The sequence below is a fragment of the Lentzea sp. NPDC054927 genome, assembly GCF_053610285.1.
On the sequence record NZ_JBSGXZ010000005.1, the window covers coordinates 111,522 to 168,268 of the forward strand.

General features: G+C 68.3%; 54 protein-coding genes and 1 pseudogene (2 of these 55 cut by a window edge). 35 read left to right on the plus strand and 20 right to left on the minus strand.

From position 1 onward, the window contains the following. Positions 1-76 carry the 5' end (the start) of an aminotransferase-like domain-containing protein gene (locus tag ACWGE0_RS10525; RefSeq protein WP_452260630.1) on the minus strand. 1,328 nt of this gene lie to the left of the window's left edge, so 76 of the gene's 1,404 nt are visible here — the first part of the coding sequence; the start codon lies at positions 74-76; its stop codon lies beyond the left edge, outside the window. 22 nt (positions 77-98) lie between these two features. Here ACWGE0_RS10525 and ACWGE0_RS10530 point away from each other — a divergent pair, with 22 nt between their 5' ends. Then, the gene (locus ACWGE0_RS10530; RefSeq protein WP_452260631.1) at positions 99-989 is read left to right on the plus strand and encodes a DMT family transporter; all 891 of its coding nucleotides are present in this window, start codon (positions 99-101) and stop codon (positions 987-989) included. On the opposite strand, the gene ACWGE0_RS10535 is transcribed toward ACWGE0_RS10530, so the two are convergent. Then, entirely contained in the window at positions 949-1,473 is a 525-nt protein-coding gene (locus tag ACWGE0_RS10535; protein WP_452260632.1) for a suppressor of fused domain protein, read from the minus strand. The genes ACWGE0_RS10530 and ACWGE0_RS10535 overlap by 41 nt on opposite strands. Before the next feature lie 141 nt (positions 1,474-1,614). Here ACWGE0_RS10535 and ACWGE0_RS10540 point away from each other — a divergent pair, with 141 nt between their 5' ends. From ACWGE0_RS10540 to ACWGE0_RS10555, 4 genes are all read left to right on the plus strand, one after another. Continuing rightward, positions 1,615-2,154, plus strand: a complete 540-nt coding sequence (locus tag ACWGE0_RS10540) for a DUF6939 family protein (RefSeq protein ID WP_452260633.1) — start codon at positions 1,615-1,617, stop codon at positions 2,152-2,154. A gap of 68 nt (positions 2,155-2,222) precedes the next feature. Continuing rightward, complete coding sequence (locus tag ACWGE0_RS10545) at positions 2,223-2,570, plus strand: MmcQ/YjbR family DNA-binding protein (protein ID WP_452260634.1); 348 nt, start codon at positions 2,223-2,225, stop codon at positions 2,568-2,570. After that, positions 2,567-2,926 carry a VOC family protein gene (locus tag ACWGE0_RS10550; RefSeq protein ID WP_452260635.1) on the plus strand — a complete coding sequence of 120 codons (360 nt, stop codon included), beginning with the start codon at positions 2,567-2,569 and terminating at the stop codon, positions 2,924-2,926. Before ACWGE0_RS10545 ends, ACWGE0_RS10550 begins: the two co-directional genes overlap by 4 nt. Before the next feature lie 126 nt (positions 2,927-3,052). After that, positions 3,053-3,457 carry a peptidase inhibitor family I36 protein gene (locus tag ACWGE0_RS10555; protein WP_452260636.1) on the plus strand — a complete coding sequence of 135 codons (405 nt, stop codon included), beginning with the start codon at positions 3,053-3,055 and terminating at the stop codon, positions 3,455-3,457. Here the strand turns inward: ACWGE0_RS10555 and ACWGE0_RS10560 are convergent. Beyond that, the gene (locus tag ACWGE0_RS10560) at positions 3,454-4,176 is read right to left on the minus strand and encodes an AfsR/SARP family transcriptional regulator (protein ID WP_452260637.1); all 723 of its coding nucleotides are present in this window, start codon (positions 4,174-4,176) and stop codon (positions 3,454-3,456) included. The two genes, ACWGE0_RS10555 and ACWGE0_RS10560, sit on opposite strands and share 4 nt — an antisense overlap. Positions 4,177-4,247: 71 nt before the next feature. Beyond that, positions 4,248-5,135, minus strand: coding sequence for a tat pathway signal sequence (locus ACWGE0_RS10565; RefSeq protein ID WP_452260638.1), 888 nt, complete (start codon positions 5,133-5,135; stop codon positions 4,248-4,250). A gap of 150 nt (positions 5,136-5,285) precedes the next feature. Here ACWGE0_RS10565 and ACWGE0_RS10570 point away from each other — a divergent pair, with 150 nt between their 5' ends. The 3 genes from ACWGE0_RS10570 to ACWGE0_RS10580 are packed head-to-tail and all read left to right on the plus strand — an operon-like array spanning position 5,286 to position 6,867. Further along, positions 5,286-5,708 carry a hypothetical protein gene (locus ACWGE0_RS10570; RefSeq protein ID WP_452260639.1) on the plus strand — a complete coding sequence of 141 codons (423 nt, stop codon included), beginning with the start codon at positions 5,286-5,288 and terminating at the stop codon, positions 5,706-5,708. Further along, the gene (locus ACWGE0_RS10575) at positions 5,705-5,926 is read left to right on the plus strand and encodes a helix-turn-helix transcriptional regulator (protein ID WP_319967921.1); all 222 of its coding nucleotides are present in this window, start codon (positions 5,705-5,707) and stop codon (positions 5,924-5,926) included. The genes ACWGE0_RS10570 and ACWGE0_RS10575 overlap by 4 nt, the downstream gene beginning before the upstream one ends. Next, positions 5,923-6,867: an NAD(P)-dependent alcohol dehydrogenase gene (locus ACWGE0_RS10580; RefSeq protein WP_452260640.1), complete on the plus strand. Its 945-nt coding sequence runs from the start codon at positions 5,923-5,925 to the stop codon at positions 6,865-6,867. The genes ACWGE0_RS10575 and ACWGE0_RS10580 overlap by 4 nt, the downstream gene beginning before the upstream one ends. Here the strand turns inward: ACWGE0_RS10580 and ACWGE0_RS10585 are convergent. Continuing rightward, a complete protein-coding gene (locus ACWGE0_RS10585) occupies positions 6,825-8,009 on the minus strand; it encodes an amidohydrolase family protein (RefSeq protein ID WP_452260641.1) in 1,185 nt (394 codons plus the stop codon). The two genes, ACWGE0_RS10580 and ACWGE0_RS10585, sit on opposite strands and share 43 nt — an antisense overlap. Before the next feature lie 409 nt (positions 8,010-8,418). Then, the gene (ribA, locus tag ACWGE0_RS10590; RefSeq protein ID WP_452260642.1) at positions 8,419-9,051 is read right to left on the minus strand and encodes a GTP cyclohydrolase II; all 633 of its coding nucleotides are present in this window, start codon (positions 9,049-9,051) and stop codon (positions 8,419-8,421) included. A gap of 92 nt (positions 9,052-9,143) precedes the next feature. Here ribA and ACWGE0_RS10595 point away from each other — a divergent pair, with 92 nt between their 5' ends. From ACWGE0_RS10595 to ACWGE0_RS10610, 4 genes are read left to right on the plus strand one after another with little or no spacing between them, the layout of a single operon-like run. Further along, entirely contained in the window at positions 9,144-9,554 is a 411-nt protein-coding gene (locus tag ACWGE0_RS10595) for a 6-pyruvoyl trahydropterin synthase family protein (RefSeq protein ID WP_452260840.1), read from the plus strand. Next, complete coding sequence (locus tag ACWGE0_RS10600) at positions 9,508-10,503, plus strand: glycosyltransferase family 4 protein (protein ID WP_452260643.1); 996 nt, start codon at positions 9,508-9,510, stop codon at positions 10,501-10,503. Before ACWGE0_RS10595 ends, ACWGE0_RS10600 begins: the two co-directional genes overlap by 47 nt. After that, positions 10,500-11,279 carry a class I SAM-dependent methyltransferase gene (locus ACWGE0_RS10605; RefSeq protein WP_452260644.1) on the plus strand — a complete coding sequence of 260 codons (780 nt, stop codon included), beginning with the start codon at positions 10,500-10,502 and terminating at the stop codon, positions 11,277-11,279. The genes ACWGE0_RS10600 and ACWGE0_RS10605 overlap by 4 nt, the downstream gene beginning before the upstream one ends. Continuing rightward, positions 11,279-12,247 (plus strand): lysylphosphatidylglycerol synthase transmembrane domain-containing protein, encoded by a 969-nt coding sequence (locus tag ACWGE0_RS10610; protein WP_452260645.1) that lies wholly within the window; start codon positions 11,279-11,281, stop codon positions 12,245-12,247. The genes ACWGE0_RS10605 and ACWGE0_RS10610 overlap by 1 nt, the downstream gene beginning before the upstream one ends. Here the strand turns inward: ACWGE0_RS10610 and ACWGE0_RS10615 are convergent. Both ACWGE0_RS10615 and ACWGE0_RS10620 read right to left on the minus strand, forming a co-directional pair. After that, the gene (locus ACWGE0_RS10615) at positions 12,155-12,853 is read right to left on the minus strand and encodes a creatininase family protein (RefSeq protein ID WP_452260646.1); all 699 of its coding nucleotides are present in this window, start codon (positions 12,851-12,853) and stop codon (positions 12,155-12,157) included. The two genes, ACWGE0_RS10610 and ACWGE0_RS10615, sit on opposite strands and share 93 nt — an antisense overlap. Next, entirely contained in the window at positions 12,840-13,823 is a 984-nt protein-coding gene (locus ACWGE0_RS10620) for a zinc-dependent alcohol dehydrogenase (protein ID WP_452260647.1), read from the minus strand. The genes ACWGE0_RS10615 and ACWGE0_RS10620 overlap by 14 nt, the downstream gene beginning before the upstream one ends. 41 nt (positions 13,824-13,864) lie before the next feature. Here ACWGE0_RS10620 and ACWGE0_RS10625 point away from each other — a divergent pair, with 41 nt between their 5' ends. After that, positions 13,865-14,599 (plus strand): CDP-alcohol phosphatidyltransferase family protein, encoded by a 735-nt coding sequence (locus ACWGE0_RS10625; RefSeq protein ID WP_452260648.1) that lies wholly within the window; start codon positions 13,865-13,867, stop codon positions 14,597-14,599. Beyond that, positions 14,592-14,996, plus strand: coding sequence for a DoxX family protein (locus ACWGE0_RS10630; protein ID WP_452260649.1), 405 nt, complete (start codon positions 14,592-14,594; stop codon positions 14,994-14,996). Before ACWGE0_RS10625 ends, ACWGE0_RS10630 begins: the two co-directional genes overlap by 8 nt. Here the strand turns inward: ACWGE0_RS10630 and ACWGE0_RS10635 are convergent. After that, entirely contained in the window at positions 14,977-15,639 is a 663-nt protein-coding gene (locus ACWGE0_RS10635) for a RibD family protein (RefSeq protein WP_452260650.1), read from the minus strand. The genes ACWGE0_RS10630 and ACWGE0_RS10635 overlap by 20 nt on opposite strands. 83 nt (positions 15,640-15,722) lie before the next feature. Here ACWGE0_RS10635 and ACWGE0_RS10640 point away from each other — a divergent pair, with 83 nt between their 5' ends. Next, a complete protein-coding gene (locus ACWGE0_RS10640; RefSeq protein ID WP_452260651.1) occupies positions 15,723-17,297 on the plus strand; it encodes a sulfatase in 1,575 nt (524 codons plus the stop codon). A gap of 6 nt (positions 17,298-17,303) precedes the next feature. Here ACWGE0_RS10640 and ACWGE0_RS10645 read toward each other — a convergent pair whose 3' ends face one another. After that, positions 17,304-17,816: a DinB family protein gene (locus ACWGE0_RS10645; RefSeq protein WP_452260652.1), complete on the minus strand. Its 513-nt coding sequence runs from the start codon at positions 17,814-17,816 to the stop codon at positions 17,304-17,306. Between the two features lie 146 nt (positions 17,817-17,962). Next, a complete protein-coding gene (locus tag ACWGE0_RS10650) occupies positions 17,963-18,880 on the minus strand; it encodes a peptidase (protein ID WP_452260653.1) in 918 nt (305 codons plus the stop codon). Between the two features lie 57 nt (positions 18,881-18,937). Between ACWGE0_RS10650 and ACWGE0_RS10655 the strand changes: the two genes are divergently transcribed. Together ACWGE0_RS10655 and ACWGE0_RS10660 are read left to right on the plus strand one after the other, a co-directional pair. Further along, positions 18,938-19,657 carry a hypothetical protein gene (locus ACWGE0_RS10655; protein WP_452260654.1) on the plus strand — a complete coding sequence of 240 codons (720 nt, stop codon included), beginning with the start codon at positions 18,938-18,940 and terminating at the stop codon, positions 19,655-19,657. 9 nt (positions 19,658-19,666) lie between these two features. Continuing rightward, positions 19,667-20,236, plus strand: a complete 570-nt coding sequence (locus ACWGE0_RS10660) for a DinB family protein (protein ID WP_452260655.1) — start codon at positions 19,667-19,669, stop codon at positions 20,234-20,236. Here ACWGE0_RS10660 and ACWGE0_RS10665 read toward each other — a convergent pair. The 6 genes from ACWGE0_RS10665 to ACWGE0_RS10690 all read right to left on the minus strand — a co-directional run bounded on the left by ACWGE0_RS10665 (position 20,167) and on the right by ACWGE0_RS10690 (position 27,248). After that, positions 20,167-21,618 (minus strand): MFS transporter, encoded by a 1,452-nt coding sequence (locus ACWGE0_RS10665; protein ID WP_452260656.1) that lies wholly within the window; start codon positions 21,616-21,618, stop codon positions 20,167-20,169. The genes ACWGE0_RS10660 and ACWGE0_RS10665 overlap by 70 nt on opposite strands. Positions 21,619-21,924: 306 nt before the next feature. Then, complete coding sequence (locus tag ACWGE0_RS10670; protein ID WP_452260657.1) at positions 21,925-23,163, minus strand: YeeE/YedE family protein; 1,239 nt, start codon at positions 23,161-23,163, stop codon at positions 21,925-21,927. Between the two features lie 280 nt (positions 23,164-23,443). Continuing rightward, entirely contained in the window at positions 23,444-23,647 is a 204-nt protein-coding gene (locus ACWGE0_RS10675) for a hypothetical protein (RefSeq protein ID WP_452260658.1), read from the minus strand. Between the two features lie 27 nt (positions 23,648-23,674). Then, complete coding sequence (locus tag ACWGE0_RS10680) at positions 23,675-23,818, minus strand: hypothetical protein (RefSeq protein WP_452260659.1); 144 nt, start codon at positions 23,816-23,818, stop codon at positions 23,675-23,677. Between the two features lie 11 nt (positions 23,819-23,829). Then, complete coding sequence (locus ACWGE0_RS10685) at positions 23,830-25,437, minus strand: hypothetical protein (protein ID WP_452260660.1); 1,608 nt, start codon at positions 25,435-25,437, stop codon at positions 23,830-23,832. Continuing rightward, positions 25,437-27,248 (minus strand): hypothetical protein, encoded by a 1,812-nt coding sequence (locus ACWGE0_RS10690; RefSeq protein WP_452260661.1) that lies wholly within the window; start codon positions 27,246-27,248, stop codon positions 25,437-25,439. The genes ACWGE0_RS10685 and ACWGE0_RS10690 overlap by 1 nt, the downstream gene beginning before the upstream one ends. A 388-nt stretch (positions 27,249-27,636) precedes the next feature. On the opposite strand from ACWGE0_RS10690, the gene ACWGE0_RS10695 reads away from it, so the two are divergent. From ACWGE0_RS10695 to ACWGE0_RS10705, 3 genes are read left to right on the plus strand one after another with little or no spacing between them, the layout of a single operon-like run. Continuing rightward, positions 27,637-28,116, plus strand: a complete 480-nt coding sequence (locus tag ACWGE0_RS10695) for a phosphatase PAP2 family protein (RefSeq protein ID WP_452260662.1) — start codon at positions 27,637-27,639, stop codon at positions 28,114-28,116. Between the two features lie 8 nt (positions 28,117-28,124). Then, the gene (locus ACWGE0_RS10700; protein ID WP_452260663.1) at positions 28,125-29,504 is read left to right on the plus strand and encodes a sensor histidine kinase; all 1,380 of its coding nucleotides are present in this window, start codon (positions 28,125-28,127) and stop codon (positions 29,502-29,504) included. Then, the gene (locus ACWGE0_RS10705) at positions 29,501-30,148 is read left to right on the plus strand and encodes a response regulator (RefSeq protein ID WP_452260664.1); all 648 of its coding nucleotides are present in this window, start codon (positions 29,501-29,503) and stop codon (positions 30,146-30,148) included. Before ACWGE0_RS10700 ends, ACWGE0_RS10705 begins: the two co-directional genes overlap by 4 nt. A 14-nt stretch (positions 30,149-30,162) precedes the next feature. Here ACWGE0_RS10705 and ACWGE0_RS10710 read toward each other — a convergent pair whose 3' ends face one another. Both ACWGE0_RS10710 and ACWGE0_RS10715 read right to left on the minus strand, forming a co-directional pair. Continuing rightward, complete coding sequence (locus tag ACWGE0_RS10710; RefSeq protein ID WP_452260665.1) at positions 30,163-31,743, minus strand: solute symporter family protein; 1,581 nt, start codon at positions 31,741-31,743, stop codon at positions 30,163-30,165. 3 nt (positions 31,744-31,746) lie between these two features. Beyond that, positions 31,747-32,163 carry a DUF485 domain-containing protein gene (locus tag ACWGE0_RS10715; protein WP_452260666.1) on the minus strand — a complete coding sequence of 139 codons (417 nt, stop codon included), beginning with the start codon at positions 32,161-32,163 and terminating at the stop codon, positions 31,747-31,749. A 300-nt stretch (positions 32,164-32,463) separates the two neighbouring features. Between ACWGE0_RS10715 and ACWGE0_RS10720 the strand changes: the two are divergent. The 7 genes and pseudogenes from ACWGE0_RS10720 to ACWGE0_RS10750 form a co-directional block, all read left to right on the plus strand. Then, positions 32,464-33,789, plus strand: a pseudogene (locus tag ACWGE0_RS10720) (OFA family MFS transporter); the annotation flags it as partial. Between the two features lie 125 nt (positions 33,790-33,914). After that, on the plus strand, positions 33,915-34,040 hold the full coding sequence (locus ACWGE0_RS10725) for an MFS transporter small subunit (protein ID WP_256557306.1): 126 nt from the start codon (positions 33,915-33,917) through the stop codon (positions 34,038-34,040). Beyond that, positions 34,040-36,151 (plus strand): sensor histidine kinase, encoded by a 2,112-nt coding sequence (locus ACWGE0_RS10730; RefSeq protein ID WP_452260667.1) that lies wholly within the window; start codon positions 34,040-34,042, stop codon positions 36,149-36,151. The genes ACWGE0_RS10725 and ACWGE0_RS10730 overlap by 1 nt, the downstream gene beginning before the upstream one ends. Beyond that, complete coding sequence (locus ACWGE0_RS10735) at positions 36,148-36,546, plus strand: roadblock/LC7 domain-containing protein (RefSeq protein WP_319967895.1); 399 nt, start codon at positions 36,148-36,150, stop codon at positions 36,544-36,546. The genes ACWGE0_RS10730 and ACWGE0_RS10735 overlap by 4 nt, the downstream gene beginning before the upstream one ends. Beyond that, on the plus strand, positions 36,543-37,073 hold the full coding sequence (locus ACWGE0_RS10740; protein ID WP_452260668.1) for a DUF742 domain-containing protein: 531 nt from the start codon (positions 36,543-36,545) through the stop codon (positions 37,071-37,073). The genes ACWGE0_RS10735 and ACWGE0_RS10740 overlap by 4 nt, the downstream gene beginning before the upstream one ends. Before the next feature lie 100 nt (positions 37,074-37,173). Continuing rightward, a complete protein-coding gene (locus tag ACWGE0_RS10745) occupies positions 37,174-37,959 on the plus strand; it encodes a DddA-like double-stranded DNA deaminase toxin (protein ID WP_452260669.1) in 786 nt (261 codons plus the stop codon). Beyond that, entirely contained in the window at positions 37,947-38,363 is a 417-nt protein-coding gene (locus tag ACWGE0_RS10750) for an Imm1 family immunity protein (protein ID WP_452260670.1), read from the plus strand. The genes ACWGE0_RS10745 and ACWGE0_RS10750 overlap by 13 nt, the downstream gene beginning before the upstream one ends. Positions 38,364-38,442: 79 nt before the next feature. Here ACWGE0_RS10750 and ACWGE0_RS10755 read toward each other — a convergent pair whose 3' ends face one another. Further along, on the minus strand, positions 38,443-41,241 hold the full coding sequence (locus tag ACWGE0_RS10755; protein ID WP_452260671.1) for a BTAD domain-containing putative transcriptional regulator: 2,799 nt from the start codon (positions 41,239-41,241) through the stop codon (positions 38,443-38,445). 115 nt (positions 41,242-41,356) lie between these two features. Between ACWGE0_RS10755 and ACWGE0_RS10760 the strand changes: the two genes are divergently transcribed. The 8 genes from ACWGE0_RS10760 to ACWGE0_RS10795 form a co-directional block, all read left to right on the plus strand. Beyond that, on the plus strand, positions 41,357-43,909 hold the full coding sequence (locus ACWGE0_RS10760) for an ATP-binding protein (RefSeq protein WP_452260672.1): 2,553 nt from the start codon (positions 41,357-41,359) through the stop codon (positions 43,907-43,909). Positions 43,910-43,942: 33 nt separating this feature from the next. Next, on the plus strand, positions 43,943-44,530 hold the full coding sequence (locus tag ACWGE0_RS10765; protein WP_452260673.1) for a nitroreductase family protein: 588 nt from the start codon (positions 43,943-43,945) through the stop codon (positions 44,528-44,530). Continuing rightward, positions 44,527-47,454 (plus strand): BTAD domain-containing putative transcriptional regulator, encoded by a 2,928-nt coding sequence (locus ACWGE0_RS10770; protein WP_452260674.1) that lies wholly within the window; start codon positions 44,527-44,529, stop codon positions 47,452-47,454. The genes ACWGE0_RS10765 and ACWGE0_RS10770 overlap by 4 nt, the downstream gene beginning before the upstream one ends. A 346-nt stretch (positions 47,455-47,800) precedes the next feature. Continuing rightward, entirely contained in the window at positions 47,801-50,701 is a 2,901-nt protein-coding gene (locus ACWGE0_RS10775; protein ID WP_452260675.1) for a BTAD domain-containing putative transcriptional regulator, read from the plus strand. Positions 50,702-50,725: 24 nt separating this feature from the next. After that, the gene (locus ACWGE0_RS10780) at positions 50,726-52,756 is read left to right on the plus strand and encodes a tetratricopeptide repeat protein (RefSeq protein ID WP_452260676.1); all 2,031 of its coding nucleotides are present in this window, start codon (positions 50,726-50,728) and stop codon (positions 52,754-52,756) included. A 360-nt stretch (positions 52,757-53,116) separates the two neighbouring features. After that, positions 53,117-53,665 (plus strand): Uma2 family endonuclease, encoded by a 549-nt coding sequence (locus ACWGE0_RS10785; protein ID WP_452260841.1) that lies wholly within the window; start codon positions 53,117-53,119, stop codon positions 53,663-53,665. A 144-nt stretch (positions 53,666-53,809) separates the two neighbouring features. Further along, positions 53,810-55,990 (plus strand): terpene synthase family protein, encoded by a 2,181-nt coding sequence (locus tag ACWGE0_RS10790; RefSeq protein WP_452260677.1) that lies wholly within the window; start codon positions 53,810-53,812, stop codon positions 55,988-55,990. A 100-nt stretch (positions 55,991-56,090) separates the two neighbouring features. Then, positions 56,091-56,747 carry the 5' portion of an FAD-dependent monooxygenase gene (locus ACWGE0_RS10795; protein WP_452260678.1) on the plus strand. It continues 432 nt past the right edge of the window, so only the first 657 of its 1,089 coding nucleotides appear in the window; it begins with the start codon at positions 56,091-56,093; its stop codon lies off the right edge, out of view.

The window sequence follows — 56,747 nt, forward strand, 5'->3', positions numbered from 1 at the left end:
GCTCGCCCGCGCGTCCGGCGAGTGCCGTGGCTCTCAGGTCCTCGATAACGCGGACGGCTGCGTTATCATCATTCATGAGAGCCAAGAGTAACGTTATCGTGCCAGCGGGGGTAACACTCGGCGCGCTGGGCGTGCTGGGTTTCAGCTTCTCCCTCCCGGCAACCCGCTTGGCAGTAGCCGGTCTTGACCCGTGGTTCGTCGCGTTCGGCCGCGCGGCCGTCGCCGGCGCTCTGGCGATCGCCTACCTCGCGTTATCGCGTGCACCGCGTCCATCGGTAACGCAGGTGCGCCGCCTGGTCATCGTCGCCGTGGGCATCGTGATCGGCTTCCCGCTCTTCACCTCCTTGGCTCTCACCACCCAGACCTCGGCCCACGGCGCCGTCGTGATCGCCGTGCTGCCCATGTCCACGGCGATCTGGGCGGTCGTCCGCGCTTCCGAACGCCCACCCCTCGCGTTCTGGCTCTCCAGCGGCGCCGGCCTGCTGGCGGTGCTGGCCTTCGTCGCCACCGGCGGCGGCTTCTCCGGTTCGCTGAGCACCGCGGACGTCTACCTGTTGATCGCGGTTGTGTTGTGCGGCCTGGGATACGCCGAGGGCGGCGCGCTCTCCCGCGAACTGGGCGGCGCGCGAACGGTCTGCTGGGCCCTGGTCGTCTCGCTGCCGGTGACCATCCCGGTTTCCTTCTACACCGCGGACTTCTCCCGCGCCACGCCCGTGGTCTGGCTCAGTTTCGCTTACGTGGCCCTGATCTCGATGTTCCTGGGCTTCTTCGCCTGGTACGCGGGCCTGGCCGCGGGCGGCGTCGCCAAGATCGGCCAGATCCAGCTGGCCCAGCCGGTGCTGACCCTCATGTGGTCAGCAGTGGTGCTGGGCGAGCCGGTCGGCTGGCCCGCCCTCGCCACGGCAGCGGTCGTAGTCGTGTGTGTGGTGCTGACCCAACGCAGCCGCGTCACACCGACGACGGTCGCCGTGGGTCAACCAGTTCGTTGATCCCGGCGCGATCGAACGCCTCGATGAGCGCCGAGGTGCCTTGGTCGAGCTTGAGCTGGATTTCGGCCGGAAGCAGTGGGATGACGGCGAGCAGGCTGATCTTGCCGTCGATCTCGCGCGCCTCCGGCCGAACCTTCAGCATCGGCGTGACGACCATCCCCGCAAACTCCGTGTTCGGCGCGTAAGGCAGGGCAGGGTCGCCGTTGGGCAGCAGGTGCCACGCCCCCAGCCAGGTGCGATTCTCGTGCGGGAACGTCGCCAGGTACTTGAGCAGGTGGACCGGCCACGAGTCGTCGCTCATGAGGTCCTCGACCGGCCAGTCCGCCGGCACGCACATCATCAGCTCCGCGAACGGGCTCACGCCGTCCGGCACCGTCATCGGCTCGTCGCTCATGCCCTCGGTGACCAGCGTCCGGAAAGGACGGTCCTCGGTCGGCCCGACGACAAGCACGTGCACCCCGGTCGACGGCACCGCGTGGAACACGAACTCGATCGGTCCGAAATGCTCCTGAACGTGCCGCTCGATCGCCTCGTGGTCGACTTCCCCCCCAGTTCTCCATGAGCGCAGAGCCTAAGCGGCCCCCAGCCGCCGAAAATTGTCAGACCCTCCTGCCATCCTCGAACCATGCCGATCGAAGTGGCGAGCAAGCGCCGCAAGGTGACCCGCCCGGACGCGGTGGTCGTCGACGTGACCTCCCGCGGCCCTGACCCGTGGGTGCGATTCAGTCCGTTCTACCCGCACGGCCAGATCCCGGTGCCGATGTCGCCTGGCGTCACGAGCGAATCCGTCGAGGGCGTCTGGCAGGCGTTGAAGGTCTTCGAGAGTTCCGACGTCGATCCGTCGAAGCTCGCCGTGACCTCCATGAAGGGCTTGAAGCGCACGGTTCGTCGCTTCGGTCAGGTCCGCGGCCACCGCGCGGGCCTGACCGGCGACCGGCTGCTCGACTACCGCACGGCCCGTCACGAGATCTACCTGCCGACCTATCGCTGGGGCCTGGAGAACCGGCTCCGAGAGGAGGTCGAGCGGTTGCACGAGTTAGCCGGGTCGGCGGACGTCGTTCTGCTCGACTACACGACCAACGGCGACCCCGACGACCTCAAGACCCCGCTGTCGCACGCTGCCCTGATCGCTGACCACGTGCGGAGGTTCGCGCCGGCGGTCTGACCGGAGATCGGCACGCCGGGCGGAATGCCCCGATTTATACTTCTGCCCTTCGGCTTTGGGGGTCGGCAGTGGCGACATCGAACAAGCAGCTCTTCAAGATCGTGGACGCGCTCGCCGAGGTGCAGCGCTCCTCCGGTCAGCAGTACGAGACGTTCCGGGTGCGGGGCAAGAACTTCGGCTACTACTGGCCTCGCACGCAGACCGTCGGGCTGAAGCAGACGCTGTCCGAGCAGTTGGCGCTGGTCGCTGAACGGCCGGACGTGTTCGAGGTGCAGTTCACGGCCGGCGGTTTCGGGTGGGTCGTCGTGTACCTGGAGGGCATTGAGGCCGACGAGCTCGCGGAGCTGGTGTTCGAGGCATGGCGGTTGTCCGCGCCGGAGGAGCTCATCGCCCAGGTGCCGGACCTCGCGCGATGACCAGGGTCAAGTTCGAGCTGCCCGCCGACGACCTCGGCCGCGCCACGGCGTTCTACCGCGAGGTTTTCGGCTGGTCGACGCAGCAGCTGCCGTTCGACTACGTGCTCGTGGACACCGACGGCGACCCCGTTGATCCGCAGGACAGCGATGGCGGGATCTCGCCGCGCACCGAGTTCGTGCAGGGGCCGGTGCTGATCATCGAAGTGCCGAGCATCGACGACGTGGCGCGGAAGGTCGAGAACTCGGGCGGCACTCTGCTCAACGCCAAGGAACGCGTGGGGGACTACGGGTTCTCGCAGTACGTCAAGGACAGCGAGGGCACCGTGCTTTGCCTGTGGGAGTCGATTCAGGCCTGACGGCGCAGTGCCAGCGAAGAGCCGTCACGCGCAACCGAGTGGACAGTTGCTCTTAGAAACCACTTAGCGGGCGGTGGAAACCTCGTCGGCAGGCAGAGGAAGACGCCTGACCGAAGGGGGAATGTGATGATTCGCAAGCTTTTCGCCGTGGCGGGGGCCACCGCGGCAGCCACGGCGCTGCTGATGTCGCCGCAGGCACAAGCACAAGAGGTGTTCACCTACACGAAGTCCGATGTAGGCGCGCAGCACTTCGACCACTGTCCGGCCAACCGCAGCTGCATCTTCGCCGGGCTCAACGGCGGCCACGGTTACGGCTCGTTCGCGAGCGGTGACGGCGACCTCGCCGACTCGTCCGGCCCGACCGGGCTGAACAACACGATGGAGAGCTTCTCCAACCGTCGTGGCGAGCTGTGGTGCTACTACGACGCCGGCGGCTTCAACAACCTGATCTTCCGCGTCGCCGCCGGTGCGCAGGGCAACCTGCTGGCGGAGCACCGCAACCGCGTGACGTCGCTGAGGATCTGCCCTTAGCCACCACCCCGCAGGATCCTGGTGTGCAACGCACGCAGGCCTGCTGACGGTTCGACGCCGAGCTCGCGGACCATCGTTGTGCGGTAGACGCTGTACGCACGCGATGCCTCCGCGAGCCGGCCCGTCTGTGCGAGCGCGGTCATCAGCTGGGCCCGGAACCGTTCGCGCAACGGGTGTTCCGCGACGAGCTCCACCAGTTCGCCGACCAGATCGGCGCCGCGGCCGAGTTGCAGATCGGCCGCGACCCGTTCCTCCAGGGCCAGCACGCGGGTCTCGTCCAGCCCGCACCCGAGATGTCCGTGCAGCTCAGCGAGAACGGGGCCGCGCCAGCGAGCGAGTGCCCTGCGCAACCTCGCCGCGCCCGCCGCGACGGCACCCTCGGCGAGCATCTCGCGCGCGCGTTCCACGTCGTTGCGGAACAGGTGGCTTTCGAGCTCGTCCGGACGCGCCCGCAGCCGGTAGCCGCGCGGGCGGTTGGTGGTGATCCGGTCGCGGCCGAGCAACCGGCGCAACGCCGAGATGATGCCGTGGACCTGCGTTTTCGCCGACGCGGGCGGCGAGTTGCCCCACAGCTCGTCGGCGATGCCGTCGATCGTCACGACGTCGTTGGCGTGGGCGGTCAGCATCGCCAGCACCACGCGTGTTTGCGGTGGTCCGAGCGGAACTTCTTCCCCTCGGCATTCCACCCGGACAGGCCCCAGTGTTCTGAACAGCCACATTCCGCGTTCCCCCGAAGCAGATCGTGTCTGAGGCCCAGGGTGACACGGCGAAGGGGAGTTCCGCAGGCGAATCAGCGGAAGAGAATGCGGGTGATCTCCGTGTCCGTGGCGCGGCCGGCGTCGTAGGCGCCCTCGCCCTTGAGGTTGTTCATGATCGCGACCGTGTACCGCTCGTCCGTCCCGACGAACCCGACCGAGTTCATCACCCAGCCGCCGTCCTCCTCCGACCAGCCGTTCTTCGCGCCGGAGTCAGGTCCCCAGACGCCCCACTGCTGCTCGGGGCCGACCTGGCGCATCTGCCCGACGATGTAGGCGCGATCTTCCGCGGGCACGGAGTCGAGGACGTAGTTGATCAACCGGTCGAGGTCGTTCGTCGTGCACTTCTCGAAGCCCCAATAGGGAAAACTGGCCGAATACCCCTTTTGGGCGACCAAATCGGTCATGCCGTATTTGGGGAACGCAGCGTTGAACGTCGCGCCGCCGTACCGCTTCCACAGCGTGTCCGCCGCGTCGTCGTCGGAGCTGTGCAGCATGGCGGTCATCAGCTTGCGGTCGTCGGCGGTCAGCTTGATCTTGCCGGACCGGTTGCGCTCCAGCAGGTTCACCACCATGGCGAGCTTGATCGTCGACGCCGTCCACGTCATGTCACCCGCGTGGTCGTTGCGCCAGGTCACCCCGGTCTTGCGGTCCCGCAGCACGATTCCGACGCTGCCCGGCCTGGTCTCCGCGTAGTTCTTCGCGTCCACGATCCGCTTCTGGAACGCGCACTCGAACCCGCTGTCGGGCAGCGCGCAGACCTCGGGCGTGACGACCGCGGCGGCGGGGGTGGGTGAGGACGACTGAGACGACGACTGTGACGACGAGGGCGGTGTGTTCGTGACGGCGGGTGGTTCTGCCGTCACAGCGTCGCTGCACGCCGTGAGGGCAAGCGCGCACGCAACAAGGATCGGACGGAGCATGCGTCGCACGCTAATGGGTCCGATCGGAGGCAGTCGACCGCCATACGGACGCGCCGATCTAGTCCCGCCAAAGTCAAAGATGTTTGACACAGTGTCCGGTTCGCTTTACCTTGGTCGTGTCAGGTTTCTTTGACATCGGGAGTGGGACCCATGGCGGTCGAGGAGAAGCGGGCGTGGGCCATGGCGATCACCGCCGTGGTCGGATATGCCGCATATGTGCTGGTCGTCCTGCTTGGTGCGGACGGGAGACCGCTCGTCGAGGCGCCGTACGCCTGGGCGCTGCTGTGGACGATCGCGTTCGGGATCGTCGTCGGCATCGTGTCCGGGATCTGGTTCGGCATCGCCGCGCGCAACGACGGCATGCAGATCGACGAACGCGACCGCGAGATCGGCCGGTTCGGCGACCACATCGGCCAGTCGTTCGTCGTGATCGGCGGTGTCTCCGCGATGGCGCTGGCGGTGTTCGAGGCTCCGCACTTCTGGATCGCGAACGTGCTCTACCTGTGCTTCGTGCTGTCAGCTCTGCTCGGCTCGGTGGCCAAGATCTTCGCCTACCGCCGGGGGATGGCATGAAGCCGACGAAGGTCACGAACTCCATCCGTGCGTTGAGGTTCGCGCACGGCGAGATGAAACAGGCCGATCTCGCGTCGGCGATCGGCATGACGCGGCAGACGTTGATCGCCATCGAGCAGGGGAAGTACTCACCCTCGCTGGAGGTGGCGTTCAAGATCGCGCGGGTGTTCAAGGTGTCGCTCGAAGAAGTCTTTCAGTATCCGGAGGAGGAGTCATGAAGGCTGTCGTGCAACGAAGATACGGATCGGCGGTGCTCGGTGACCTGGACGTGCCTGTGCCTGGGCAGGGCGAGGTTCTGCTGGAGGTGCGGGCGGCGGGCGTCGACATGGGCACGTGGCACCTGCTCGCCGGCAAGCCGTACCTGGTGCGGTTCATCGGTTTCGGGTTCCGCGGACCGAAGTCACCCGTACCGGGCCGCGATGTTTCCGGTGTGGTGAGCCAGATCGGTCCCGGCGTGACCGAGTTCGCCGTCGGCGACGAGGTGTTCGGCACGTGCGAGGGATCGTTCGCCGAGTACACCGTCGCGCCGGTTTCGCGTCTGGCGCGCAAGCCGAAGGGTGTCTCGTTCACGGAGGCGGCCGCGGTGCCGATCTCGGGTGGGACCGCGTTGCAGGGATTGCGTGGAGTTCAACCTGGGCAACGGGTTCTGGTGCTCGGTGCCGGTGGTGGCGTCGGGTCGTACGCGGTGCAGATCGCGAAAGCCCTTGGCGCGCATGTGACTGGTGTGTGCAGCACGCGCAAGGTGGATCTGGTGCGGTCGCTTGGTGCGGATGAGGTTTTTGACTACACGGTGGCGGACTTCACCGGTACGTATGACCTCATCTTGGACTGCGGCGGCAACAGGTCGTTGTCACGGCTGCGCAAGGCGTCGACTCCGCGTGGGTCGGTGGTGCTGGTCGGGGCGGAGACCGGGGGAGCGATTACCGGTGGATTCGAACGGGCGTTGCTCGCGGCTGCGCTGAATCCGTTCGTGTCGCAGAAGTTTGCGCTGCTCATGTCGGAGGAACGCGGTGACGTGTTCGACGAGCTGCGGGTGATGATCGAGGCCGCGTCGGTGCGGGCTGCGGTTGACCGTGAGTTCCCGCTGGCCGAGGCGCTTGACGCGGTGGAGTACGTCTACTTGCGACGGTCGGTTGGCAAGGTTGTTGTGACGATCTGACCGGCGATGATCACGGTGGTCACGTTGTGCAGGGCCGTGATGTCGCGCATCGGATCGCCTTGCACGGCGATGATGTCCGCGTCCCAACCCGGTTTGAGCATGCCCTTGGTGAGGCCTAGGGATTTGGCGGCCTGGCTGGTGGCTGCCGCGAGGGCGCCGGCGTTGGGCACGCCGCCCTTCACGAGGTCGGCCACTGAGTAGGCGATGATTCCGTGGCCCTTGCCGTTGGCTATGCCGCCGTCGGTGCCGGCGACTGTTTTCACGCCGTGGTCGTACATCTGACCGGCCATACTCACCTTGCCGGCGTAGCTCATGCCGATCTTCTCCCAGGCCTCCCTGATGAAGGGTGGGGGTTCTTGGGTTATGCCCAGGGTGTGGCAGACGGTGATTTCGGCTTCTGCCAGGGCGTCCAGGAGTTCTGGCGGGACCTGCATGCCGTGGTCGGTCAGGCAGGAGAGGTGTTCCAGGCCGTCCACGCCGGCTGCGATTGCGCGCTGGGCTGAGGCCAGGCTGTGGGTGTGGGCGGTCACCGGTAGGCCGTGTTTGTGGGCCTCTTCGACGATTGTGCGGAGTTCCTGTTCGGTGAACTGGCAGTCGGAGACGTTGGTGCCCGGGGTTGCGAAGCCGCCGCTGGCCATGACTTTGATGACGTCTACCTGGCGGTTGGCTCGGTCGCGGACTGCGTTGCGGAGGGCGGCTTCGCCGGTTGCCTCGCCGCCCATTGACCAGCAGTGGCCGGATTTGCTGGTTATCGGGGGGCCTGAGGCTTGGATGTGCTGGGTGTGCTTGCTGCGTTGGTTGACCACTGACCATTGGTGGTCGCCTAGGTCTCTCACCGTGGTCACGCCTGCGCTCAGGTGGCGGGTGAGGCTGTCTTTGATGACTGTGTCGAGGTGGTCTGGGGTGAAGGCTGGGAGGCGGTCCAGGGCTCCGTTTTCGCTGTCCGCGCAGAGGTGGACATGGGTGTCGATCAGTCCTGGTAGGACGGTGGAGGTCGGGCCCAGGTCGATCAGTTCGGCGTTCGGGATATCGGGGTGGCCCGGTTCGATCGCTTTTATGGTGCCGTTTTCGGCCAGGACCGTGAGAGGGCCGGCGAGGGTGTGCTCGCCGTTGAAGGCACGACCTGCTCGGAGCGCCAGCATGTCGGACAGTTTGAGCTTCGGGTGGTGGGAAAGCAATGGTTGGAGCGCCGGGTCCGTAGGTGGTTGGGTTGCGGGCGGCGACCTCGGCCTGCGTGCTTCCCCTGGGGGCTCCGCCCCCAGACCCCTGCCAATCTGATCTGGGGGTCCGCGCCATTTCCGGGTTGATGGCACGCCTGTTGCGTTGGGCGGCTGCCGGTTGCGTAGGTGGTGCGGTTCGGGTGGGGGTCCCCGTCACAAGCCGTACCAGAGCGCGCCACAACCAGGCAGGGATGTCAAACGGACGAAAAGCGTGTCCGTTTGACATCCCTCCCTGGTTGCAGCAAGAGCTGAGGCACGACTCGTGACGGGGACCCCCACCGGAACCTCGCGTTTCAAGCCAAGAGCGCCTCGCCCTCGGCCTCGGCGTGATCTATCTAGCGTGCGGGAGCGTGAAGTTGTCCACCTGGGGGAGGTCGTGGCCTAGGCGGTCGCGTTTTGCGGTGAGGTAGGCGATGTTGTGGGCGTTTGGGGTCATCAGGGAGGGAACCCTGGCGGTTACTGGGATGCCGTGGTTTTCCAGTGCCGCGATCTTGTCCGGGTTGTTGGACATGAGGCGTACGGATTGCACGCGGAGGTGGCGTAGTACGCGGGCGGCTGGGGAGTAGTCGCGGACGTCTACTGGGAGGCCCAGGGAGGTGGCGCTGTCCAGGGTGTCCAGGCCTTGGTCTTGGAGGACGTGGGTGCGGACCTTTGCCACCAAACCGATTCCTCTGCCCTCGTGGCCTCGGAGGTAGACGAGGATGCCGCTGCCTTCGCGGACGATGGTGTTGAGGGCGGCGTCCAGTTGTTCGCCGCACTCGCAGCGCATGGCGGCGAAGATGTCGCCGGTCATGCACTCCGAGTGGATGCGGACCAGGACGTTTTCGCGCAGCTTTGTTTTGCCGTAGACGAGGGCCATGTGTTCGTGGCCGTCCGCGCGGAACGCGACTGCGCGGAAGGTGCCACGGCGGGTCACCAGGTCGGACTCCGCTATGTCTTCGTCGTTGAAGGCCTGTTCGAACATCTCGGGTCCCCTCGTCACCAGGCGCCGTCCGAACGTTCAACTACGCTCGGAGCGAGATCGCACCGTAACCCGACCGCACAGCGGAGGTCATCCTGTTCAGCATCACCGTTCGCGATCACGTGATGATCGCCCACAGTTTCCGCGGCGAGGTCTTCGGTCCGGCACAACGTCTCCATGGAGCAACGTTCCTGGTGGACGCTGCGTTCAAACGCGCTGAGCTCGATTCGGACAACATCGTTGTCGACATCGGACTGGCGACGCAGGAGCTCGGCAAGGTTCTGGCCGCCTTCAACTATCGCAATCTGGACGAAGAACCGCAGTTCGCGGGCATCAACACGTCCACGGAGTGGCTCGCGAAGTACATCGCGGACCAGCTCGCGGAGAAGATTCTCGAGGGTGCTCTGGGTGAGGGTGCTCACGGCATCGATGCGATCGCCGTCACACTCCACGAGTCCCATGTGGCGTGGGCCGGCTACGAACGTGCACTTCGTCCTGCCGGCTGACGTCGACGATCCGGGCAGTCCCAGCGGCGGCAACGTCTACGACGTCAGGGTTGGTGCGGGCCTCAGACGTGTGACCGTCGCTGGTGACTGGCCGCTACCGAGTGATGTCTCGGTGTTGGGGCAAGCGCTTGCGGGCATCCCGGACGGGGACGTGGTGCTGATCGACGGCCTGGTCGGGTGTGGGCTGCCCGAGGTGGTCGTGCCGCATGCGGGACGGTTGAAGATCGCGGTGCTGGTGCACCTGCCGTTGGCGGACGAGACCGGGCTTGATCCTGGGGTGGCCGCGCTGCTCGAGGCCAGGGAAGGGCAGGTCCTGCGGGCTGTGGGGGCGGTCATCGCGACCAGTCCGACGGCGGCGGAGAACATCAGGGTCAGGCATGGGCTGGGCAAGGTTCACGTGGTGTTGCCGGGGACCGATCCGGCGCCGGTCGCGGTGGGGACGGACGGGGTCAGCCGGTTGTTGTGCGTTGCCTCGATCACACCGCGCAAGGGGCACGACCTGCTGGTCAGGGCGTTGCGGAAGATCGATCACGACTGGCGGCTCGAGTGTGTCGGGCCGCGGCGGCCGTTCGTCGGGACGCTGCCGGAAGACGATCGTGTCAGCTTTCCAGGGGCGCTCGGTGGCGAGGCGTTGACCAGCGCTTATGACCGGGCTGACCTGTTCGTGCTCGCCTCCCGGAACGAGACGTACGGGATGGTGGTCACCGAGGCGCTCGCCAGGGGTTTGCCGGTCATCGCGAGTGCTGTGCCGGACGCGCTCGGGGACGGCGGGTTGCTGCTGCCGCCGGGGGACCAAAATGCATTGGACGCTGCACTAACGCGCTGGTTTGAAGATCGGGAATTCCGGGCGCAGCTGCGGGCCAGAGCGCTTCGGCGGCGGGCGGTTTTGTCCACTTGGGACGAATCCACAGAGGACCTGCGGAGGGTGCTGGCTAGTCTGCGGCCATGACCTTCGCGCCGGAATGGCTGGCACTGCGGGAGAAAGCGGACGCCGAGGCTCGCTCTGGCGAGCTCGTGGAAGTGGTCCGCGCAACTCTGGTGAACCGAAACCCCCTGACGATCCGTGACCTGGGGTGTGGCACAGGATCGATGGGACGATGGCTCGCCGGGAGGCTCGGCGGCGTACAGCACTGGGTGCTGCACGACCGCGACCCCCGGCTGCTCGGGCTGGCGGAGGCCAGCATGAGCGAGCTGAAGGACGTCACCGTCGAGACCCGTCAGGGTGATTTGACCTCCCTGAACGCCGCTGACCTCGCGGGCGCTGACCTGGTCACCTGCTCCGCATTGCTCGACTTGCTCACTACTGACGAGATGAACGCTCTGGCGGTTGCATGCGTAGAAGCTCATGTGCCCGCACTGTTCACGCTCTCGGTAGCAGGCCGGATCGAACTCGAACCGGCCGAGCCGCTCGACGCCGCCTTCCAGGACGCGTTCAACGCTCACCAGCGCCGCGTCGTGGACGGGCGCAGGCTCCTCGGACCAGACGCTCCGGCCGCTGCTGAAGAGGCATTCGTGGCAGCCGGCGCTTCGGTTCGCACGGAATCCAGCCCGTGGCGGTTGGACGCCGGAGCACTGACTCGTGAGTGGCTCAAGGGCTGGGTCGGCGCGGCGGTCGAGCAGGAACCCGCACTCGCCGGGGAAGCATCGGAGTACCTGCGCCGCAGGTCAGAGGCTTCCGCGGTGGTCCACCACGTCGACCTGCTAGCGATACCGAGGGCTGTGTGATGAAGCGTTTCTGGCCGTGGCTTCGCCTGTTGATGGCGGTGGCGATCCTCGTGGGTCTGGGCCTTCGCCTGGGCACCGGGGCGTTCCTGGACGGACTGCGCGCGATCGACGCGTTCTCCGTCGCCGCCGCGCTGGCGATCGGGTTCGCGACGACGTTGCTCAGTGCTGGTCGCTGGGTGCTCGTCGCGCGCCGCCTCGGCCTGTCGCTGACCATGCGCAGCGCGGTCAGCGACTACTACCGGGCGTTGCTCGTCAACGCCGTGCTGCCTGCGGGCGTGCTCGGCGACGTGCATCGTGCGGTCAACCACGGCCGTGAGTCGGGCGATGTCGGACGGGGCGTGCGCGCCGTGTTCTTCGAGCGTTTCGCCGGTCAGATGGTGCTCATCGGGATCGGGCTCGCGGTGCTGCTCGTGCACCCCGCGCCCGGTCTCGACCTCGAACTGAGCAACACCACCGTTGGGCTCGTTCTCGCTGGTCTGGCCGTTGCCGCGGTCGTCGGCTGGCAGCTCAAGCCGGTGCGGAGGGTGCTGGTCAACACGCTGGCGGACGGCATCCGGCTGCTGTCGCTGAAGACCTGGCCCGCCGTTCTCGGACTGTCGGCCGCCACGGTCGCCGGGTACGTGGCGATGTTCGTGGTCGCCGCCCGCGCCGCCGGGTCGGACGCCACGATCACGCAGCTCGCGCCGGTCGTGGTGCTGGCGCTGCTGATCATGGCGATCCCGGTCAACATCGGCGGGTTCGGGCCCCGTGAGGCGTTCCTCGCGGTGGCGTTCGGTGCCGCAGGACTGGGTGCCCAGCAGGGCTTCACCACGGGCATCGTCTACGGCGTGCTGGCGTTGATCGCGAGCCTGCCGGGCGCGGTCGTGCTGTTCACCTCACGTCGCCGCGCCGCCAGGACCGAACAGGTCGAGGTAGTGGCGGAACGACTCGGTCAGTCCCGCGAGAAGGAGCTCGCCCTTGCGGGCTGACGCCAGGGACGGACGCCCGATGACGCCGGATTCCGTGTACGGCGCCAGACCCAGGGTGAGCATGTGCCGCCGGTCCTCCGCCAGGTGGTCGGAAGTCTCGTAGCCGGGCCGGATGAGATCGGGGTGGGCGTGCAGCAGGATCGAGGTCTCCAGCTCGCCGGCGTGCATGTCGCTGTACGCCGAGGTCTCGATGCCCGCCTTCTCCCGCGCGAACGCCCAGTCGTCGCGGCCGGGGAACAGGGCCAGGCCCTGGGATTCCTGCACGATGTTCGACAGCACGTAGTTGCCGCCGTGGCCGTTCACCAGGACCAGGCCGGTGACCCCGTTGCGCCGCAAAGAGTCCGCTATGTCCGTGACCACTGAGATCAACGTGCGCGCGGAGATGCTGACGGTCCCCGGCCAGTCGGCGTGTTCCTGCGAGCACGAGAACTGGATCGGTGGCAGCAGCCGGACCTGGTGCGCCTTCGAGATCTCCGACGCGATGGTCCACGCGATCACCGAGTCCGTGGCGAGCGGCAGGTGCGGGCCGTGCTGCTCGGTGCTGCCGACCGGGAGCACGGCCACGCGCTGGTCGCGGACGTCGACCGTGGTGTCACTCGGAAACATAGGTTTGACCGTAGTCAATCCGGTGGCACAGCGCCGGAATCTCGCCGTCGGCCAGCTTCGGCATGACGGCCGGCAGTTCCTCGAACGCGCTGGAGCCGGTGATCAGTGCGTCGAACCGGTCGTCGGCGAGGAGATCGAGAGCGAGCGCCATGCGTTCGGCGTAGGTGCGGTCCGGGCGGCCGACCACGCCGACCTGGCTGCTGCGGATCGTCAGCCGGCGCGAGTGGAAGAACTCGCCCAGCGGTACGGCGATCTTCCTGTCCCCGTACCAGCTCAGCTCGACGACCCTGCCCTCCGGCGCGAGCAGGTTGAGCGCTGTGGTGAGGCCCGGTTCGGTCGCACTGGCGTGGAAAACGAGATCGCAGCCGTCGAGAGCGTTGTCCGGCAAGGTGAATCCGACACCCAGACCCCGGGCGACCGCCTCACGAGCCGGATCGGCGTCCACGAGCTGGACGCGCGCGCCGGGGAACGTCGCGAGCACCGCCGCGATGCTCGACCCGACCATGCCGCCGCCGACCACCGCGATCCGGTCGCCGATCAACGGATGCGCGTCCCACACGGCGTTCACGGCCGTCTCGACGGTGCCCGCGAGCACCGCCCGAGCAGCGGGAACGGTCTCCGGCACGAGCGTGACCGAGGTTTCCGGGACCACGTAACGAGTCTGATGTGGATAGAGGCAGAACACTGTGCGCCCGAGCAGTTGTTCGGGTCCATGTTCAACCACGCCCACGTTGAGGTACCCGTACTTGACCGGCCACGGGAACTCGCCCTCCTGGAAAGGAGCCCTCATCGCCGCGTACTGGTTCTCCGGCACGCCACCGCGGAACACGAGGGTCTCCGTGCCGCGGCTGACCCCGGAGAACAGCGTGCGCACCTCGACCTCACCCGGACCGGGCTCGGCCAGTGTGACCTGCCGAACCTCCCCTTTTCCGGATTCATTGAGCCAAAAGGCACTCGCCGTACGTGTCACTCACAACACCTCCGCCGCACGAAGTCCACTAGGGGCACCTGATGATCACACTTCAGCACACCAGGACGGCACCCGTCCTGCGGGAGCCTGCCATCTGGGCGGGGCTTCAGTTCCTCGCGCTGGGCGTGGTCGGTGCCACCACCGGTCTCGGACCGCTGGGCTGGGCCGCCGGTCTGGCTTACGGGTTCGCCACGTGGGCGTTCCTCGGCTACGGCATGCAGCGTCACCGCACCCGGTCGCTCGGGCCCGCTGACCGCGTCACGCTCGCCCGCGGCCTGATGGTCGGCGCGGTGACCGCGCTGGTCGCCGACCGTGCAGGTCAGGACGTGCCGGTGGCGCTGGTCGTGACGCTCGCCGCGGTCGCGTTGTCACTCGACTGGGTGGACGGCCAGGTCGCGCGCCGCACCGGAACGTCGACCGCGTTGGGTGCGCGGTTCGACATGGAGGTCGACGCGTTCCTGATCCTGGTGCTCAGCGCGTACGTGGCCGTGCACATGGGTCCGTGGGTGCTCGCGATCGGTCTCATGCGGTACGTGTTCGTGGCCGCGTCGTGGCGTTTCCGCTGGATGAACGCGCCGCTGCCGGCCAGCTACGCACGCAAGGTCGTGGCGGCGGTGCAGGGCATCTTCCTGGTCGTGGCCGCCTCGGGCCTGCTCCCGTTCGCGACTGTGCTCGTCGGTCTCGCACTCGCGTCGCTGGTGTGGTCGTTCGGCCGCGATGTGCTCTGGCTGTGGCGTGAGGCCAGTGTTTCGGTGGGAGGATCCCGGCATGTCTGAGCAGACCACCTCCACCGCGGCCAAGATCGGCAACGTCGTCGTCTGGATCCTGCAGATCCTGCTCGCCGTGACGTTCGTGAAGAACGGCTGGGCGTTGTTCGGCGACGACTTCGTCAAGAAGTTCGACGACATCGGCTTCGGGCAGTGGTTCCGCTACCTGACCGGCGTGCTCGAGATCGGTACCGCGATCGGCCTGCTGATCCCGCGCGTCTGCGGCCTCGCGGCGCTGGGCCTGGCCGGCATCATGGGCGGTGCCGCGCTCACCGAGCTCTTCCTGGTGACCAACGGCGGCCTCGACGACGCGGCCATGCCGCTGTTCTTCATGGTGTGGGCGCTGGTGATCGCGATCTACCGCCGCGAGCAGATCCTCGGACTGCTCACGCTGGTGAAGCGCTGACTTTCGGGAAGTAGCGCAGCACGGCGACGTCCCCGACTTTCGTGACGTCCTCCAGGTGGAATCGGCGAGCCGGTCCACCGGGGAATTCGGCGGGATTCACGAAACGCGGGGCCGTCGCCTGTCCGATCAGCATCGGCGCGACCGCCACTCTGATCTCGTCGGCGAGTCCCGCTTCGAGAAACGCCGTGTGAATGCTCGTGCCGCCTTCGACCATGAGCTTTCTCACGCCACGCGCGCCGAGATCATCCAGAATCTCTGAGAATTCGCTGAAGGTTTTGGTCTCGGCGAGGTGGTCGACCGTGGTCGCCGGGCTCTTGGTGTAGACCAGCCGCTGGCCGCCGCAGTGCCAAAACCGCAGCTCAGGGTCTAGTTGGCCACTCCTGGTGACGGTGACCCGCAGCGGGAACTCCGGTTTGCCGTCCGCTATTCTCCGCGCGCGCCGCTCGTCGCTGTAGACGAGCAGGCGTGCGTTGTCGCGTCGTAGTGTCTCGGCCCCGGCGAGAATCGCGTCCGACTCCGCGCGCATCCGGTCGACGTGATCGAAGTCCTCGGCGTTGGAAAGCGGAAACCTCTCGGTGCCGCGATCGTCGATGTGGCCGTCGAGGCTGACGGCGACGCTCAGCAGAACGTGCGGGCGGGTCACGGACTCGATGGTAGTGCAGTTGAACCGGATGCGGGTCGCCGTGCGTTTCTCTCATAGGTCAGGAAAGGGGATTCTCGGTGAGGATGTTGCTGCGTCGGACGGCCACTGTGCTGGCAGGGCTGTTCGTGTTGTTCGTGCTCATCGCACCGAGCGACCTGGAGAAGTTCACGCCCGAGGCGTTCCTTCGAGTGCCGCTCGAAGGCCTCGTCGGCGTCATGGTGCTGGTGCTGCTGCCGGACCGGTTCCGCAAGCCCGCCGCGATCGTCGGCGGCGTCGCGCTCGGGTTGTTCACCGTCGTGAAGATCATGGACATCGGCTTCGACATGGTGCTGTACCGGCCGTTCGACTTGGTCCTGGACTGGCCGCTGCTGGTGCCCGCGATCGACTTCCTGGACGTGACGTTCGGCCGCTACGCCTCGGTGCTGGCCGTGGTGGCCGCGGTGACGCTCGTCGGCGGGATCGTGTTCCTCGCCGCGGTTTCGGTGCTGCGGCTCAGTTCTGTCGCCGCCGGCCGGCGGCCGGTCGCTGTCCGCGCCGTCGCTCTGGTGGCCGTGGCGTGTGTTTCGCTTGCGGTGCCGGGGATTCCGGTCTACTCGGACGCGGCGGCGACGTCGCTCGTCGACCACGCGCGGCGCGTTCAGGTCGGGCTGAAGGACCAGGAGGTGTTCGCGGCGGAGGCTTCGGTCGACGCGTTCCGCGGCCACCCGGGGCTGCTGTCCTCGTTGCAGGGCAAGGATGTTGTTTTCACGTTCGTCGAGAGCTACGGCAAGTCCGCGCTCGACATGCCGGACGTCGCCGCGAAGCTCGCTGACGGCAACTCACGGTTGAAGGCGGCCGGGTACACGGCCAAGTCCGCTTATCTGACCTCGCCGACCGCCGGTGGTGGCAGCTGGATGGCGCAGGCGACGTTGCTGTCCGGGTTGTGGATCGACAACCAGCAGCGCTACCGCAACCTCGTGGCTTCGGACCGGCTGACGCTGCCGCGGGCTTTCGGCGAGGCGTCGTGGCGTTCGGTCGGGGTCGTTCCCGGCATCACGCAGGCGTGGCCGGAAGGTGACTTCTTCCACTACGACAAGATCTACGCCGCTCAGGACCTCGGCTATGCGGGCCCGCGGTTCGGTTACGCGACGACGCCGGACCAGTTCACGTTGGAGTCGTTCCAACGCAACGAGCGCGCCAAGAAGCAGGGCCCGGTGATGGCGGCGATCCCGATGGTGTCCTCGCACGCGCCGTGGTCGCCGACGCCGGACTCCGTGGACTGGGACAAGCTCGGCGACGGTTCGATCTACGCGACCATGCCCGCCTCGAACGACCCGCCCGAGTCGATCTTCGGCCGCGACCCGGCGGCCGTGCGCGGCGACTACGCGCACTCCATCTCGTACTCGTTGGAGTCGGTGCTCTCCTACGTCGAGCGGTACGGCGACGAGAACCTGGTGTTCGTGTTCCTGGGCGACCACCAGCCGGCGCAGATGGTGACCGGTGAAGGGGCGTCACGGGACGTGCCGATCACCATCGTCGCCAAGGATCCCGCTGTGCTCCAGCGCGTCGAGGCCTGGAAGTGGGACGACGGGATCAAACCGGGAGGGTCGGCCCCGGTGTCGCGGATGAGCGACTTCCGGGACCAGTTCCTCTCGACCTTCTCCTCGCCGAAGGCTTGAGCAGCCTCAGCCCATCGTCTTCTGGCCGTCGATCGTCTCGCGGATGATGTCCGCGTGGCCCGCGTGCTGCGAAGTCTCGGCCACGATGTGCATCAGCACCCGCCGCGCCGTGTACGTCTTGCCCTCGGGGAACCACGGCGCCTTCGGCAGCTCGTGCGCCAGGTCCAGGTCCACCGTCTCGACCAGCTTGTCGGTGTAGGCCGCGACCTCCTGGTAGCGCGCGAGGACGCTCTCCAGCGTGTCGCCGGGCTGCATGTGGAAGTTCTTCATGTGGTTCTCGGCCGTGTCGGCGTTCGGCTCCATCGCCGAAGAGCCTTCCTCGATGAACCTGATCCAGTTCCCCTCGACCCGCGTGACGTGCTTGATGAGGCCGCCGATGGACAGCGCGCTGACCGTGGGGCTCAGCGCAGCCTGCTCGTCGGTCAGACCCTGCGCGGTGAACGTGAGGAACCAGCGGTGCTGCTGCAACGTCTCGAGCAGGTCCGCACGCTCGCCGGTGAGGGTCTCGGTGGTGGTCATGGTTCCTGTCCTTCGCTCGTTTGTCCCGACACGAAGGACTGTATGACCACTTGCGGTCAGCCTGTGTCCTAGTTGCTCGGCCGCTCCGGTGAAACTTGAGCGGCACTCAAGCGATCCGGCGCTGACCTGGGATCACGCTCGGTGAATCAGCCGAAAGAGACGCCGGTCAGCCCCAGCACGGCCTGTGCGGTCGCTCGGGGTGCGTTGGCCTTGTTGAAGCCCGACGCGTCGAACGCGATCGCGCCCGCGTCCGGTCCAGTGCGGACCTGCAGCGACTTCAGGTAGTCGCGCGCCCTGGCGGCAGGCTTGCCGGTCAGCACCTGGGCCACGAGACCCGTGCTGTTGGCGTTCGATCCGCCCTGTGCGCTCGGGAACCCGCCGTCGGCCTGCTGCTTCGACTTCAGCCACGTGACGGCCTGCCCCGTCGGCTTGCCCTGCGTGCGCAGCGCCTGGACCACGATCGCGGTGGCGTCGACGTCACTCACACACGGCGAGGTCTCGAACGTGACGGGGAAGCCGCCGTCCGCGCACTGGCTGGCGGCGAGGTAGGCGGCGCCCTTCGTGTCCCTGCCGAGGGCGATGAGCGCGTAGGACTGGGTGAAGGCGTTGGAGAAGTCACCGAACTGCGAGCGGTCGGAGAACCGGCCGGACGGCGCCTGCAGCGCCCTGAGCCCGCTGATCAGATCGATGCCCGCGAACGAGCGCGGGTTCTTGCCCTTCACCCGTGCCGCCACGGCCAGCTTGGCGTGCGCGCCCGCGTAGGACTCGCCGTCGCTGCCCAGGTAGGCGCTGGAGATCTCCGGCTTGGCCAGCCACGCGATGGCGCGGTCCGAGTGGTCGCCGGCGGTTCGGGCGGCCGCGAACGCGAAGATCGCGTCGATGGTCAGGCCCTGGTCCGGGTACTTCACGCCACCGAACTCGGTCTCCAGGCGCTCGCCGTCGGCCATCTGTCTCGCGAGCCAGCCCGCGGCGGCGTCGACGCGATGCGAGGTACCGGCGGAAGCGGGGATGGCGGTCGCGACGAGAGAGGCGCCGAGCACGGCGGCGATGATCAGTTTCTGCACATGCTCGACCTTCTCATTCCGGCCCGTCCGACCGACACGCTTTGCGAGACTCGTCGCATGCGTCTCGCCCTGTCGCTGCTGCTGGTCCTGGCCGCGTGTGCGCCCGCGCCCGCCGACCCGGTGGCGTTGCTCGACGAGTGGCTGGACGTGGTGCGCCGGCAGGAGTCGGTGCGGTTCACCGTCGAGATCAAGGTCGAGGGCAAGGATCCGCGGCGACGCACCTATGCGGGCGTGCAGCACATCAACACGGGTGGCGGGGCCACGACGCAACGCGACTTGATCGCGCACTTCGAGAGCCGGTGGGGCGTCACGGACTACCGCGCGCTGATCCTCGACGACGACACCTATCTCCAGCACAACGAGCTGACGTTGCCGCCCGGCAAGACGTTCGCTCTGCTGGACACCCAAGGCGCGACCTGGACGTGGAGCTACCTGACGGACCTGTCCCTGAACGAGAACGACTACCACCCCGGCAGCGTGTTCGGCGACCTCGACCGCGGCACGCTCCGGCTCGTCGAACACACGGGCAACCGGTACGTGTTCAGCGCGGGCGGGGTGCCGCATTCCGGCAGTTACGTGAACGGCGACGTGCGGCTGGTCGTCGACGTGGACGACGACGGTCGCGTGGTCAGGGCCGAGCGCAGCGGGCCGTCGGTCGACCGTCAGCAGGAACACCGCGTCGCCGAGTACAGCCAGTGGGGCACCGCGCCGGACGTGCTGCGGCCGGCGCAGGAGACCGTGGCGAAACCGGCTGAGGTCAGCGTCCGCGAACGTTAGTGTCGGGCCATGATTGCCGAGGATCTCCAGCGGTACCTGCAGGAGTCGCGCGACTCCGTGTTGTCCACTTTGGACGGCCTGAGCGAGTACGACGCGCGCCGGCCGTTGGTGCCCAGCGGTACCAACCTGCTCGGCCTGGTGAAGCATCTGGTCGGCATCGAGTTCGGTTACCTGGGCGATAGTGCTGGGCGCCCCGCACCGGTGTTGTTGCCGTGGAACGAGGACGGTTCGGTCTGGGAGAACGGCGACATGTGGGTCAAGCCCACCGAGACCCGCGAGTACATCGTCGGCCTGTACCGCAGGGCCTGGCAGCACTCCGACGAGTCGATCGCTTCGTTGCCGCTGGACGCACCGGCTTCCGTGGCGTGGTGGCCGGAGCACCGGCGCCAGACCACGTTCGGGCACCTGCTGGTCCGCGTCGTGGCGGAGACCGCGCAGCACGCCGGCCACTGCGACGTCGTGCGGGAGCTGATCGACGGACGGTCCGGCGCGGACAACCCCGACGGCTACTACGACCTGGTCCTGAGCATGGCGAGCGCGCCGATCACCGGTCCCGGCACGAGCAGCAAGAACGCGTAACGCCAGGTCACCACGTCGGCGAGCAGCGGCACGAGCTGGATGCTGACCACCGTCAGCCCGAACCCGACGGCGGTCAGCGCGGTCAGTGCCGTCCCGACGTAGCGCGGGTCGGCGACCTCGCTCAACGACGCCGAGAACACCCCGGAGTCGGCGATCACCGACGCACCCCACACCGCGCAGAACGCGATCAGCAACGGCGTGCCCCAAGCGAGCGGCGAGAGCAGGCAACAAAGCCCGCTCACCGTCAGCGCACCCACCGCGGCGGGCGCGCGGCCGAACCTGTCCGCCGCCCAGCCGCCAATCAGGCAGCCGACGAATCCCGCCACGCCCATCGTCAGGAACACGGTGACGCCGACGGACTCCTGCGAGCTCAGCAGGAACGTCGGCAGCCACGTCCACAGCGCGTACAGCTCCCACATGTGCCCGAAGTAGCCGAGGTTCACCAGCCGCGGCTTGCGTTCGCGGAACATCTGCAGGGCGTACCGCGGGTTGAGCTGCGCCGTCGTGGCGGTGAGGAACGGCCCCGGCCGCACGAAGAACAACGCCGTCAACGCACCCAGGAACGCGATCGCCGCGGCGGCCACCAGCACCTCGCGCCACGGCAGCTGCCCGAACACGTGGGGGAGCGCACTGCCGAGCGTCAACGCCCCGATCAACACCCCGAGCGCCCGGCCCCGATTCCTGGACTCCGACCAGGACGCCATCAGCTTCATGCCCACCGGATAGACCCCGGCCAACGCCACCCCGGTGAGGAACCGCAACGGAATCGCGGCGCCCAGCCCGTCCACCGTCAGCCCGAGCACCAGCGTGAGCACCGCACCCGCCGCCGCGGACGCCGCGAGCAGCAGATGCGGCCGGACGCGGTCGGCGAGGTTGAGCACCGTGGCCCCGACCGCCCCTGTGACGAACCCGAGCTGCACGGACGCGGTCAGCCACACGGCCGCGCCCGCGCTGATGCCCCACTCGTCGCGGAGGGAGGGGACGACCGCGGACATCGAGAACCACACGGCCAGGCCGAGGACCTGGACGAGCGCGATGGCTGCCCGCTGGATCAGCACGGCGCGCCGGCCCGGTCTGGCGCGCTGGTTGGGCACGGTCCGCTGGTTGGGCCCGGTGGGCTGGTTGGGCACCGTGCGCTGGTTGGGCCCGGTGGGCTGGTTGGGCACCGTGCGCTGGTTGGGCCCGGTGGACTGGTTCGGGGCGGTGCGCCGGTCTGGCCCGGTGTGCTGGTTCGGCCCGGTGGGCTGGTTCGGCGAGGCGCGCTGGCCCGGCCCGGTGGACTGGTCCGGCGTGGTGCGCTGGTGCGGCCCGGTGGGCTGGTGCGGCACCGTGCGCTCGTTCGGCGCGCTGAGCTGGACCGGCGCGCTGAGCTGGTCCGGCACGGCGGGCTGGTCGGGCCCGGTGCGCCGGCTCGGGGCGGTGCGCTGGTTCGGGGCGGTGGCGTCACTCGACCGGGTGAAGCTCGTCCGGATCCACGCCTGGCGCCGTCCTGTGGATGTACGTAAACCATGGTCATCCGCATCGCGCAAGCGGAAGGTCGCGAGGGGGCGCACATGATCTCGTCAGCACACCGTGTCCCATCGTCATACCGAGTCTCACCAGCACGCCGGTTCTCGTCGGCACACCGAGTCTCACCAGCACGCCGGTTCTCGTCGGCACACCGAGTCTCACCAGCACACCGGCTCTCATCAGCAGACCGAGTCGCTCGGCTTCGGGTTCGCCAACCCGAACAACGGCCGCAACTTCAGCCCGATCCAGGTGCCGCCGAGCGCGAACACGCCCCACAGCCACCCGTGCAACGACCCGACGGAGATGCCGCCGAGGTACGCGCCGATGTTGCAGCCACCGGCCAGCCGAGCCCCGATGCCCATCAGCACACCTCCCAGCACGGCGGCCAGCGCCGTACGCCACGGAATCGTGCTGTGAATCTTCCACGCCCCGGCCGCCGCCGCAGCGATTGCCGCGCCGACCATGATGCCGATGTTGGTCAGCGACGTCTTGTCCGTCCAGATCGGAGCGGCGAGCGCCTTGGCGTTGGCGGGCGTCTGCCAGAACTCCCACGCCTCTGGATGCAGCCCGACTAGCTGCACGACCTTCGCGCCCCACAACGCGAACGCGAACGTGACTCCCCAGATCCCGCCGGACACCAGGAACACCGCCGCCGCCAGCACTCCCAGCACCACCGCGCCGACCAGGATCGGCCACGAGCCGCGAACCACCCGCGCCAAGCCCCGCGCGGTCGGCACCACGTCGGCCGGCGGTGGGTTGCGGCGGGCCTGGATCAGCCTGGTTGCCACGACGATGGCACCGAGCAGGGCGATGGTGATCAGCCAGGAACCCCACCAGCCGACGTGTTCGGACAGCACCACGGCGGGGAACGCGGGCCAGCCGTCGAACAGCGGGAAAGCCCACGTGTAGACCACGGATCCCGCGATGAAACCGAACAGCGTCAACACGATCGTCGACTGCCCGGACCCGACCGCGAACAACGTGCCGGACGCGCATGCGCCGCCGAGTTGCATGCCGATCGAGAACAGCACCGCGCCCACCAGCAACGCCAGGCCGAGTGGGTTGCCGACGGCCTTGGGCACCGAGCCGAACAGGCCGGAGCCGGTCGAGATGATCAACGCGATCAGCGTGGCCGCGGTGCCGAGCAGCAGGGTGTGGGCGCGCAGGCCCTCGCCGTTGCCGACGGCGATCAGCTGGCGCCACGCGGACGTGAAACCGAAGCGGGAGTGGAACAACGCGAGGCCCAGCGCCAGGCCGAGGGCGAGCAGCACGCCCTGTTTCGGGCCGTAGCCTGCCCACACGAACCAGGTGAGGCCGACCGCCAGGAGCCCGGCGACGACGAGCGGGACGGTGCGGACCGGTTCCTCGGGGGCGGGAACCGGGGCCGCGCAGGATGTCGGGAAGTACTGGGTCGTCACCGGGAACTCCTCAGGGGTCGGGGTGCCATGGCGCGAGAAACCTCGGCGGCCAGATCGCGATAAAGCGGGTGCGTCCGCAGTGCCGCCCCCAACGCCGTCACGCCGGGGTCGGGCCCGGCGTGACGGCGAGAGCGGACCCGGCGCTGGAGCCAGACCGGGCCTCACGCCCGGCGTCGCCGTGGGTTCACCCCTGGCGCAGCACCGGAGCGTCGGGAGCGGTACCGCGAGACGTCCCGCTGATCGCAAACCGGCGCGCCAGGTCCCGCGCCGCCGCGGGCTACTAGTTGGGGATGATGTAGTTGGGCGCCTTGACGATCGACTCGATCAGGCCGAAGACCGGCACACCGAGCGGCGCGGTCGTCCACTTGTCGTTGAGGTCGCTGGTGTCCGGCTTGTCCACGACGACCGGGTCAGCCAGCGCGGGAGAAGTGAAACCAGCGAGCACGGCCCCGCTCAACAGCGCCGCCGCAACGATCTTCTTCATGGAACTTCCTTTCGTGGTGAGGAAAAATCAGCCGCCGACGAACTTGAGCAGTTCGAAGATCGGTGCCAGAGCGGCGGGAACGCCGATGGCCGGGTCGAGGATCGGGCCTAGGTCGACGCCGGGCAGGACCCAGATCGGCGTGGACTCGGCGAGGAACTGCGCAGCAGCCACTTCTCTCTCCTTCAGCTGAGCACCGGACTGACCGGTACGACGGTGGCTTTCGGGATCCATTGCCCCGCAAGCTCTTCCTGCATGGGCATGCCGGGGCCGTGCGCCTCGCCCGGCCCCATCGGCATCGCGGTCACCTGCGCGACCGCGTAGATCTGGACCTGGTCGCCGGCGGACTGGCCGCGCAGCCAGGACCGGAACCCGGCGGGCGTCGGGTTCGTGCCGCCGAACTTGTTGCCCACCTCGACCGCGTAGCCGATCGGCAGTTGTTCGCGCGGGTCGAACCGCAGTGGCACGGCCAACGTGGTCACCGAGGTCGCGATGGGGGTCGTCAGCAACCACGGCGCGACGTACAGGCCGTGCGGGTAGACCGGGCGTTCTGCCTGCTCGACGCCCGCCCGGGACAACGCCCGGTATGCGTCGGACCAGCCGGACAACACGACCAGCGCGTCAGCGGAGTCCTTCACCTCGATGCTGGACCGCACCAGCGCGGCGGCCGCAACGCCGCGCGGTGTGCTGTCCGAGACGAGTTTGACGCTGGTGACGCCCTTGTTCTTCAGGAACACCAACAGCTTGCCAAGCGTGTCAGAGTCCTCAGTGGACAGTGAGTCGGCAGGGCAGGACGTGAGCACGTCCCGTCGTCCGCTCACCAGACCGCCGAGCGCCGCCGTGGCGCACTCGACATCCGCCGCCGGGCCGGGTGCGGTGCCGGTGTCGAACGAGACCCCGAAGCTGTCCTCGCCCGAAGTCACCGTGATCTCGCCACGCCCGGCGGGCAGGTCGACCAGCGCCCACGTGCCGTCCGCGCCAGTGGAAGGCACGGCGGGCACTTCCGGGCCGTCCCCGACCCGCACCTGGTGGTTCCCGGACGGGAAGTGCACCAGGTTGGGACCGGGCCGGTGCGGGCTGATCAGCACCGGGACCTGCCCGGCCGAGGCCAGCACCGGGACACCCGGCACGGGCAGCTCCTGCGGCGAGGGGATCGCGGCGAGGCCGCTCCAGGCGAGCAGGCCGGCCGCGACCGCGAGAGTGCCGTACCGGCGAATCCCCAGCGCTGCCAACGGAAGCAGCACCACGACCACCAGACCGACGCCGAGCGCAGTCTCGTAGACCCGGCGGTCGAACGCGAGCCCGGACGACACCAGCCGCACCAGGCCCGCCAGCGAGAGCACCACGCCCAACGACAGCGCGTGCTGCCGAGCGCGCGGCGAAGAGGACAGCGCCAGCGCCACCCACGCGACCGCGCCGGTCACGTAGACGGTGTTGGCCACCAGCAACAGACCGGAATCCCCCACGGAGGTCTCGATCACCAGCAGCAACGTCAACGCCGCCGCCACCCACCTCGCGGCAGGCCGGCCGAGCAGCACCGGCACGAGGACTACGAGCACCACGTGTGCCAGCGCGCCCAGCACGTGCGCGTCGAAAACCGCCAGCGACACGGTGACGAGCCCGACGGCCAGCGCCGCGAGTGCGAAGTTCGCGGCCCTCACCCGTTTCGGGACCACGACCGCGATCCCGGAGCCGGCGATCAGCGCCGAGACGAGCAGCAGCGCGAGCCGCACGACGACGACCCAGACCGAGACGCCTTCTACCGCCTCGAAACCTCCGTGGGGATGATCCATTACTTCACGTCCGCATCCGTGATCACGAACAGCTCCGAGTGCGGCTTCGCGTTGCCGAACGGGCCGTGCGGCCAGTCCTTGCGGTTGAAGTTGATGCCGACCTGGCCGGAGAACTCGTCCTTGAACGACGTGTCGAGGGTCAGCTGACCGCCGTCGCCGATCTTCACGATGTTGACCTTGTGGTCGCCGTCGAGACCGGTGCGCGCGACGAAGTAGTTCGACACCGCGATGCGCTTGGGCGAGGTGATCTCGCGGTAGAAGCCGTCACCGCCGAGCTCGAAGTTGTCGTAGGCGCCCCAGTGCGGACCCGCGGCGGGCGTGCCGGGGTTGATCGGGACGGCACCCGCGAGCGTCGGGCAGTCGGACTCCGCGCCGCCGTTCTGCGCCTCGGCCAGCGTGTCGATGCGGCACTGGAACGACGTGCCCGCCGCGAGCAGCTTCTCGATGTTCAGCACGTACACGCCACCGGTGGTGCCGGGGTCGTTCGGGCCGAGCGCGCCCTTGCCCCGTCCGGAAATGGCGCGGTACAGGTACTTGTCGTCCGGCGAGGTCTGGATCCAGCCACCGTTCGAACCGCCGCCGTTCGAGTCGTTGCCCGCGTGGATCGCCTTGCCGGCGGACCCGTCGTCGAACACCTCGTACCAGTGCGGCTCGGCGGCCGTGATGTCCGGCGTGTAGTGCACCGCGCCGCCCTGCATGGTCTGGGCGAACGCGCCCTTGTGACCGGGCAGGTTCGTCACCGTCGTCTCCATGACCGCGCGGCTCTCCTGGTGCAGCGGGTCGGCGGGATCGGAGCGGGGCCCGTTCTGCAGGTAGCTGACGGCCTTGAGCTTCGGGGCGTTGCGGTCGGAGATGTCCCACGTGCGGACCGTCGGGCGGCGCAGGTAGGGCGAGGGCGCCTTGACCGGGTCGAGAATGATGTTGCGCGGCTCGGCGTAGTCGGACGTCACGAGGATGTTCAGGTCCTCGCGAGCCTGGATGCCGTGCGGGTTCGCGCACGTCGCCGCCCCCAGCCGAGGCAGGTTCGCGCACAGCTTGGGGTCGTCGCCCTGTGGTGTGGCGGCGGAGGTCTGCGACAACACCTTGCCGGTCTGGTCGAACCGCACCAGCGCGCCGGGCGAGCCCGCGAAACCGTTGCCCACCACGGTCTGGCCGTTGGCGTAGAGGTACGGACCTGGCACCACGGGGCCGCCCATGTAGGTGCCGTACGCCGTGCCGTCCTTCAACGTCCAGTAGGCGTCCGGCACAGACCCGCCGAGCGTGTTCGTCGGCAGGCTGATGCCCTTGAGCTTCAACGCGGGCAGCGCACTCACGTCGAACGCGTAGGTGGCCGCCGCGAACAGCGCGCCCGCGTAGACCGTGTCTCCCTTGTGCCACACGTACTGCATGTGGTGCGGCTCGTTCTCGACCAACGGCCCGACGGTCGCGGTGTTCACGACCTTGCCGTAGCTCGGCGAACCCTCCGTCGCGTCGATCACCGCGAGGAAATCAGGCCCTGGCAACGCGTTGGTGACCTTGCCGAGGCCACCGGCGAGGCTTCCCGGCAGGTTCTTGAGGTCTTTGACGAGCGTGTCCGCGATGTTCTCGTCTCCAGCCCAGACGAGAAGCCACTTCTTGCGGCCGCTGCTCAACGTTTGTGCTTCCCGGGTGAGGTGGTTCTTCACCCAGTACGACTTGCCGTCCGATGCGGTCTTGCTGTCCACGGTCGTCTGCACATCGGCATAAGCGGGGGAGTTGTCCCCGCTGGCCGTGACCACGCCGGCCGCGAGTACCGCGACCGCGGCTCCGGCCAGAGTTTTTCGCCATCGCATTGAAGGCTTCTCCTTGTTTTGGGCACGCCGAATTCACCCGGTTTCGGTCGCAGCGCAGAGACCGGCCGGAATGTGTTGACACAAAGGGGGAAAGGCGCTCAGAGGGAGCGACAGAGTGCGCTGGCCTGCTGGCGCAGGTCCACGTGAAGGCGTCCTACCAGGACGACAGCGGTGCACATGTGGCTGAGGATCTCGATAGTCGGCCAATGTTGTCAATCCGGTGACCAAAGAGTGGGAGATGTCGAATATCGGTACAGGGATCATCTCTGGTGCCGATGTTTCGCATTTGTCGCGCTATTTGTGCCACCTCATTCCTTGTCGAAAGTAAGGTCTGATCGGTTCCGATCGGCAGAGGTGCGCGAGCGGTGGCCTTCGTAGCTTCGGCTGGGTGACTTGGCTGGTGATCGGCACCGACGCGGTGCTGGGTGTGTTCGCGTTGATGTTCTTGGCGCTGTGGTTCAGGTTCCGGCTGAGGGCGTTCCTCGCCGGGGCGGGGGTGGTGGTGGCCTACGCGGTCAGCGAGGTCGTCAAGCTCGTCGTGCAGGAGGAACGGCCCTGTCGCACAACGCCTTCGCTGGCGGCGTGTCCGGAGCCGGGCGACTGGTCGTTCCCCAGCAACCACTCGGTGATCGCCGGGGCGTCCGCGATGGCGATCTGGGCGCTGCACCGGACGCTCGGCTGGTTGGCGGCGGTCTGCGCGGTCGCGGCGGCGGCGTCGCGGGTTGTCGTGGGTGTCCACTATGTACACGACGTGCTGGCCGGGTTGGTGCTCGGTGCGTTGGTGTCGTGGGGAATCGCGGTGCTGCTCAAGAAGAAGCAGCGGAGCAACGACGACGCGCCGACCGTGGTTCTGCAACGCCTGGGATGATGAGCTTTGTGTGGGAGGCAGCGCTCTACCTGGTCTTGTTCGTCGCGGCTTTCGCCGTCGTGCGCACGCGACCCGCGGTCGCTCTGGGCATCGCGCTGGGTGCCTGGCTCGTCTGCTACCTCGTCAGCGTCGAGTTCGACGTCAGGGTGGTCGCGCTCGCTCCCGCACTGGCACTGGTCGGCTTTCTCGCCGGGCGGAATGCGAAAGACCCGCGGGCCACGGCGATCGCGCTCGCCGTGGCGGAGATCGCCGGTGTCGTGGTCGCCCTCACCGAACGGGGCGGGTCGGACACCGCGCTCGCGGTCACCTCCGGCATCGGTGTGCTCGGCGTCGTGCCGTGGGCCTTCGGACGGTTCCGGCGGCAGTTCGCGGAGCTGCGCGAGGTCGGCTGGGAGCACGCGGCGATGCTGGAACGGGACGTCGACAACGCCCGCAACGCCGAACGCGCCCGCCTCGCCGGTGAGATGCACGACCTGGTTGGCCACGAACTGGCGCGCGCCGCCCTGCTCGTGGGCGCGCTGGAACTGGAACCAACCCTGACCGCACAACAACGTGAGGCAGCCAAGACCGCGCGAGCCAGCGTCACGGCCGCGGCGGAACGGCTCGCCGACGTCATGCAGGTGCTCAGGGCCGACGAGGACGAACCTGTGGCGACGATCGAGGAAGTCGTTGCCAGGAGCGGTCTCGACGCGGAGTTGAGCAACGAGCGCAGGACCGCGATCGACGGCATCATCGCCCGAACCGTGCATCGCGTGGCCGCCGAGGCGCTGACGAACGTGATCAAGCACGCGCCGGGCGCGAAGGTCACCGTGAGCCTGACCGCGAACCTCGAGCTGCGGATCACGAACGGTCCGGCGCCGAAAACGCTCGCGGTGGGCAGCGGCAAGGGACTGGTGGGCCTCGCCGAACGCGTCGCGCTGGTCGGTGGCTGGTTCGAAGCCGCGCCGACGGACGAGGGCGGGTTCGAGGTGAGGGCCAAGCTCCCGGAACGCCCGCGAGCGAGAACCACGCCTACGCATGTGCGACGCGAACGCGCAGAGGAAGAGATCCGCAAGAGCGCTCGTAGGACCGTGCTGATCACGTCCGCCGTGTGTGCGGGGATCGCGATCGGCGTGCCGGGCTACATGGTGTTCGACGCGGCGACATCAGTGCTCACGTCGCGACAGTTCGCACAGGCCCAGCTCGGACAGCTGGAGGACGACCTGGACCTGCCGCTGCGCACCCGCGTCGACAACCCTCTGGGCGTGAGGGCACCTGCCGACACCGAATGCCGCTACTACAGCACGCACGCCAACCCGTTCGACAACACCCGGCACGACCTCCACCAGCTGTGCTTCCGGGATGATCGGCTGGTGTCCAAGGAGTGGCTCGCGAGGAGGACCGGTTGATCAGGGTCGTGCTGGCGGACGACGAACCGGTGGTCAGGTTCGGCGTGAAGGCCGTGCTCGGGACCGCCGGTGACATCGAGGTGGTCGCGGAGGCGCAGAACGGCAGCGAGGCGATCGATCTGGTCGCCCGGCACCGGCCTGACGTCGCCGTGCTCGACATCCGCATGCCCGTGTTCGACGGCCTGGACGCGGCCAGGGTGGTCCGCGAGTGCCATCCGGCCACGAAAACCCTGGTGCTCACGACGTTCGCGGACGACGCGTACATCAGCCGGGCGCTGGGGGAGGGTGCCGCCGGTTTCGTGCTGAAGACCGGTGATCCGCAGGAGATCATCTCCGGCGTGCGCGCCGTCGCGGGCGGTGGCGCGTTCCTGTCTCCGTTGGTGGCCAAGAGAGTCGTCGATCAGCTGTCCAGGGCGCATCCACGACCCCTTGCGACGCAACGGATCGAGGTCCTGACCGCACGCGAGCGCGAGGTGCTCGGGCTGGTCGGCGCCGGGCTGTCGAACGCCGAGATCGCGGCCCGCATCCACGTCGTCGAGGGCACCGTGAAGGTGTACGTGAGCACGATCTTCCGGCAGCTCGGCGTCAAGAACCGCGTCCAGGCCGCGATCATCGCCCACGAGTCCGGGATCATCCCGGACTGATCAGGCCCGTTCGATCAGGTGCGGGCCCCGATGCCCGAGATCGCGCGGACTTCCATCTCCGCCGCCTTGGCCGCCATCTCCGGCTCGCGCTTCGAGAAGATCGTCGCGAGGAAGCCGCAGAGGAACGAGAACGGGATCGAGACGAGGCCGGGGTTGCCGAGCGGGAACCACGCGAAGTCGATGTCCGGGAAGATCGAGGTCTTCGAGCCGGACATCACCGGCGAGAAGATGATCAGCGTCAGGCACGAGCCCAGGCCGCCGTAGATGCTCCACAGGGTGCCGGTGGTGTTGAAGCGGCGCCAGAAGATCGTGTAGAGGATCGTCGACAGGTTCGCCGAGGCGGCCAGTGCCAGCGCCAGCGACACGAGGAACGCCACGTTCTGCCCGTTCGCCGCGATGCCGCCGATGATCGACAGCAGCCCGACGACCACCGCGGTCAGCCGGGCGACCCGGATCTCCCTGCGGGGTTCGGCGTTGCCGCGCTTGATCACGTTGGCGTAGACGTCATGGGCGAACGAGGCGGAGGCCGCCAGAGTGAGGCCGGCTACGACCGCGAGGATCGTCGCGAACGCCACCGCGGACACGATGCCCAGCAGCACGGCGCCGCCGATCCGGAACGCCAGCAGTGGCGCGGCGGAGTTCTCGCCACCTGGTGCGGCGGCGATGGTGTCGGTGCCCACCAGCGCCATCGCGCCGAAGCCGATCACCAGCGTGCAGAGGTAGAAGATGACCATCGTCCAGGTCGCCCACACGACCGAACGACGGGCCTCGGAGGCGTTCGGCACGGTGTAGAAGCGCATCAGCACGTGCGGCAGGGATGCGATGCCCAGCACTAAGGACAGCGCGAGCGAGACGAAGTCCAGTTTGGACATCGCGCTGAAACCGTACTTCGCGCCGGGGTCGAGGACGGCCTCGCCGAGCTTGTTGTTCTCGGTGGCCTGCTGCATGATCGCCGACAGGCTGAAACCGAACTTGCCGAGCAGGAAGACGCTCATCAGCGTCACGCAGAGCAGCAGCAGGACGGCCTTGATGATCTGCACCCAGGTCGTGCCCTTCATGCCGCCGAGCAGCACGTAGAGCACCATGACCATGCCGACCACCGCGATCAGGATCGCCTGGCCCCACTTCGAGGACACGTTGAGCAGCAACGCGATCAGGCCGCCGGCGCCCGCCATCTGCGCGATCATGTAGAAGAACGAGATCACCAGGGTGGCGTTGGCCGCGGCCGCGCGGACCGGGCGTTGCTTCATGCGGAACGCCAGCACGTCGCCGACGGTGAAGCGGCCGGTGTTGCGCAGGCCCTCCGCGATCAGCAGCAGGCCGACGAGCCACGCGACGACCCAGCCGACGGAGTAGAGGAACCCGTCGTAGCCGTGCGCCGCGATGCCGCCGGAGATGCCGAGGAACGACGCGGCGGACAGGAAGTCACCGGACAGCGCCACGCCGTTCTGGGCGCCGGTGAACGAGCTGCCCGCGGCGTAGTAGTCCGACGCCGTCACGTTCCGGCTGCTGAAGCGGTAGACGATGTACAGGGTGATCAGGACGAACACCGCGAAGACGCTGAGGTTCAGCACCGGGTTGCCGGTGGTGGGCATGACTTACTCCTCGACGCCTGTCTTCTCGGCGAGCAATTTGCGCTGCGGGTCCAGCCGTCGCTTTGCGTAACGGGCATAACCGAGCGTGATGATGATCGATGTCACAAACTGGCTCAAGCCCAGCAGGATGCCGAGGTTGATCACGCCGATCACCTTGATGCTGACGAACTCTTTCGCATACGCGGACAGCAGCACGAACGTCAAGTAGGACGTGAGGAAAAGCGCGGTCATCGGGAAGATGAACGTTGTGAGTCGTCGGCGCAGGGAGCGGAATTCGTCGGTCTGCTGAATCAGAGCGAAGTTCGGTTTGCCGTCGGAATCGACGTACGACAAAGTCTCGGGGTCGTCGAAGGACGCGAAACCCCGGATTTCCCGGTACTCCTGCTGTGTTTCTCCAGGCGACCGCATCGCCTTGGTCATGTACTACCCGCCCCTCATGCGTGCGGCGACCACTGTAGCGCTCTCACGTGTGCAGTCAACGCTTGTTCGACGATTCGACACCGTGCCCGAGAGGCGCCCGAATGCCGGGAAACGGGCAAAACCGGACACTGCATTTGTCTCAAATGGTACGTCTTAGGTGTTGTAGCACGGTGTTTGAGCTGAACTTGAGGTTCTGTTGCATGTAGTGCAACACAGCTGAGCTGGTCCAGACCGTTGTCGCACGTGTGCACCTGGCCTAGGATCGATCGGTCCGCGTATTTGGTGACGGTTGGGGATAAAGTGGGGTTCTTAGCGCGCGAACGCCAAGTCGCGCCTCCCGGATGGAACCGCTGGCTAGTTCCGCCCGCTGCTCTGGCGATTCATCTCTCCATTGGTCAGGCCTACGCCTGGAGCGTCTTCAAGACGCCGCTGGAGAAATCGCTCGGCATCACGGGAACGCAGTCCGCACTGCCCTTCCAGCTCGGCATCGTGATGCTCGGGTTGTCGGCGGCGGTGCTCGGCACGACCGTCGAGCGCAGGGGTCCGCGCTGGGCGATGTTGATGTCCCTGATCGCCTTCTGCTCCGGCCTGCTGATCTCGGCCGTGGGCGTGTGGGCCGGTCAGTACTGGGTCGTCGTCGTGGGCTACGGCCTGATCGGCGGCATCGGTCTCGGCATCGGCTACATCTCGCCGGTGTCCACGCTGATCAAGTGGTTCCCCGACCGGCCGGGCATGGCGACCGGCATCGCGATCATGGGCTTCGGCGGCGGAGCGTTGATCGCGTCACCGTGGTCCACCTCGATGCTGACGGCGTTCGGCAACACCTCGACGTCGGGAATCGGCAAGGCCTTCCTCATCCACGGCGTCGTCTACGCGGTCTTCATGAGCGTCGGCGTGCTGCTGATCCGCCTGCCCTCCAAGGAGTTCACCGAGGCGAAGGCGGCGCTGCTCAAGGACAAGCCGAAGGGCACCGTCTCCTTCAACGTCTCCGCGAACAACGCCATCAAGACGCCGCAGTTCTGGCTGCTCTGGGTCGTGCTGTGCTTCAACGTCACCGCGGGCATCGGCATCCTGGAGAAGGCCGCGCCGATGCTGGTCGACTTCTTCAAGGAGTCCTCGACGCCGGTCGCCGCGACGGCAGCCACCGGTTTCGTGGCACTGCTCAGCGCAGCCAACATGGCCGGCCGGTTCATCTGGTCGTCCACCTCGGACATCGTGGGGCGCAAGAACATCTACCGCCTCTACCTCGGTGTCGGCGCGCTGCTCTACCTGGTGCTGCTGACGTTCGGCCCGAGCAGCACCCCGCTGTTCGTGATCGCGGCGATGGTGATCCTGTCGTTCTACGGCGCGGGCTTCGCGACCGTGCCGGCGTACCTGCGCGACCTGTTCGGCACCTACCAGGTCGGCGCGATCCACGGTCGCCTGCTGACCGCGTGGTCGGTGGCCGGCGTGCTCGGGCCGCTGATCGTCAACGCCATCGCGGACGCGGGCAAGAAGGCCGGACATGTCGGTCCTGACTTGTACGCGACGTCGTTCTACATCATGATCTCGCTGCTGGTCGTTGGTTTCGTCGCGAACGAGTTGATCCGCCCGGTCAACCCGAAGTTCCACGAGCCGAAGGCCGTCGAGGAGACCGAGAAGCCCGCGCCGAAGTCGGACGACGACGCGACGGTCGCCAAGTGGAACGAGGCCGAGGCTGCGGACGTCGCAGAGTCGGCTGAGAAGGAAGAGGCGGAAGGCGTGGTGAAGAAGTGAGCTCACCCCAAGAAAACCGGTCAAGCACGTTGCTGCTGATCGGTGCGTGGCTGTGGGTGGGTCTCCCGCTCGCGTACGGCCTGTACCGGCTCTTCCTGAACGCGGCCAAGCTCTTCGTCTGATGTTCAACGCGCTCGTCAACTGGCGCAACTGGCGCCTGCCGGTGAAGCTCGCCGCGGTGTTGATCGTTCCGGTCACCATCGCGGTGGGCTCCGGCGTGTTGCAGATCAATTCCCAGATGGAACGCGCCGAGTCCTACGCGGCGCTCCAGCGGCTGGTGAAGGTCCGCGCCGCCCTGATCCCCGTGATCGAGGGCGTGCAGTCGGAACGGCGGATCGTCGCGGAGGGCGTCGGTCCGCAGTTGCTCGCAGAACAGGTCAAGCGCACCGACGACGCCCGCGCGGCGTTGCGCGACCAGATCGCGAAGACCTCGCTCAGCGAGGTCGTGACCGCCCGCATGAACGACGTGCAGGGCAGGGTCGGCGATCTGGACGCGTTGCGCGAGCGGACCAACGACGTGCCGGCCGTGATCAAGGCCTACAGCGAGCTCACCGACTCGTTGCTCGACGTGGACGAGGTGATCGCGAGCGAGTTCGGCGACGCCGCGCTGCTGCGCACGGCGATGGGCCTGCACCACGTGGTGCACGTGCGCGATCAGGTCCTGTACCAGCAGGCGGTCGTGCTGTCCGGGCTCACCCGCGGCCAGCTGACCAACGCCGAGGTGCGGTCGCTGGTCGAGTCGAACGTCAAGCTCGGCTACATCGCGGGCGAGTTCGCCGCGCTCGCGACGCCGGACCAGATGAAGACCTACGGCAAGAACTTCAACGGCCCGGACATCGAGGCACAGCGCACGATGCTGGCCGCCGCGGTGCTGCACCCGACCTCGGACGGGTCGAACGCGAGCAACAACACAGGCAACAACCCCGGCAACAACAACGCGGCCAAGCCCAGGCCGTTGCCGATCGCGGCGGCGGACTGGAGCAAGGCGACGGGCGCTGTCGTGACGTCGATGGGCACCGTGGTGACGGGTCTGCAGGACGACCTGCGCGCCACCGCCGACCGCCTGCGCGACGAGACGAGCGACGCCGCCGGTACCGCGTCCGCGATCCTGTTCGCCAGCCTGATCCTGGCCGGCACCATCGGGTTCGTCGTCGGCCGCTACCTGCTGCGCTCGCTGAACGCGTTGCGCCGCTCCGCTCTCGAAGTGGCGTGGCACAAACTTCCCGAAATGGTGGCAACCGGACGCGGCAGCACCGAGATCGAGCCGGTGCCGGTGGAGACGACCGAGGAGTTCGGCCAGGTGGCGCGCGCGTTCGACGCGGTGCACCAGCAGGCCGTCCGGTCGGTCATCGAGCAGGCCGGCATGCGCGCGAACATGCGCAACATCTTCGTGAACCTCTCTCGGCGCAGTCAGAGCCTCGTCGAACGCCAGCTCAAGCTGATGGAGGAGCTGGAGAAGTACGAAGAGGACCCGGACCAGCTCGCGAACCTCTTCAAGCTCGACCACCTCGCCACCCGCATGCGCCGCAACAACGAGAACCTCATGGTGCTCTCCGGCGGCGACGTGGCACGGCGGTTCACCCGTCCGATCCCGCTGACCGACGTGCTGCGCGCGGCGGCCGCGGAGATCGAGCAGTACCAACGGGTGATGGTGCACACGGCGCCCGGTGCCGAAGTAGTCGGTTATGTCGCAAGCGACCTCGTCCGGCTGCTGGCCGAACTTCTTGACAACGCAACGGCTTTCTCGCCGCCGCACACCCAGGTCTCGATCAGCGCGTCGATCGAGGCGGGCGACATCGTGCAGATCGACGTGGTCGACCACGGCATCGGCATCGACCCCGAGGCACTGGCGATCGTGAACCGCCGTCTCGAGGCCGCCGGCGATGGCGCGGACGTCCAGGTCTTCCGTGAAATGGGACTTTTCGTCGTCGGCAGGCTCGCCGAACGCCACCAGATCGTGGTACGTCTCGATGCCCAACAGGGCAAGGGGACTCGCGCGATCGTGTTGGTTCCGGCCGAACTGGCACCACGACGGGAGGAGTCCTGGGAGTCTTTCCGCGGGGAAGCGATCGTGCAGCAGCAGGCGTCCTGGTTCCAGCAGACGACACCCGCCGCCGCACCGCCGCCTCCCCCCGCGCCCGCACGTCAGACGCCGGAGTCGGCCCGAGGCTTCCTCGACGCCTTCCAGCGCGGTGTGCAGCGAGGCCTTCCCGACCACCAGGAGAGTCGATGAGCACGCAGGTGGACCAGTTCGGCTGGCTGGTCACCAACTTCGCCGAACGCACACCAGGCATCGAGCACGCCGTGGTGATCTCGGCCGACGGCTTGGTGTTGATCTCGTCCACGAAGCTGCCCGCACACGTCGCCCCGCAGTTCGCGGCGATCGTGGCCGGCGTGGTCTCCCTCGCGGAGTCGGCCTCCAAGTGCTTCGCCGGCGAGGCAGTGGTCCGCACGGTCGTGCAGATGGACCGCGGCGTCATGCTGTTGTCGTCGATCAGCGACGGCTCGGTCCTGGCGGTGCTGGCTTCCTCTTCTTCTGACGTCGCGCAGGTGGCGTACGAGATGACGGTGGTCGTGCGCCAAGTGGGCCAGCTGCTCACGCCGGAACTGCGGGCCGAGCTGGCATGAACGGAGATCCCGACGAGCAGGTCAACTTCGGTGACCTGATCAGCGGTTTCAGCTTCGACAGCGAACGAATCCGCAAGCGCGGCAAGAAGAAGGCCCAGCGCGCCCCGGAACCCCCACCGGAACCGGACCCGTACGCCACGCTGCCCTTCGAGCCGGTCCCGCCACTGCCGTCGATCGAGACGTCGATGGAAACGTCGTCCTCGATCGTGCGCGCCTACGCGTGGACCGGCGGCCGCACCACGTCCGACGTGCACCTGGAGATCGAAACCCTGGTGTCGGTGAACGAGCGCTCGGCCACCGCCGTGCGCCCGGAACACCAGGACGTGCTGGCCCTGTGCCACTCGCCGCGGTCGGTGGCGGAGATCGCTGCTCTGCGCGGGCTGCCGTTGGGGGTCACCAAGGTGCTGCTCGGTGACATGGCGTCGCACGGGTTGATCGATGTGCACCGGACCGCGTCGTCCTACGGGGAGGATCGGCCGGACAGCGCATTGCTGGAGCGGGTGCTGGCGGGGCTGCGGCGGCTCTGATCGGGCCGCCGCCGAGTGTCAGACCCCGTGAGTACGTTGGGGTTCTGCCGCAGCGCTGGCCGGAGTCTCCATCCGGGCGGTGGGGACGGCGGAGGGAACCGTGGCATCGATCGGCGACGTGGGGGCCGCGCTCAACGGCGCGCTTGGCAAGATCGAAGATGCGATCAGCGCGGCGCATAGCGCGGCGGAACTCGCCGAGGCCGCATGTGAGCTTCTCGTGGTCGCCGGAGAGGGATCGCTGCAAGCGGACGTTGAAGAAACGCGCGCACTGTTCACGAACGCTGTCGACGGCATCCGAGAGCCTGAAGGGCTGACGTCAGGGCTCGGGACCGTCGCGGACGCGATTCAGGGCATGGTCAGGAGACTGGAGTTGGGCGGCAGGCCTCCGAATACGCCTGCCGCTCCAGTTGCGTCGACCCGTTCGCCGCGGGTTTTGCTTCCGCCACCGAGTTCAAGTGCGCCGAGGCAGGGTTCACCGGAGCACATCAGGCAACTCCGGGAGCAACTGCCAGTTTCGAGACAACGGAAAAGCGGTCAGAAAACCCACGGACGATGGTTCGCGCCAGACCACCCGGACAACGAGATCGTGAGTGGGGAAGGGCCGGACGACAAGGCGGTCGCGGAGTGCCTCAAGTCCCTCATGATGCCCCGTCCAGGACTTCCATTCGCCGCATGGCACGTCGAAACCAAGCTCGCGGTGCACATGCGCAACAACGGTATCCAGCACGCTACCGTGGTGATCGACAACAAGCCGTGTCCAGGTGACTTCGGATGCACAGTGCTGGTCGGGGCGATTCTCCCCGCAGGCTCAACGCTGACCATCCATGGTCCGGACGGCTACCAGCAGACAATCGCAGGAGGGACACGGGCACCGTGGCAACGCTGAAGGCAATCTACGACCACGAGACCGGCGAATCCCCGCTGTTGATCAGCACACAGGACGAGCTGTCTGAGCTGATCACCCGCGTGATGGAGTTGGACGGGGGTCCTGTCCCCTCGATCGTCGAACTCGCGATCAACGAGGACCCTTACGGCTTCCCGCACCTGTACGCGGGCATCGGAGCAGAGTCCGGCTTTGTGCAGGAGTACTGGGACCCGGCGCGCGCGACACTGGGCGACCACACCGCTACGGGGACGGCGTTGTTCGACTTCGCGGCCAACACTCAAGAGATCCCAGCGCAGCAGGTGGTACCGCTGGAGATCGTGCGTGTCGTGCTCGCGGCCTACTTGGAGCACGGTGGGCACATCCCCGCCGACTTCGCCGAACTTCACCTGGTTGACGCAGATTGACGGTGGTAGCTCTCCAGCCGCAGCTGAGTGCCGGACCCGCCGAGTGCCGGACCTGCCGAGTGGCCGGACCCGCTGAGTGTCAGACCCCCTGAGTACGTTGAGATGTAGGGGTTCCCGGCTCGGGGGTACCCCTGCGCAAGCATGCCCGCGGCAGCCCCAGCTCCGCGAGCAGCCGCTCACCCTCGGGGTCGCCCAGCCGCACCAACGTCCGCATCAGCTCCAGCGGCAGCGAGATCCGGCGGAAGATCGCCGCCGCCTCCTCCCAGCAGGCGCGATCTCCTGTCACGTCACCGAGCCGCCGCAACGCCACCGCCGTGCCCTGCGGATCACGGTGCTCCCGCAGCACCTCCAAAGCGGACCGAAGCCGGGAAACCGCCAGATCAGCGTGGCCGGCCACGAAGTCCGCGTACCCGTGCACCAGGTCGAGGTGCGCGAGCCCGGGCCGATCGTCCATCTCCAGGATCGCCGAGCGAGCGACCTCCAGCGTTTCCACCGCCTCGTCGGGCCGGCCGGCGTCGATCAACAGCTCCGCGTACTCCTTCAGCCCCATCGACGTGAGCCGCGACGGCGGATCGCCCAGGAACGACTTCAACACCACCGCGGCCTCGGGCAGCCCGAGGTCGGCCAGCGCGATCCCGAGCCCCCACCGCGTCAGGGCGTCGTGGACCGGCGTGCCACAGGTGGCGAACTCCGCGGCACACACCCGAAAAGCAGCGACGGCCTCGAAGAGCTGGCCGAACCGGGCGGCGGTCGCGGCCACCTGCCAGCGCGCCTCCGCGATCCCCAGCGGATCACCTACTTGTCCCGCGATGGCCTGCACCTCGGCGGCGAGGGCCGGGAGTTCCGCGTTGCGGTCCTGCTGCGTGTACAGCGCGAACAAAGCGCGGATGTTCACGAGTTTGCGCGGGTCGGGGCCCGGCAGGCAGTCGATCACCGCGCGGGTGACGGCCTCGCCCTCGGTGAAGTACTGGCGCACCGAGAAGAACGAGCGGGTGCGCACGGCCAGTTCGGAGGCCTCGTCCGCCAGCGAGAGGGACGCGGCCTGCTGGATGACGGCCACCAGGACGTCGCGTTCCGCCTCGAACCAGTCGAACGGGCGGGTGCTCGCCAGCTCCAGCGCCGTGCCGGGGGCGTTGCCCGGGATGAGGGCGTGGGACAGCACGGTTCCGTGGCCCAGGCGGTCGTCGGCGGTGGCGGCCAACGCCAGCAGGCCGTGGACCAGGCGTGTCACGGCGGCACGCCGGTCGGCGACGGACTCCTGGACGACGAGCTCGGACGCGAACTCGTGCACCAGGTCGTGCAGGAAGAAGCGGGACTGGCCGGCCTCGTCGACGCCCGCTGGCTCGGCCAGGTGGCAGGACAGCAGGTCGTCGAGCAGGCGTTCGCCGGCCTCCCACGGCTGGTCGGCGAACGCGGCCAGCACCCACGCCGGCATCGTCACGCCGCCCAGCAGACCGAGGCGGCGGAACGCCAGACCGGCGGCGGGGGACAGGGCCCGGTAGCTCAGCGCGATGCTGCCGCGCACGTCGAGGTCGCCGACCGCCAGCTCGTCGAGCAACGCGCGCTGGCCCACCAGCCGCGTCAGCAACCGGGCCGGGGTCATGTCCGGGCGGGTCAGCCGGGCCGCCAGCACGCTCAACGCCAGCGGCAAACGTCCACAAAGGACGGCAAGGGACCTGGCTGAGACATCGTCGGACCCTGCAAGCATTGCGGCCGCGTCGTCCAGATCCAGCACGGGAACGACGATGTGCCGGGCCTCGCGCAGAGCGGCCAGCGAACGGCGCGAGGTCACCAGCAGAGCCGAGCCCGGATAGCCGGGCAGCAACGGCCGGACCTGGCGCTCGTCCAAGGCGTCGTCCAGCACGACCAGCACCCGGCGCGAAGCCAGCAGCGAGCGGTAGACGGCGGCGCGTTCGTCCAGATCAGCGGGCACCTCGTTGGGCGGCACGCCCAACGCACGCAGGAACCTGCCCAGCACCTCGAAGGCGGAGGACCCCAGCAGCTTGGCGTACAGCTGACCACCGGGATAACGAGCAGCGAGATCATGCGCGACCCGGACGGCCAAGGCGGACTTCCCGACGCCACCCTGCCCGGTCAGCACCACCACCGGGAGCGCGGAAACCACCTCGGCCACCAGTGCGGACCGTCCACACAGGTCTGAAGGCGGCGGGAGCTGACGCGGACCGGACACGCCGGCGTCCAGGTCCTGGCGCAGGATCTGTTCGTAGAGCGAGCGAACAGCCGGAGACGGAACGACACCCAGCTCGGCGTCCAGCAGATCACGCAGGCGCTGGTAGGCGGCGAGCGCATCGGCCTGACGTCCGGCCAAGTAGTAGGACCGCATCAGCAAAGCAACGAGCGTCTCGCGGTACGGGTGCAGCGAAACGAGCGCGCGAACCTCCTCCAGCACGTCCCCGCCGGAGTCGAGATCGGCGCCGATGCGTTGTTCCAGGGCCGCGAGCCGCCGCGCGTCCAGGGCCTCGGCGGCAGGAGCCAGCGCCGCGCTGCCCAGCCCGTCCAACGCCGGACCGCGCCACAACGCCAGCGCACCGGCCGGATCGGAGACCACCAGCCGGTCGAACTCGGCCAGGTCGAACCAGCACCCCGTCAGGTCCAGCACGAACCCCGGCCCGCCGGCCGCGATCACCCCGTCCGGAGCACCTGCCGCAACGAGGTCGCGGCGCAACGACGTGGTCGTGTTGCGGATCTGACGGGCGGCGGTCTGAGGTGGATCGGCGTCCCAGACGGCGGCGGTCAGCTGGTCGACGCTCACCACGCGGCCCGCGTTGAGCAGCAGCGCGGTGAGGATCTTGCGCTTGCGCGGGCCCACGACCTCACCAGGGGAGACGTCGAGTGGACCCAGCACACGAAACCGCACGAAAAGCGACACTAGCGGCGTAGCGCGGGCCGTGTGAGGCGAATCGCCACACCGCTAGCAGCGCAAATGCGCCCACGGTGCGGAAACGATGCACGCCGTCGGCAGGCTGCGAGCCGTGACGGCTCAGATTGTCAGCGACCCGATCGCGGCCACAACGAGGGAAACCCCTCGGGTCGGCCGCGACCGCGAATGGCAGCAGCTCACCCGGCACCTGAACGACGGCGCCGTGGCCCTGGCCGGTGATCCGGGCATGGGCAAGTCCACGTTGCTCGGCGCCCTCGCCGCGCACCACCCGCGCGTGCTCGCCGGGCGGATCGGCGAGTTCGAGCGCAGCATCCCGTTCGGCGTGTTCGTGGACGCGCTCGGCGAACACTGGACGCTCGACCTGGGCGCCGACCTCACCGCGATCGGGAGGCACCGGCTGCACCGGGAGATCAGGTCGTTGCTGCACGGCCTCGGTGACGTCCTGCTGGTGCTCGACGACCTGCACTGGGCCGACGCGGCGTCGATGGACCTGCTCCACCACCTGATCCGGCACCGGCCGCCGCAGACCAAGATCGCCTGCGGGTTCCGGCCGCGCCAGCTGCGGATGCACTGCCTGCCGGTCGTCGAACTCGGCCCGCTGACCAGGGTCGAAGCCGCGGAACTGCTGAAAGCGCCGGTCAGCAAGGCGTTGTACGACGAGAGTGGCGGCAACCCGTTCTACCTGGAGACGCTCGCGGGTGGATCGGAGGCGCTGCAAGCCGCGCTGAGAGGCGAGATGTCCGTGCTGGCACCGCGAACCGCCAGGTTGTTGCAGGTCGCGGCGGTCATGGGCGACCAGTTCGAGGCTGCGGTCGTGGCCGAGATCGCGGACCTGGACGTCGAGGACGCCCTCACCGCGCTGGACGACCTCATCGCCGCCGACCTGGTCCGGCACGACCAGCGGGCCTACCACTTCCGGCATCCGACCGTCCGCAACGCCGCCTACCACTCGGCCCCGGTCGCCACCAGGCACAAGGCCCACAGCAGAGCCGCGAAGGTGCTCGAACGCCTTGGCGCACCAGCGGAAGCCCGCGCCCACCACGTCGAACTGGCCGCGACACAGGGGGATCGGCACGCCGTCAGCATCCTGTCCGCCGCAGCGAACTCGGTGATGCACAAGGCACCGGCGACCGCGGCCCAGTGGTACGCGACGGCGTTGGCGTTGAGCACCGACGACGAATGGGAACTGCGTTGGGGGCACGCCCGTGCACTCGGCCTTTCCGGACGCCTCAACGACAGCCGCGCCGCACTTCACGACCTGCTGAACGCCTTGCCCAAGGACCATCCGCAACGGCTCGACGTCGTGGCCTTCTGCGCCCACGTGGAACGTGCACTCGGCCTGCACGCCGAGGTCAGGGCGCTGGCGGCCCGGGAGCTGGAATCCGCGCAGGACAACGCGGTGCTGAAGCTCGTCCTGTCCGTGTCACTGCTGCAGGTCATGGAGTCGGCGGACACGATCGCCTCCCTGCTGGCGGACGTGCGGGAGATCGCGCAACGCGAGGGTGACGCGGTTCTGGAGGCCGGCGCGGCCGCGGTGGCCTCGCTGTCGGACGGCGACGCGTCCCGGCTCACCTCCGCCGCGTCCGCTGTGGACGGTGCGACGGACCGGGACGTGGCCCGCAGACTGGAATCCGTGGTCTGGCTGGCGTGGAGTGAACTGCGCCTCGGCCGGTTCCGGGAATCGTTGAGGCATTACGAACGTGCTCTCGCCGTCGCCCATTCGACCGGGCAGCACCACGTGCTCGGCAACCTGCTGCTCGGCGTCGCGAACGCGTTGCGCTGGCTCGGCTGCCTGAAGGAAGCCTGCGAGGGCGCTGCGGAGGCGGCCGAAGCGGCGTTCCTCAGCGGCAGCAAGGACCTGCACGCCCTCACGCTCTCGGTGCACTCGTGGTTGCTCACGTTGCGAGGCGACTACATCACCGGACTTGAGGTGGCGCGCCGAGCCGTCGACGTGGCTCGCGCGATCGAGGGCTGGCACCCGACGATCGCCCGGATCCGGGTCGGCCACGCGCTGCTCGCGGCGGGGGAGAAGGACGCGGCGGCGTTCGAGATCCTCTCGGCCGGCGGCGGCGCGGAACTGCCCAGGGTCCCACCCGCCTACCGGCCGGAGATGTACGAACTTCTCGTGCAGGCAACAGGTTCCGCCGACTGGGCCGAGCACGCGGCGGCAACGGCCGAGCGGGCCGGACTGCCGGGCTGCCTCGGGTTCGCGGACCTGGCGTGGGCCCAGGTGCACCAGGCACGCGGCGAGCACGCGGAGGCCGGACAACGGGCCGCCCAGGCCGTGCACCACTTCGACACGGCAGGTCAGCAACTCGAGGAGGGGCGAGCGCGGCTGACCAGGGGTGCCGCGCTCGTCTCCCTCGGCGCACGGGCGGAGGGCGAGGCCGAACTCCGCCGCGCACAGGAGTTGCTGGCCGCCTGCGGTGCGCCGATCCCGGCCCAGGACGGGCTCGACGCACTCACTTCACGGGAACGCCAGGTCGCCCAGCTCGTGGGCGAGGGCCTGACGAACCGCCAGGTCGCCCGGCAGCTCCGGATGGCCGAGAAGACCGTGGAAGGCCACCTCTCGCGGATCTTCGCCAAGCTGGAGGTGCGGTCCAGGGCCGGGGTGGCAGCCCAGGTAGGACGCCTCGGTCGCTGATACGGTCGAGGTCTCTATCTGGGGGAGGTTGACGTGGAGTTCCAAGATGTCGTCCGGCGCCGGCGGATGGTGCGCAAGTTCACCAGCGAACCGGTCAGCGACGAGAGCATCCAGCGGATCATGCGCAACGCCGTGCGCGGCCCGTCCGCCGGGTTCTCGCAGGGCCAGGGGTTCCTGGTGCTGCAGGGCGAACCGCTCAAGAGGCTCGCCGAGAAGTTCGAGTGGTGGGCCGCGGACGAGGTCAAGGCGGCGCCGGTCGTCGTCATCCCGTTCTCGGCCAAGGACATCTACCTCGACCGGTACGCGCAGGCCGACAAGGGCTGGACGGACCGCTCCGAGGACCACTGGCCGGTGCCGTACTGGGACATCGACACCGGCATGGCGTCGTTGCTGATCCTGCAGACCGCCGTGGACGAGGGCCTCGGCGCGGTCTTCTTCGGGACGAACAAGGAGGAGTGGCCGGCGCTGAGGGCGGAGTTCGGCGTGCCGGACATCTACGTGCCGATCGGCATGATCGCGATCGGGCACCCCGCCGAGGAGACCATCTCCGAGGGTGCTTCGCCGCTGACGCGCAAGCGCCGGCGGTTCGACGAGCAGGTCCACTGGGGTCAGTGGAAGTGAGATCGTTCGGCCTGCTCGGGCCGTTGGACGTGGTGCTCGACGGGCACCGCGTCCACGTCCCGCCCGGCAAACGGCGGGTGGTGCTCGCCGCGCTGTTGCTGCGTCCCGGCCAGGTGGTCGGGATCGACGAACTGGTCGAGCTGGTCGGTGGTTCTCGCAACGCCCTGCAGACGACGGTGGGCCGGCTGCGCGAGGACCTCGGCCGGCCAGAACTCGTGCGGACGAAGCCCGGCGGATACCTGCTGGACGTGCGGCCGGACGAGGTCGACGTCCACCGGTTCGACCAGCTGGAACCAGTGCAGGCGTTGGCTCTGTGGCGCGGCCGCCCGTTCGCCGACATCGGCAGCGACGCGCTCGAACGCGACCACCTGCCCGCGTTGACGGAGAAGTACCTCGCGACGCTGGAAGCGCGCATCGAGACCGACCTGCGCAACGGCAAGCACGAGCAGCTCGTCCCCGAACTGCGCACGCTCACCGGTCAGAACCCGACCAGGGAACGGATGTGGGCGCAGCTGATCGTGGCGCTGCACCGCTGCGACCGGCAGACCGAGGCACTGCAGGCCTACGACGACATCCGCGCCAGGCTCGCCGAGGAGCTCGGCCTCGACCCCGGCAAGGACCTGCAGAAAGCCCACCAGCAGGTGCTCACGGCCGACAACCGGCCGACGTCCCGCAACGACCTGCCCGGCGACATCCCCGACTTCGCCGGCCGCGCGGAGGACCTCGACGAGATCCTCGCCGCGGTGCCGTCCGGCTGCGTCGCGATCACCGCCATCGACGGCATGGCGGGCATCGGCAAGACCACGCTCGCGGTCCGCGCCGCCCACCGGCTCGCGCAGAAGTTCCCCGACGCGCAGCTGTTCGTCGACCTGCACTCCTACACCGAGGGCGTCGAACCGCGCACCCCGTCGGACGCCCTGCTGGCGTTGCTCACCGCGCTCGGCGTGCCGGCCCACGACATCCCGGACGGCCTGGACGCCCGCGCCGCGCGGTGGCGAGCGGAAATGGCCCACCGCAAGGCACTCGTCGTGCTGGACAACGCGGGCAGCGCCGCCCAGGTCCGCCCTTTGCTGCCCGGCACCGGCATGGTGCTGGTCACCAGCAGGCGCCGGCTCGTGGACCTGGACGCCGCGCACACCGTCTCGCTCGACGTTCTGTCCGAAAAGGACTCGCTGAACCTGCTCACCGGCATCGTGGGGAAGAGAGCCGATCTCGAAAGCTGCCGGGAGATCGTCCGGCTCTGCGGTTACCTGCCTCTGGCCGTGCGGATCGTCGGTGCCCGCTGGCGCACCAGACCCGCGTGGACGGCGCAGGACGTCACCCTGCGGCTCACCGAACACCGGCTGACCGAGCTGACCGCGGGCGAACGCAGCGTCGCGGGGGCGTTCACGTTGTCGTACCAGCAACTCACGCCCGAGCAGCAGCGCTTGTTCCGGCGGCTCGGCTTGCACACCGGCGAGGACTGGGACGCCTACCTCGCGGCCGCGCTGATCGGTTCGACGCGCGCGGAAGCCGAACGCCTGCTGGACGAACTGCTCGACGTGCACCTGGTGCAGCAGCGGGAGAACGGCCGCTATCGGTTCCACGACCTCCTGGCCGAGCACGCGAAGGCCAGCGCCGAGCCGGAGGAGGCAGAGGAGGCGGTGCTGCGCATCCTCGACTTCTACCTGCACACGGTGGTGCTCGCGGAGTACCGCATGTCGCCAGGCCGGTCACGGATCCGCTCCGTCGTGCGGTACCTCCCGTTCGACCCGCCGCCGCTCACGACCGTCCGCGAGGCGGCGCGATGGCTGAACGCCGAGCGGCTGAACCTCAGAGCGTCCGTGTACCTGGCGGCCTACCGCGGCCACTACGCGCACGCTTGGCAGGTGCCGCACCACATGGCGAACTTCCTGGCGTTGCGGGGCCACGGCCGCGAACGGATCGAGCTGCAGAACGTCGCGCTCGCCGCGGCACGCCAGCTCGGCGACCTGAAAGCCCGCGCGGAGGCGTTGAGGGGCCTCGGATCGGCCTATATCGCGCGCCAGGACTCGAAGCCGCTCGAGCACCTGTACGAGTCACTGGAACTGATGCGTCAGATCGGTGATCTGCACGGGGAAGCGTCCGTTCTGGCGTTGCTCGGCATCATCGCGCGGGAGACCAACCAGCTCGCCAAGGCGGAGAAGTACCTCGAACGCGCGGTCGCGCTGATGCGGGCGACAGGAGCGCCGACAGGTGAGGCGAGCGCGCTGCACAACCTCAGCCTCGTGTACGTGCTCCGTGGACAGAACGACGACGCACTGGCACACGTCGAGTCAGCGCTCTCGTTGCTCGAAGAGCACAACGACATCTCGCGGACCGCGATGGCGTTGCAGGACGTGGGCTACACGCACTTCTACCTGTACAACGACGACGAGTGCGTCGCGTACCTGGAACGGTCCCTGCTGGCGTTCCAGGAGTACGGGGACTGGCGCAACGAGCTGCTCGCCCGGACCGACTTCGCCTACGCGGCGCTGGAGTTCGGCATGCCCGGCAAGTCACTGGAGATGGCGCGCGCGGCGGTGGACCTGTGTCGCGACGGCCTGGGAGTGGCCGGCGACGAGGACGCGCTCAGAGCCATGGAAGAGCTCGAGGACCACGCCGGTGAGCTGGAGCTGGCGTTCGTGATGGCCATCCGCGCCGAGTTGGAGGGACGGCTGACCGACGCCGTGAGGTACTGCGAGTGGACCCTGCGGGCGATCCAGCGAGCCAGGCGCCTGTGGATGGGGGATCGCGTGCTCGGCCAGCTGTGCCGGCTGCACGTGGCGCTCGGCGACCGCCAGACGGCCGTCCGCTACGGCGAGCGGGCGGTCGAGGCCGCCGAGCGCCTGCGTCAGCCGCGCGCGGTGGCCGTGGCGAAGCGGATCCTCGCTACAGCCACAACGCCAGCAGAGCCAACGCCGTAACGGCCGCTGCGACCAGCGCGAACGCGGTGTACTGGGCGAACTTGTCCTGGGTCCTGCGCATCCCCGGCTCCCCTCGGTGGTGGTGCCACCGAGGGTGTGGGAGTGCGTCCACACATCGTCCCCACCGCGATCACACCGTCTTGAGATGCGGTGAACGGCGAAATTCCGGAGATGCGATGAATTGCTCGGAAATCGGACTCGCGCGGCACTCGGCGAGCATCGATCAAGACTGCTCTGAACGGCAGGTCACTGCACGTCACAAGCCCTGAGGGCGGCCGCAGGTCCCGTCTCGTCACCGTCTCGCTACCGCTGCCGCAACCAGCGGAAATGGCCCTACGGTGGCGCGGTGGAATTCGGGATTCTGGGGCCTGTCCAGGCACGCGACGGGGGCGTGCGGCTGGAGCTCTGCGGCGCGCGCGGGCACAAGGTGCTCGCCGCGCTGCTGCTCGTGCCGAACCGGGTCGTGCCGTTGACGCACCTGGTGGACGTGGTGTGGGACGGGGAACCGCCGTCGACCGGCAAGCACCAGATCCAGAAGTCGGTGGGAGACCTCAGAGCGGCGCTCGGCAAGCCCGGCATGATCGTCACCGACGGGCCCGGTTACCGGTTCGTCCTCGGTGCGGCGGCGCTCGACGTCGTCACGTTCGAACGGCATGTGGCGACCGCGCAGACCGCTGAACCCGCTGACGCCGTGCGGTTGTTGCGCACGGCGTTGTCGTTGTGGCGCGGCCCTGCGCTGGCGGGCCTGAACAGCCAGGTGTTGCGGGTCGAGGCGGAGCGGCTCGACGAACGCCGGATCGCCGTCGCCCAGCAGTGCTTCGCGCTGCAGCTGGAACTCGGGCAGCACGAGCAGGTGATCACCGAGTTGTCCGCGCTGGTGGCCGCGAACCCGTTCCGCGAGCAGCTGGTCGAGCAGCTGATGCTCGCGCTGTACCGGTCGAACCGGCAGGCGGACGCGCTCGAGCTCTACGACCGCACCCGCCGGCTGCTCGCCGACGAGCTGGGCGTCGACCCTGGACGCAGCCTTCGCAGTGCACACCAGGCGATCCTCAACCAGGACACCGAGTCCGTGCCCGTCCCCAGGAAGGCTCCCGCGCAGCTGCCGGCCGACCTGGCGCGGTTCACCGGCCGTCAGTCCTCTTTGGACGAACTGGACGCGAGCCTGGCGGCGTCCACCGTCGCGATCACGTCCATCGCCGGCACCGCGGGTGTGGGCAAGACCGCGCTGGCCGTGCACTGGGCGCACCGCGTGCGGGACAGGTTCCCGGACGGCCAGCTCTACCTGAACCTGCGCGGCTACGACGACGCGCCCGCCGCGACCCCGGCCGAGGCGCTGACCCAGCTCCTGCGCGGTCTCGGCGTCGAGCAGGACCAGATCCCCGGCGAGGTGGACGAGCAGGCGAGCACGTTCCGCTCGGTCCTCGCGAACCGGCGGGTGCTGATCCTGCTGGACAACGCCGCGAACGAGGACCAGGTCCGGCCGCTGCTGCCCGGTACGCCGGGGTGCGCGGTGATCGTCACCAGCCGCAACGACCTGCGCGGGCTGACCGCGCTGGACGACGCCCGCCGGGTCGAGCTGGACCTGCTGGCACCGGCCGAGGCGCACACGTTGATCAACCGCGTGCTGGGTTCCGCGCGCGCCGACGCCGAACCGGACGCGGTCGCAGACCTCGCCGCGCTGTGCGGCTACCTGCCGCTCGCGATCAGGATCGCCGCCGCGAACCTCGCGTGCCGGCCGCACGACCGGATCGCGGACGCCGTCGCGGATCTCGCACGGGGCGACCGGCTCGCGCAGCTCGCGATCAGCGGTGACCGGCGGGCGGCGGTGACAGCGGCGTTCGAGCTCTCGCTGAAGTCGTTGCCGGACGAGGCCGCGCGGCTGTTCCGGCTGCTGGGGTTGTTGCCCCGCCCGGACTTCACCGCGCACACCGCGTCCGTGCTGATGGGCGTGGACGACGTCCGAGTGCTCATCTCGTCGTTGGAGAGCGCGAGCCTGATCGAGCCGCACACCCGTGGCCGGTTCCGGGTGCACGAACTGCTGCACCTCTACGCGCGGGACCTCGTCAGCACCGAGGAGGACGCCGAGAAGGCCCAGCTGCGGCTGCTCGATCACTACCTGCACACCACCGACGCGGCACTGGACGTGCTGGCACCGGAGATGTACCGGCTCGACCGGGACGGCACCCCGGGGCTCACGTTCGGCAGCCGGGAGGCGGCACTGTCCTGGTTGGACGGTGAAGGTGAGTCGGTGGCGGCCTGCGCGTTGTGGGCCGAGCCGCCGCACTACCGCTGGGAGCTGGCGGACGCCTTGCGCCGCAGGTGGTATCTGCGTCGGCAGTTCGGCAGGTGGCACGAGACGTCGTCGGCCGGACTCGCCGCCGCCGAGGAGGAGAACGACCTGCGCGGCCGGGCGGCGATGCACCTCTCGCTCGGCACGCTGCACTGCGAGCTCGACGGGCGGCAGGGCGTCGGGCACCTGGAAGCCGCGCTGGGGCTGTACGAGGAGGTCGGCGACCAGACGGGGAAGTTCCACTGCCTCAACGACCTCGCCGTCCTGCACCTCGCGCTCGGCCGCACCCAGGACGCGATCGGCCTGCTGCACCAGGCTCTGCAGTTGACGGACGACCCGAGGCTTGCCGCCGCCGTGCACCTCACCCTCGGCCTGGCCGCGGCGCGATCCGGCCGGCTCCGAGAGGCGTTGGAGCACTGCGAGCGAGTGGACTTCGCGTTGGGCGAGACGCACGTGTTGCCGGGCCTCGTGATCGTGGGAACCACCCGGCATCGGCTGGGGCAGCTGGACGAGTCGGCCGAGGCGCTGCGGCGCGGGCTGAAGCTCGCCGAATCGCTGGGGCGGGAGGAGAAGGAGACCGAGTGCCTGGTCGACCTGGCGCGCGTCCTGCACGCGTCCGGCGACGAGTCCGCCCTCGGACTGGCGGAACGTGCGCTCGCGCAGGCCACGTCGTCCGGGTTCCTGAGGCAGCGCGGCAGGGCGTTGGCGACGATCTCGTTGTTGAGGCTCAAGGCGGGCGAGGTCGAACGGGCGCACGAGCTCGCTGTGGAAGCACTGGCGGTGCAACGGGAGACCGGATTCGTGCTGGGGCAGGCGGAGTCGTTGCTCGCACTGAGCCGCGCGGACGACCCGGACTCCGCCGCACACCTGCGGGAAATGCGAGCGATCGTCGCACGGGCAGCCGGAATCCACAGCGGTGATCTCGCGGGAGTTCTGTGTGAGACTGATTTCGACTGACGGTCTCCGGCGGAGGGAGCGGTTGTGCAGACCGGCCTCTTCCCACGCCCCCGCCAGTTGCCCGCCGCGATCTCCGACTTCGTGGGACGGGAGGAGCTCGTCCAGTCCGTAGTGGACCTGATTACCCTGTTTCCGCAGGTGGTGCTGCTGACGGGACCGGTGGGCACCGGCAAGACGACGGTCGCCGTGCACGCCGCGCATCGGGTGGCGAACGGCTGTTTCCCCGACGGTCAGCTGTTCGTCCGGCTGCGTGGTACGACCCCTTACGAAGTGCTGGGCCGGTTCCTCGCCTCGTTCGGGATGTCCGTTCCGGCGGATTTCGCCGCACGCCTGAGCGCCTATCGAGACGCTGTTGCGCGCCAGTCACTTCTGTTCGTTCTGGACGACGCGACGAGCGTGGGGCAGGTGACTCCGTTGCTGCCGCACAGTCCTGGCTGCGCGGTGCTCGTGACGTCCCGGCACCGGTTGCGGTTGCCGCACGTCGTCGAGGTCGGCGCGCTGGAACCCGCGCAGGCGATGACGTTGCTGGGCAACCAGATCGACCCCGCGCGCTGGTCGGGGAAACACGCGGAAGCCCTGGTGGCGGCCACGGACCGGCTGCCACTGGCGTTGCGGATCGCCGGTGCCCGGCTCGCGGCCCGTCCGCACTGGCCGATCTCGCTGCTGGTCGACCAGCTCCGCGGCTCGCGGCTGGACGTGTTGGCACACGGCGGTTTGTCCATCCGGGAACGGTTGGAGGAAACGTCCGGCGACCTGAGCCTGCACGCACGCCGGCTGCTGGGCCTGCTGGCCGCACTCGGAGAGCGGCGGTTGCCGTCGTGGGCGCCCGTCGCGGCTTTCGGTGACGTGCGCGGACAGTCCGCTGTGGACGAACTCGTGTCCGCGCATCTCGTCGAGGCTGACGGCTCTGGTTATGTCGTGCCCGCGCTGGTGCGGGAGTTCGCGGAGGGGCAGGCATCCGCCGCCGACGCCCTGCGGCGCGTGCTCGGCGGCTGGCTGTACCTGGTGGATCACGCGCGGGCGGCGGTGTACGGCGGCGAGTTCTCGGTCGTGCGAGGCTCATCTGTGCGTCAGGTGGTGCGGCTCGACCCGTTGCTGCGGTCCGACCCGTTGGCGTGGCTGGAGTCCTCGCACGCGAACCTGTGCGAGGCGGTGTTGCTGGCGGCCGAGGCCGGCCTGGACGAGCTGTCCTGGGAGCTCGCGCACCGGCTCGTGACGTTGTTCGAGACCCGTACCGACTACGACGGTTGGCAGCGCACGCACGACATCGCGCTGGCCGCGTGCGAAGAGGCAGACAACCTGCGCGGTTCGGCGGTGCTGCGGTGCTCGCTCGCGTCGTTGCACATCAGCCAGAGTCGCTACGACATCGCGCACGAGATGACCGTGCTGGCCAAGGACGTCTTCGAGGACCTCGGTGATCTCGCCGGGCTCGGGCTGGTCTACCGCAACCTCGGCATCGTGGCGCGGTCGTCGGGTGAGCTGGCGCAGGCCCGGCGGTGGTACCAGCGGGCGCTGGCGGTCCACGAAGGGCTGACGGACCCGATCGGCCACGCGTCCGTGTTGCAGCACCTCGCCCAGATCGACCTGCACGACGGCGACCCCGCCGGTGCTCTGTCCAGGCTCAACGCCGCTGTGGACGTGTGCGGCGGGGTCGGGCCGCCCCGCGTGCTGGCGCAGATCAATTACCGGCTGGGCAAGCTCTTGGCGGCAGAAGGACGGCACGACCAGGCTTTCGACGTGCTGACAGCCGCCCTGGACCTGGCACGCACCGCACGGGACCGTCGTGGCGAGAGCTTTGTGCTGTACGCGTTGGGGCGCAACGAGTTCGCGCGCGATCGGCTCAGCGCCGCACTGACGTTGCTGCACGAGGCGGCGGCTATCTGCGACACCAACTTCGACGTCGTGGGCGCGGCCAGGGCCCGGCTGGAACTGTCCCGCGTGCATCTCGCGGGTGGCGAAACCCAACTCGCTTCCGAGATGGAAGCGGAGGCCCGTGCGGTTTACTCGGAATTCGGACTGAAACCGGTACGGGGAGATTTGATCTTCCAGATGTAGGGTACCTGTGAAGTATTGCTCCAACCGAGTGCTTGGCTGGCCCGTAAGATTCCGTTAGGGTCGCATTCGCGAGCAATTGGCGGAGGCGACGGCGTTACCGAAAATCGCCCGAAAATTGATCAAAAATTAGCCACTTGTTCGATTGCAACCAAACCGCTGCTCCGTCCGGGTGGCGCCTTCCACGGCAGGACCACTGGACGCTCACCCAGCGGGACGGGCGTGACGGAGACGTGTGCGTGCAGTTGTGCGAGGTCGGCCAAAAGGGGCTTGTGAGTCGTGAGAATCGGACCAGTCTTGTCTAATGGCATCGCCGGGATCCGTCCGGCGGACAGTGGCCTCGACGCGGGGGTGGAACGCACCATGGGTGGTGTCCCGACATTTCCCCACGGCAGGCCATTGACGTGGGCGGACTTGGAGGCGATGCCTGATGACGGGCACCGTTTCGAACTCGTCGACGGGGTGTTGGTGATGAGCCCCTCACCCCGTCCCATGCACCAGCGGGTCGTCGCCCGGCTGCTGGTGGCGCTGACGGCTGTCTGCCCGCCGGAGCTGGAGGTCCTTCCCGCTCCGGTCGACGTGGTGCTCGCGGACGACACGGTCTTCATCCCCGACCTGGTGGTGGGCCGGCGTGAGCAGTTCACGAGGCAGGCGCTGATGGGACCGCCCGTGCTGGCGGTCGAGGTCCTGTCGCCCCGGACGCGGCACGTGGACCTGGAGCTCAAGCGGGCGAAGTTCGAGGAAGTCGGCTGCGAGAACTACTGGATGATCGACTACGACAGTCCGTGGATGCGGTGCCTGCACCTCGAGAACGGCGTCTACGTCGAACAGGCCCGTTCCGACGGCGAGGAGATCGTCGAGCTGCAATTCCCGTTCGCGGTGAAACTCAGCGCGCAGTCACTGGTGCGCTGAGTGCCTGCCGATTGAGATCGGCTGGGCTGAACGGGCGATGCCGCCCTACGAACGTGTAGATCAAGGTTTCACCATCTGGCGTGCCCGTGCGTTGGGCTGGTTGCGTGCATCGCGATACGTCCAACGCGCGGAGGTCCAACGCACATGCAGCCGTTCCAGCTGCCGGAGTTCTACACGCCCTACCCGGCCCGGCTGAACCCGAACCTCGAACGCGCCCGCGTCCACACGCGCGCCTGGGCGCACGAGATGGACATGATCGACGTACCGCAGCACGGCACGGTGATCTGGACCGACGACGATCTCGAGTCGCACGACTACGCGCTGCTCTGCGCGTACACCCACCCCGACTGCGACGGTGAGACGCTCGACCTCATCACCGACTGGTACGTGTGGGTCTTCTACTTCGACGACCACTTCGTCGAGCTCTACAAGCGCAACCCGGACATCAAGGGCGCCCAGGCGTACCTGGACCGGCTGCCGCTGTTCATGCCGGTCAGCGGTGTCATCACCGAGGAGCCCACGAACCCGGTCGAGAAGGGCCTCGCGGACCTCTGGCGCCGCACGGTCCCGTCTCACTCGGCCGACTGGCGCGAGCGGTTCGCCTACAACACCAAGCACCTGCTCGACGAGTCGATGTGGGAGCTGCACAACATCAGTGCGAAGCGGCTCTCCAACCCCATCGAGTACATCGAGATGCGCCGCAAGGTCGGTGGCGCGCCGTGGAGCGCGAACCTGGTCGAGCACGCGGTCGGCCTCGAGGTGCCCGCGCAGATCGCCCTGTCCCGGCCCATCGGAGTCCTCAGGGACACGTTCAGCGACGCCGTGCACCTGCGCAACGACCTGTTCTCCTACGAGCGCGAGGTGCTCGACGAGGGCGAGCTGTCGAACAGCGTGCTGGTGTTCGAGAAGTTCCTCGACCTCCCCACCCAGGACGCCGCCGAGGCCGTCAACGACCTGCTGACGTCCCGGCTGCACCAGTTCGAGCACACGGCCGTCACCGAGGTCCCGATCCTGCTCGACGAACACGCCATCGACCCCATCGGCCGCGCGGCCGTCCTGGGCTACGCGAAGGGCCTGCAGGACTGGCAGGCGGGCGGCCACGAGTGGCACCTGCGGTCGTCGCGGTACATGAACAAGGGCCTCGTTCAGGCGGACACCCCGCTCGGCATGTCCGCGGCGAACATCCTCGGTTCGTACGTCAAGACCATGCCGCAACGGCTGAAGCAGTTCTCCAACACGCCCAAGGTCGTCGAACCGTACGAGGTGCCGTTCCACTTCCCGTTCCCGCTGACCCTCTCCCCGCACCTCGACCAGGCGCGCGAGGAGGTCATCAGCTGGGGCCGGGAGATGGGCCTGCACAGCGAGGGCATCTGGGACGAGGCCAAGCACCGCGGCTTCGACCTGCCGCTGTGCTCGGCCGGACTGGACCCGGACGCGACGCCGTCCGAGCTGTTCCTGTCGGGGGCCTGGCTGACCTGGGGCACCTACGCCGACGACGTCTACCCGTGGGTGTTCGGACGCCTGAGGGACCTCGTGGGGCTGAAGGCGCAGACCATCCGGCTCAAGCAGTGCCTGCCGCTCGACCTCGTCCCGCAGCTCGTCCCGGCGAACGCCACCGAGCGCGCGCTCGCGGACCTGTGGCTCAAGACCGCGACACCGATGCCGGCACATTTCCGGAAGACGTTCCGGGAGACCCTCGACGCGATGCTCGACGCGTGGGTGTGGGAAGTCGTGAACATCCAGCAGAACCGCGTTCCCGACCCCGTTGACTACCTGGAAATGCGCCGATCCACGTTCGGTTCCGAGCTGACGACCTCGCTGAGCCGCTTTTCGCATTCGACGACGGTGCCGCAGGAGATCTGGGGAACGCGGGTCGTGCAGACCATGGAACGGTCGGCCATGGATTACTGCTGCATGCTCAACGACGTCACCTCGTACCTGAAGGAAATCCAGTACGAGGGCGAGGTGCACAACATGGTGCGGGTGATCGAGAGCTTCCTCGGGGTGTCCCAGTCCCGGGCGTTCGAGATCACCTACAAGCTCATGGACGCCCGGCTCGCGCAGTTCGTCAGGTCCGCCGACACCGACCTGCCGAAGCTCTGCGACGACCTGTCGCTCGACGACGCCACGCGTGCGTCGCTGGCCCGGTACGCGGACGAGCTGAAGGACTGGATCGTCGGGATCGTCAACTGGCACAAGGAAACCTCGCGCTACGGCGAGGAGGAGCTGAAGACGCCGGTGAACGCCCACCTGCTGGCCGGAGCGTTCCACCAGGGCCCGTCGGGACTCGGCACCTCGGCGGCCAGGATCACCGCCCGGACCTGACCCCTGACCGCGGCTGACCGTCGCCGGCCACGTTTGGTCAGTGGACGGTCAGCGCCGGTCGGCACCTTGTGGGCAACACCGACTCACAGGGGGCAACACCATGAAGAACGTCCTGATCTCCGGCGCCAGCATCGGCGGACCCGCGCTCGCGTACTGGCTGCGCCGCTACGGCTTCACCGTCACCGTGGTGGAGCGGGCGCGCGGTCTGCGGCCCGGCGGCCAGGCGATCGACGTGCGCGGCCCGGCGCTGGAGGTCATCGAGCGGATGGGGCTCGGCGACCAACTGAAGTCGTTCGACACCAACATGCGCGGCATGAACATGGTCGACGCCGAGGGCAACGAGCTGTTCCGCTCCACCACGCACACCCTCAGCGGCGGCGACCTGGAGAGCCCCGACGTCGAGCTCCTGCGCGACGACCTCGCGAACATGCTGTTCGACGCGGTCGACGGCGTGGAGTACCTGTTCGACGACACGATCACCTCGATCGACGGCACCCGCGTCACGTTCGAGAAGGCCGCGCCCCGCGACTTCGACGTCATCGTCGGCGCCGACGGCCTGCACTCCAACGTCCGCCGGCTCGCGTTCGGCCCGGAATCGGAGTTCATCAGCCACCTCGGCATGAACCTGGCCGTCTTCACCGCGCCGAACTTCCTGAACCTCGACCACTGGCAGACCTTCCAGCAGGGCGACGTCGTAGGCGGCGGCATCATGAGCGCCCGCTCGAACGCGGAATGCCGTGTCTACATGGGTTTCAAC

Coding starts and splice junctions, on each gene's coding strand:
- ribA (WP_452260642.1), bottom strand. CDS start 9,051: ATGTTCGAACAGGCCTTCAACGACGAAGACATAGCGGAGTCCGACCTG.
- ACWGE0_RS10565 (WP_452260638.1), bottom strand. CDS start 5,135: ATGCTCCGTCCGATCCTTGTTGCGTGCGCGCTTGCCCTCACGGCGTGC.
- ACWGE0_RS10660 (WP_452260655.1), top strand. CDS start 19,667: ATGATTGCCGAGGATCTCCAGCGGTACCTGCAGGAGTCGCGCGACTCC.
- ACWGE0_RS10690 (WP_452260661.1), bottom strand. CDS start 27,248: ATGCGATGGCGAAAAACTCTGGCCGGAGCCGCGGTCGCGGTACTCGCG.
- ACWGE0_RS10540 (WP_452260633.1), top strand. CDS start 1,615: ATGCCGATCGAAGTGGCGAGCAAGCGCCGCAAGGTGACCCGCCCGGAC.
- ACWGE0_RS10710 (WP_452260665.1), bottom strand. CDS start 31,743: ATGCCCACCACCGGCAACCCGGTGCTGAACCTCAGCGTCTTCGCGGTG.
- ACWGE0_RS10715 (WP_452260666.1), bottom strand. CDS start 32,163: ATGACCAAGGCGATGCGGTCGCCTGGAGAAACACAGCAGGAGTACCGG.
- ACWGE0_RS10630 (WP_452260649.1), top strand. CDS start 14,592: ATGTCTGAGCAGACCACCTCCACCGCGGCCAAGATCGGCAACGTCGTC.
- ACWGE0_RS10730 (WP_452260667.1), top strand. CDS start 34,040: ATGTTCAACGCGCTCGTCAACTGGCGCAACTGGCGCCTGCCGGTGAAG.
- ACWGE0_RS10645 (WP_452260652.1), bottom strand. CDS start 17,816: ATGACCACCACCGAGACCCTCACCGGCGAGCGTGCGGACCTGCTCGAG.
- ACWGE0_RS10785 (WP_452260841.1), top strand. CDS start 53,117: ATGGGTGGTGTCCCGACATTTCCCCACGGCAGGCCATTGACGTGGGCG.
- ACWGE0_RS10605 (WP_452260644.1), top strand. CDS start 10,500: ATGACCTTCGCGCCGGAATGGCTGGCACTGCGGGAGAAAGCGGACGCC.
- ACWGE0_RS10600 (WP_452260643.1), top strand. CDS start 9,508: ATGTGGCGTGGGCCGGCTACGAACGTGCACTTCGTCCTGCCGGCTGAC.
- ACWGE0_RS10790 (WP_452260677.1), top strand. CDS start 53,810: ATGCAGCCGTTCCAGCTGCCGGAGTTCTACACGCCCTACCCGGCCCGG.
- ACWGE0_RS10735 (WP_319967895.1), top strand. CDS start 36,148: ATGAGCACGCAGGTGGACCAGTTCGGCTGGCTGGTCACCAACTTCGCC.
- ACWGE0_RS10580 (WP_452260640.1), top strand. CDS start 5,923: ATGAAGGCTGTCGTGCAACGAAGATACGGATCGGCGGTGCTCGGTGAC.
- ACWGE0_RS10685 (WP_452260660.1), bottom strand. CDS start 25,437: ATGGATCATCCCCACGGAGGTTTCGAGGCGGTAGAAGGCGTCTCGGTC.
- ACWGE0_RS10640 (WP_452260651.1), top strand. CDS start 15,723: ATGTTGCTGCGTCGGACGGCCACTGTGCTGGCAGGGCTGTTCGTGTTG.
- ACWGE0_RS10655 (WP_452260654.1), top strand. CDS start 18,938: ATGCGTCTCGCCCTGTCGCTGCTGCTGGTCCTGGCCGCGTGTGCGCCC.
- ACWGE0_RS10555 (WP_452260636.1), top strand. CDS start 3,053: ATGATTCGCAAGCTTTTCGCCGTGGCGGGGGCCACCGCGGCAGCCACG.
- ACWGE0_RS10625 (WP_452260648.1), top strand. CDS start 13,865: ATGATCACACTTCAGCACACCAGGACGGCACCCGTCCTGCGGGAGCCT.
- ACWGE0_RS10615 (WP_452260646.1), bottom strand. CDS start 12,853: ATGTTTCCGAGTGACACCACGGTCGACGTCCGCGACCAGCGCGTGGCC.
- ACWGE0_RS10575 (WP_319967921.1), top strand. CDS start 5,705: ATGAAGCCGACGAAGGTCACGAACTCCATCCGTGCGTTGAGGTTCGCG.
- ACWGE0_RS10585 (WP_452260641.1), bottom strand. CDS start 8,009: ATGCTGGCGCTCCGAGCAGGTCGTGCCTTCAACGGCGAGCACACCCTC.
- ACWGE0_RS10550 (WP_452260635.1), top strand. CDS start 2,567: ATGACCAGGGTCAAGTTCGAGCTGCCCGCCGACGACCTCGGCCGCGCC.
- ACWGE0_RS10560 (WP_452260637.1), bottom strand. CDS start 4,176: ATGTGGCTGTTCAGAACACTGGGGCCTGTCCGGGTGGAATGCCGAGGG.
- ACWGE0_RS10610 (WP_452260645.1), top strand. CDS start 11,279: ATGAAGCGTTTCTGGCCGTGGCTTCGCCTGTTGATGGCGGTGGCGATC.
- ACWGE0_RS10675 (WP_452260658.1), bottom strand. CDS start 23,647: ATGAAGAAGATCGTTGCGGCGGCGCTGTTGAGCGGGGCCGTGCTCGCT.
- ACWGE0_RS10740 (WP_452260668.1), top strand. CDS start 36,543: ATGAACGGAGATCCCGACGAGCAGGTCAACTTCGGTGACCTGATCAGC.
- ACWGE0_RS10570 (WP_452260639.1), top strand. CDS start 5,286: ATGGCGGTCGAGGAGAAGCGGGCGTGGGCCATGGCGATCACCGCCGTG.